The organism is Flavobacterium sp. MK4S-17 (assembly GCF_009848495.1).
Classification (GTDB): domain Bacteria; phylum Bacteroidota; class Bacteroidia; order Flavobacteriales; family Flavobacteriaceae; genus Flavobacterium.
In genome coordinates, this window is record NZ_WWEP01000027.1 from 1 (window position 1) to 54,674 (window position 54,674).

68 protein-coding genes (1 of these 68 running past the window's edge) are annotated in these 54,674 nt (G+C 42.0%); 42 read left to right on the forward strand and 26 right to left on the reverse strand.

Annotated features, from left to right (window positions below):
- Positions 1–355: 355 nt before the first annotated feature.
- From GSF09_RS09440 to arsB, 5 genes are all read left to right on the forward strand, one after another.
- Positions 356–1,666 (forward strand): site-specific integrase, encoded by a 1,311-nt coding sequence (locus GSF09_RS09440; RefSeq protein ID WP_159800717.1) that lies wholly within the window; start codon positions 356–358, stop codon positions 1,664–1,666.
- A gap of 108 nt (positions 1,667–1,774) precedes the next feature.
- Positions 1,775–2,107 carry a helix-turn-helix transcriptional regulator gene (locus tag GSF09_RS09445; protein ID WP_159800719.1) on the forward strand — a complete coding sequence of 111 codons (333 nt, stop codon included), beginning with the start codon at positions 1,775–1,777 and terminating at the stop codon, positions 2,105–2,107.
- 17 nt (positions 2,108–2,124) lie between these two features.
- Positions 2,125–2,601 (forward strand): DUF6428 family protein, encoded by a 477-nt coding sequence (locus GSF09_RS09450; protein WP_159800721.1) that lies wholly within the window; start codon positions 2,125–2,127, stop codon positions 2,599–2,601.
- A gap of 24 nt (positions 2,602–2,625) precedes the next feature.
- On the forward strand, positions 2,626–3,240 hold the full coding sequence (locus GSF09_RS09455) for a protein-tyrosine-phosphatase (protein WP_159800723.1): 615 nt from the start codon (positions 2,626–2,628) through the stop codon (positions 3,238–3,240).
- Between the two features lie 2 nt (positions 3,241–3,242).
- Positions 3,243–4,313, forward strand: a complete 1,071-nt coding sequence (gene arsB, locus GSF09_RS09460) for an ACR3 family arsenite efflux transporter (RefSeq protein ID WP_159800725.1) — start codon at positions 3,243–3,245, stop codon at positions 4,311–4,313.
- 258 nt (positions 4,314–4,571) lie between these two features.
- On the opposite strand, the gene GSF09_RS13790 is transcribed toward arsB, so the two are convergent.
- Entirely contained in the window at positions 4,572–4,859 is a 288-nt protein-coding gene (locus GSF09_RS13790; RefSeq protein ID WP_370515994.1) for a winged helix-turn-helix transcriptional regulator, read from the reverse strand.
- Positions 4,860–5,071: 212 nt separating this feature from the next.
- Between GSF09_RS13790 and GSF09_RS09470 the strand changes: the two genes are divergently transcribed.
- The 3 genes from GSF09_RS09470 to GSF09_RS09480 all read left to right on the forward strand — a co-directional run bounded on the left by GSF09_RS09470 (position 5,072) and on the right by GSF09_RS09480 (position 6,816).
- Positions 5,072–5,854 carry an SDR family oxidoreductase gene (locus GSF09_RS09470; protein WP_159800727.1) on the forward strand — a complete coding sequence of 261 codons (783 nt, stop codon included), beginning with the start codon at positions 5,072–5,074 and terminating at the stop codon, positions 5,852–5,854.
- 18 nt (positions 5,855–5,872) lie between these two features.
- Positions 5,873–6,196: a nuclear transport factor 2 family protein gene (locus GSF09_RS09475; protein ID WP_159800729.1), complete on the forward strand. Its 324-nt coding sequence runs from the start codon at positions 5,873–5,875 to the stop codon at positions 6,194–6,196.
- A gap of 71 nt (positions 6,197–6,267) precedes the next feature.
- Positions 6,268–6,816, forward strand: a complete 549-nt coding sequence (locus GSF09_RS09480) for a DNA-3-methyladenine glycosylase I (protein WP_159800731.1) — start codon at positions 6,268–6,270, stop codon at positions 6,814–6,816.
- Between the two features lie 43 nt (positions 6,817–6,859).
- On the opposite strand, the gene GSF09_RS09485 is transcribed toward GSF09_RS09480, so the two are convergent.
- The 4 genes from GSF09_RS09485 to GSF09_RS09500 form a co-directional block, all read right to left on the reverse strand.
- Positions 6,860–7,150, reverse strand: a complete 291-nt coding sequence (locus GSF09_RS09485; protein WP_159800733.1) for a helix-turn-helix domain-containing protein — start codon at positions 7,148–7,150, stop codon at positions 6,860–6,862.
- Between the two features lie 11 nt (positions 7,151–7,161).
- Positions 7,162–8,184, reverse strand: a complete 1,023-nt coding sequence (locus GSF09_RS09490; protein ID WP_159800735.1) for an LLM class flavin-dependent oxidoreductase — start codon at positions 8,182–8,184, stop codon at positions 7,162–7,164.
- An 85-nt stretch (positions 8,185–8,269) separates the two neighbouring features.
- Positions 8,270–9,106 (reverse strand): helix-turn-helix domain-containing protein, encoded by an 837-nt coding sequence (locus tag GSF09_RS09495; RefSeq protein ID WP_370515990.1) that lies wholly within the window; start codon positions 9,104–9,106, stop codon positions 8,270–8,272.
- Positions 9,107–9,278: 172 nt separating this feature from the next.
- On the reverse strand, positions 9,279–10,115 hold the full coding sequence (locus GSF09_RS09500) for an SDR family NAD(P)-dependent oxidoreductase (protein WP_236564873.1): 837 nt from the start codon (positions 10,113–10,115) through the stop codon (positions 9,279–9,281).
- A gap of 263 nt (positions 10,116–10,378) precedes the next feature.
- Here GSF09_RS09500 and GSF09_RS09505 point away from each other — a divergent pair, with 263 nt between their 5' ends.
- On the forward strand, positions 10,379–11,377 hold the full coding sequence (locus tag GSF09_RS09505; RefSeq protein WP_159800739.1) for an aldo/keto reductase: 999 nt from the start codon (positions 10,379–10,381) through the stop codon (positions 11,375–11,377).
- Positions 11,378–11,436: 59 nt separating this feature from the next.
- Complete coding sequence (locus GSF09_RS09510; RefSeq protein WP_159800741.1) at positions 11,437–12,333, forward strand: AraC family transcriptional regulator; 897 nt, start codon at positions 11,437–11,439, stop codon at positions 12,331–12,333.
- 54 nt (positions 12,334–12,387) lie between these two features.
- Here the strand turns inward: GSF09_RS09510 and GSF09_RS09515 are convergent, their stop codons facing one another.
- From GSF09_RS09515 to GSF09_RS13755, 3 genes are all read right to left on the reverse strand, one after another.
- Complete coding sequence (locus GSF09_RS09515) at positions 12,388–12,675, reverse strand: hypothetical protein (RefSeq protein ID WP_159800743.1); 288 nt, start codon at positions 12,673–12,675, stop codon at positions 12,388–12,390.
- On the reverse strand, positions 12,672–12,950 hold the full coding sequence (locus GSF09_RS09520) for a helix-turn-helix domain-containing protein (protein WP_159800745.1): 279 nt from the start codon (positions 12,948–12,950) through the stop codon (positions 12,672–12,674). The genes GSF09_RS09515 and GSF09_RS09520 overlap by 4 nt, the downstream gene beginning before the upstream one ends.
- A 327-nt stretch (positions 12,951–13,277) precedes the next feature.
- Positions 13,278–13,625 (reverse strand): hypothetical protein, encoded by a 348-nt coding sequence (locus GSF09_RS13755; protein ID WP_201309348.1) that lies wholly within the window; start codon positions 13,623–13,625, stop codon positions 13,278–13,280.
- A gap of 18 nt (positions 13,626–13,643) precedes the next feature.
- On the opposite strand from GSF09_RS13755, the gene GSF09_RS09530 reads away from it, so the two are divergent.
- The 4 genes from GSF09_RS09530 (at position 13,644) to GSF09_RS09545 (ending at position 15,352) form a co-directional block, all read left to right on the forward strand.
- On the forward strand, positions 13,644–14,225 hold the full coding sequence (locus GSF09_RS09530) for a PRTRC system ThiF family protein (protein WP_236564874.1): 582 nt from the start codon (positions 13,644–13,646) through the stop codon (positions 14,223–14,225).
- Positions 14,226–14,637: 412 nt separating this feature from the next.
- Complete coding sequence (locus GSF09_RS09535; protein WP_159800749.1) at positions 14,638–14,778, forward strand: hypothetical protein; 141 nt, start codon at positions 14,638–14,640, stop codon at positions 14,776–14,778.
- A gap of 59 nt (positions 14,779–14,837) precedes the next feature.
- Positions 14,838–15,041 carry a hypothetical protein gene (locus GSF09_RS09540; RefSeq protein ID WP_159800751.1) on the forward strand — a complete coding sequence of 68 codons (204 nt, stop codon included), beginning with the start codon at positions 14,838–14,840 and terminating at the stop codon, positions 15,039–15,041.
- Positions 15,042–15,160: 119 nt separating this feature from the next.
- Complete coding sequence (locus GSF09_RS09545; protein WP_159800753.1) at positions 15,161–15,352, forward strand: cold-shock protein; 192 nt, start codon at positions 15,161–15,163, stop codon at positions 15,350–15,352.
- Positions 15,353–15,491: 139 nt separating this feature from the next.
- Here the strand turns inward: GSF09_RS09545 and GSF09_RS09550 are convergent, their stop codons facing one another.
- A complete protein-coding gene (locus GSF09_RS09550) occupies positions 15,492–15,866 on the reverse strand; it encodes a hypothetical protein (protein ID WP_159800755.1) in 375 nt (124 codons plus the stop codon).
- Positions 15,867–15,987: 121 nt separating this feature from the next.
- Here GSF09_RS09550 and GSF09_RS13760 point away from each other — a divergent pair, with 121 nt between their 5' ends.
- Positions 15,988–16,188 (forward strand): hypothetical protein, encoded by a 201-nt coding sequence (locus GSF09_RS13760; RefSeq protein ID WP_201309346.1) that lies wholly within the window; start codon positions 15,988–15,990, stop codon positions 16,186–16,188.
- A gap of 268 nt (positions 16,189–16,456) precedes the next feature.
- Here GSF09_RS13760 and GSF09_RS09560 read toward each other — a convergent pair whose 3' ends face one another.
- Positions 16,457–16,813, reverse strand: coding sequence for a helix-turn-helix domain-containing protein (locus tag GSF09_RS09560; protein ID WP_159800757.1), 357 nt, complete (start codon positions 16,811–16,813; stop codon positions 16,457–16,459).
- A gap of 134 nt (positions 16,814–16,947) precedes the next feature.
- Between GSF09_RS09560 and GSF09_RS09565 the strand changes: the two genes are divergently transcribed.
- The 9 genes from GSF09_RS09565 to GSF09_RS09605 all read left to right on the forward strand — a co-directional run bounded on the left by GSF09_RS09565 (position 16,948) and on the right by GSF09_RS09605 (position 24,364).
- Positions 16,948–17,730 (forward strand): SDR family oxidoreductase, encoded by a 783-nt coding sequence (locus GSF09_RS09565; RefSeq protein WP_159800759.1) that lies wholly within the window; start codon positions 16,948–16,950, stop codon positions 17,728–17,730.
- 20 nt (positions 17,731–17,750) lie between these two features.
- Positions 17,751–18,074, forward strand: a complete 324-nt coding sequence (locus tag GSF09_RS09570) for a nuclear transport factor 2 family protein (RefSeq protein WP_159800761.1) — start codon at positions 17,751–17,753, stop codon at positions 18,072–18,074.
- 543 nt (positions 18,075–18,617) lie between these two features.
- A complete protein-coding gene (locus GSF09_RS09575; protein ID WP_159800763.1) occupies positions 18,618–19,013 on the forward strand; it encodes a monooxygenase family protein in 396 nt (131 codons plus the stop codon).
- Positions 19,006–19,449 (forward strand): carboxymuconolactone decarboxylase family protein, encoded by a 444-nt coding sequence (locus GSF09_RS09580; RefSeq protein ID WP_159800765.1) that lies wholly within the window; start codon positions 19,006–19,008, stop codon positions 19,447–19,449. Before GSF09_RS09575 ends, GSF09_RS09580 begins: the two co-directional genes overlap by 8 nt.
- Complete coding sequence (locus GSF09_RS09585) at positions 19,446–19,964, forward strand: GNAT family N-acetyltransferase (protein WP_159800767.1); 519 nt, start codon at positions 19,446–19,448, stop codon at positions 19,962–19,964. The genes GSF09_RS09580 and GSF09_RS09585 overlap by 4 nt, the downstream gene beginning before the upstream one ends.
- A gap of 156 nt (positions 19,965–20,120) precedes the next feature.
- Complete coding sequence (locus GSF09_RS09590) at positions 20,121–20,456, forward strand: alpha/beta hydrolase (protein ID WP_159800769.1); 336 nt, start codon at positions 20,121–20,123, stop codon at positions 20,454–20,456.
- A gap of 497 nt (positions 20,457–20,953) precedes the next feature.
- Complete coding sequence (locus GSF09_RS09595) at positions 20,954–22,519, forward strand: NAD(P)-binding domain-containing protein (RefSeq protein ID WP_159800771.1); 1,566 nt, start codon at positions 20,954–20,956, stop codon at positions 22,517–22,519.
- Between the two features lie 100 nt (positions 22,520–22,619).
- On the forward strand, positions 22,620–23,792 hold the full coding sequence (locus tag GSF09_RS09600) for an MFS transporter (RefSeq protein ID WP_159800773.1): 1,173 nt from the start codon (positions 22,620–22,622) through the stop codon (positions 23,790–23,792).
- The gene (locus tag GSF09_RS09605; RefSeq protein ID WP_159800775.1) at positions 23,792–24,364 is read left to right on the forward strand and encodes a sigma-70 family RNA polymerase sigma factor; all 573 of its coding nucleotides are present in this window, start codon (positions 23,792–23,794) and stop codon (positions 24,362–24,364) included. Before GSF09_RS09600 ends, GSF09_RS09605 begins: the two co-directional genes overlap by 1 nt.
- Before the next feature lie 336 nt (positions 24,365–24,700).
- On the opposite strand, the gene GSF09_RS09610 is transcribed toward GSF09_RS09605, so the two are convergent.
- Positions 24,701–24,982, reverse strand: a complete 282-nt coding sequence (locus tag GSF09_RS09610) for a hypothetical protein (RefSeq protein ID WP_159800777.1) — start codon at positions 24,980–24,982, stop codon at positions 24,701–24,703.
- Between the two features lie 190 nt (positions 24,983–25,172).
- Positions 25,173–26,684: a PLP-dependent aminotransferase family protein gene (locus tag GSF09_RS09615; RefSeq protein WP_236564875.1), complete on the reverse strand. Its 1,512-nt coding sequence runs from the start codon at positions 26,682–26,684 to the stop codon at positions 25,173–25,175.
- Positions 26,685–26,688: 4 nt separating this feature from the next.
- Here GSF09_RS09615 and GSF09_RS09620 point away from each other — a divergent pair, with 4 nt between their 5' ends.
- From GSF09_RS09620 to GSF09_RS09655, 8 genes are all read left to right on the forward strand, one after another.
- Positions 26,689–27,603, forward strand: a complete 915-nt coding sequence (locus GSF09_RS09620; protein WP_159800779.1) for a DMT family transporter — start codon at positions 26,689–26,691, stop codon at positions 27,601–27,603.
- Positions 27,593–28,567 carry a GNAT family N-acetyltransferase gene (locus GSF09_RS09625; protein WP_159800781.1) on the forward strand — a complete coding sequence of 325 codons (975 nt, stop codon included), beginning with the start codon at positions 27,593–27,595 and terminating at the stop codon, positions 28,565–28,567. Before GSF09_RS09620 ends, GSF09_RS09625 begins: the two co-directional genes overlap by 11 nt.
- 19 nt (positions 28,568–28,586) lie before the next feature.
- Entirely contained in the window at positions 28,587–29,018 is a 432-nt protein-coding gene (locus GSF09_RS09630; protein WP_159800783.1) for a PaaI family thioesterase, read from the forward strand.
- A 7-nt stretch (positions 29,019–29,025) separates the two neighbouring features.
- Positions 29,026–29,535: a DinB family protein gene (locus GSF09_RS09635; RefSeq protein ID WP_159800785.1), complete on the forward strand. Its 510-nt coding sequence runs from the start codon at positions 29,026–29,028 to the stop codon at positions 29,533–29,535.
- Entirely contained in the window at positions 29,532–30,278 is a 747-nt protein-coding gene (locus GSF09_RS09640; RefSeq protein WP_159800787.1) for an SDR family oxidoreductase, read from the forward strand. The genes GSF09_RS09635 and GSF09_RS09640 overlap by 4 nt, the downstream gene beginning before the upstream one ends.
- 53 nt (positions 30,279–30,331) lie before the next feature.
- A complete protein-coding gene (locus GSF09_RS09645; protein ID WP_159800789.1) occupies positions 30,332–30,580 on the forward strand; it encodes a hypothetical protein in 249 nt (82 codons plus the stop codon).
- A 100-nt stretch (positions 30,581–30,680) separates the two neighbouring features.
- Positions 30,681–31,118 (forward strand): SRPBCC domain-containing protein, encoded by a 438-nt coding sequence (locus tag GSF09_RS09650; RefSeq protein WP_159800791.1) that lies wholly within the window; start codon positions 30,681–30,683, stop codon positions 31,116–31,118.
- 84 nt (positions 31,119–31,202) lie between these two features.
- The gene (locus GSF09_RS09655; RefSeq protein WP_159800793.1) at positions 31,203–32,261 is read left to right on the forward strand and encodes an acyltransferase; all 1,059 of its coding nucleotides are present in this window, start codon (positions 31,203–31,205) and stop codon (positions 32,259–32,261) included.
- 945 nt (positions 32,262–33,206) lie between these two features.
- Here the strand turns inward: GSF09_RS09655 and GSF09_RS09660 are convergent.
- Positions 33,207–33,905 (reverse strand): SIMPL domain-containing protein, encoded by a 699-nt coding sequence (locus tag GSF09_RS09660; protein ID WP_159800795.1) that lies wholly within the window; start codon positions 33,903–33,905, stop codon positions 33,207–33,209.
- 48 nt (positions 33,906–33,953) lie between these two features.
- Entirely contained in the window at positions 33,954–34,598 is a 645-nt protein-coding gene (locus GSF09_RS09665) for a rhomboid family intramembrane serine protease (RefSeq protein WP_370515991.1), read from the reverse strand.
- Between the two features lie 105 nt (positions 34,599–34,703).
- Between GSF09_RS09665 and GSF09_RS09670 the strand changes: the two genes are divergently transcribed.
- A complete protein-coding gene (locus tag GSF09_RS09670; protein WP_370515992.1) occupies positions 34,704–35,603 on the forward strand; it encodes a lysophospholipid acyltransferase family protein in 900 nt (299 codons plus the stop codon).
- Here GSF09_RS09670 and GSF09_RS09675 read toward each other — a convergent pair.
- A complete protein-coding gene (locus GSF09_RS09675) occupies positions 35,593–37,089 on the reverse strand; it encodes an aminotransferase class V-fold PLP-dependent enzyme (RefSeq protein ID WP_159800798.1) in 1,497 nt (498 codons plus the stop codon). The two genes, GSF09_RS09670 and GSF09_RS09675, sit on opposite strands and share 11 nt — an antisense overlap.
- 58 nt (positions 37,090–37,147) lie before the next feature.
- A complete protein-coding gene (locus GSF09_RS09680) occupies positions 37,148–38,368 on the reverse strand; it encodes a porin (RefSeq protein WP_159800800.1) in 1,221 nt (406 codons plus the stop codon).
- A gap of 175 nt (positions 38,369–38,543) precedes the next feature.
- Between GSF09_RS09680 and prmA the strand changes: the two genes are divergently transcribed.
- The 8 genes from prmA (at position 38,544) to GSF09_RS09720 (ending at position 44,489) form a co-directional block, all read left to right on the forward strand.
- Positions 38,544–39,377 carry a 50S ribosomal protein L11 methyltransferase gene (gene prmA / locus GSF09_RS09685; RefSeq protein ID WP_159800802.1) on the forward strand — a complete coding sequence of 278 codons (834 nt, stop codon included), beginning with the start codon at positions 38,544–38,546 and terminating at the stop codon, positions 39,375–39,377.
- 21 nt (positions 39,378–39,398) lie between these two features.
- On the forward strand, positions 39,399–39,674 hold the full coding sequence (locus tag GSF09_RS09690) for an ATP-dependent Clp protease adaptor ClpS (protein ID WP_159800804.1): 276 nt from the start codon (positions 39,399–39,401) through the stop codon (positions 39,672–39,674).
- Between the two features lie 56 nt (positions 39,675–39,730).
- Positions 39,731–41,035, forward strand: a complete 1,305-nt coding sequence (locus GSF09_RS09695) for an HTTM domain-containing protein (RefSeq protein WP_159800806.1) — start codon at positions 39,731–39,733, stop codon at positions 41,033–41,035.
- A gap of 98 nt (positions 41,036–41,133) precedes the next feature.
- A complete protein-coding gene (locus GSF09_RS09700) occupies positions 41,134–42,072 on the forward strand; it encodes a ring-cleaving dioxygenase (protein WP_159800808.1) in 939 nt (312 codons plus the stop codon).
- Positions 42,073–42,134: 62 nt separating this feature from the next.
- Positions 42,135–42,761, forward strand: a complete 627-nt coding sequence (locus GSF09_RS09705) for an alpha/beta hydrolase (RefSeq protein WP_159800810.1) — start codon at positions 42,135–42,137, stop codon at positions 42,759–42,761.
- Between the two features lie 46 nt (positions 42,762–42,807).
- The gene (locus GSF09_RS09710; RefSeq protein ID WP_159800812.1) at positions 42,808–43,704 is read left to right on the forward strand and encodes a pirin family protein; all 897 of its coding nucleotides are present in this window, start codon (positions 42,808–42,810) and stop codon (positions 43,702–43,704) included.
- Positions 43,705–43,707: 3 nt separating this feature from the next.
- Complete coding sequence (locus GSF09_RS09715; protein ID WP_159800814.1) at positions 43,708–43,992, forward strand: GNAT family N-acetyltransferase; 285 nt, start codon at positions 43,708–43,710, stop codon at positions 43,990–43,992.
- Positions 43,993–44,054: 62 nt separating this feature from the next.
- Positions 44,055–44,489 carry a DUF3995 domain-containing protein gene (locus GSF09_RS09720; protein WP_159800816.1) on the forward strand — a complete coding sequence of 145 codons (435 nt, stop codon included), beginning with the start codon at positions 44,055–44,057 and terminating at the stop codon, positions 44,487–44,489.
- 4 nt (positions 44,490–44,493) lie between these two features.
- Here the strand turns inward: GSF09_RS09720 and GSF09_RS09725 are convergent, their stop codons facing one another.
- The 4 genes from GSF09_RS09725 to GSF09_RS09740 all read right to left on the reverse strand — a co-directional run bounded on the left by GSF09_RS09725 (position 44,494) and on the right by GSF09_RS09740 (position 47,477).
- A complete protein-coding gene (locus GSF09_RS09725) occupies positions 44,494–44,685 on the reverse strand; it encodes a hypothetical protein (protein ID WP_159800818.1) in 192 nt (63 codons plus the stop codon).
- 11 nt (positions 44,686–44,696) lie between these two features.
- A complete protein-coding gene (locus tag GSF09_RS09730; RefSeq protein ID WP_159800820.1) occupies positions 44,697–45,785 on the reverse strand; it encodes a glycosyltransferase in 1,089 nt (362 codons plus the stop codon).
- 224 nt (positions 45,786–46,009) lie between these two features.
- On the reverse strand, positions 46,010–47,059 hold the full coding sequence (locus GSF09_RS09735) for an NAD(P)-dependent alcohol dehydrogenase (RefSeq protein ID WP_159800822.1): 1,050 nt from the start codon (positions 47,057–47,059) through the stop codon (positions 46,010–46,012).
- A gap of 34 nt (positions 47,060–47,093) precedes the next feature.
- Positions 47,094–47,477, reverse strand: a complete 384-nt coding sequence (locus GSF09_RS09740; protein ID WP_159800824.1) for a rhodanese-like domain-containing protein — start codon at positions 47,475–47,477, stop codon at positions 47,094–47,096.
- A gap of 118 nt (positions 47,478–47,595) precedes the next feature.
- Between GSF09_RS09740 and hemN the strand changes: the two genes are divergently transcribed.
- Positions 47,596–48,960 (forward strand): oxygen-independent coproporphyrinogen III oxidase, encoded by a 1,365-nt coding sequence (hemN, locus tag GSF09_RS09745; RefSeq protein ID WP_159800826.1) that lies wholly within the window; start codon positions 47,596–47,598, stop codon positions 48,958–48,960.
- Positions 48,961–49,000: 40 nt separating this feature from the next.
- Here hemN and GSF09_RS09750 read toward each other — a convergent pair whose 3' ends face one another.
- The 6 genes in view from GSF09_RS09750 to ccoN are tightly spaced (at most 21 nt apart) and all read right to left on the reverse strand, a layout consistent with a single transcriptional unit that may run on beyond the window.
- Positions 49,001–49,714, reverse strand: a complete 714-nt coding sequence (locus tag GSF09_RS09750; RefSeq protein WP_159800828.1) for a sulfite exporter TauE/SafE family protein — start codon at positions 49,712–49,714, stop codon at positions 49,001–49,003.
- A gap of 9 nt (positions 49,715–49,723) precedes the next feature.
- Positions 49,724–50,176: a FixH family protein gene (locus GSF09_RS09755; RefSeq protein WP_370515993.1), complete on the reverse strand. Its 453-nt coding sequence runs from the start codon at positions 50,174–50,176 to the stop codon at positions 49,724–49,726.
- 11 nt (positions 50,177–50,187) lie between these two features.
- On the reverse strand, positions 50,188–51,594 hold the full coding sequence (ccoG, locus tag GSF09_RS09760) for a cytochrome c oxidase accessory protein CcoG (protein ID WP_159800938.1): 1,407 nt from the start codon (positions 51,592–51,594) through the stop codon (positions 50,188–50,190).
- A 17-nt stretch (positions 51,595–51,611) separates the two neighbouring features.
- Positions 51,612–52,565 carry a cbb3-type cytochrome c oxidase N-terminal domain-containing protein gene (locus GSF09_RS09765; protein ID WP_159800830.1) on the reverse strand — a complete coding sequence of 318 codons (954 nt, stop codon included), beginning with the start codon at positions 52,563–52,565 and terminating at the stop codon, positions 51,612–51,614.
- A gap of 21 nt (positions 52,566–52,586) precedes the next feature.
- Positions 52,587–52,772 (reverse strand): CcoQ/FixQ family Cbb3-type cytochrome c oxidase assembly chaperone, encoded by a 186-nt coding sequence (locus GSF09_RS09770; protein WP_159800832.1) that lies wholly within the window; start codon positions 52,770–52,772, stop codon positions 52,587–52,589.
- A 6-nt stretch (positions 52,773–52,778) separates the two neighbouring features.
- Positions 52,779–54,674 carry the 3' portion of a cytochrome-c oxidase, cbb3-type subunit I gene (gene ccoN / locus GSF09_RS09775; RefSeq protein ID WP_159800834.1) on the reverse strand. The gene runs 309 nt beyond the window's last position, so only the last 1,896 of its 2,205 coding nucleotides appear in the window; its start codon lies off the right edge, out of view — the gene reads right to left on this strand; it ends in the stop codon at positions 52,779–52,781.

Here is a 54,674-nt window from a genome sequence, read left to right on the forward strand (position 1 = left end):
CAACGAGGGCAGACTGTAAATCTGTTGGGAAACCTTCGCAGGTTCGAATCCTGCTCTCCCCACGAAAAGGGTTAAAATACGGAAAATCAAGCTTTTCCATATTTTACAAAAACCCGCATAAAAACGTGTAAAACCTGCAAAATCAACGATTTGCAGGTTTTTTTATTTTCCTGCACTTCATCAGATTTTATAAAAAGGCACAAAAGTTTTGTGGCAAAATCGTGGCACATTTGACCTTGAAAAAAATGTGCCACAGAATTGCATTTAAATCGCTGTATATCAACAAGTAAAGCAGTTTAACGACTTGATTTTAAGACGCTGTATTTCTACATTTATTAATCTAAAAAGTTGAATTATGTTAGAGAACAGTTTTGGGCTGTCTTTCTTTTTGAAAACGCCCCGTAATGCAAGTAATCTGAGGAATATCTACTTAAGAATTACAGTAGATGGTATTCCTAAGGAAACATCAATTAAAAGGAAATGGGAAGCGAGCCGGTGGGACCAGAAGGCTGAACGGGCAATTGGTAACAAAGAGGATGCCAGAGCCCTGAACTTTTTCCTTGACTCACTGCTGATGAAAGTGAATGAATGTAAGACTGAGCTGCTATATAGCAGGAAGCCGGTCACTTCGGAGAAAATTATGGATTATATCCTTGGTAGGCTTACTCCGCGTGTTAAGGTCCTCGAAGAGTTCGAATCTCATAACCGGGAAATGGCTGCACTGATAGGCAAAGGCTACGCAGAAGGCACCCTGGACCGTTTCTCCATCACAATCAATCACCTTAGGGAATTCCTCCGCATCAAGTTTAATAAGGTAGATATGGAGTTCGCCGATCTTGACCTTGCTTTTATCAAAGACTTCGAATTCTATCTCAGGACGGTGAGGAACTGCAGCAATAATACCACGCTAAAGTATATTGCGAACTTCAAGAAGATCGTGTTGCGCGCAATAGATAAAGAAATAATACTAAAAGACCCTTTTAAAAACTTTAAAGGCCGTAAGACTAAAGTAATCAAGAAGCCGCTTTCCAGCCAGGAACTGTACGCGTTGGAGAACCATTACTTCACGACGGACAGGTTAGCCGTGGTCCGTGATGTTTTCGTATTCCAATGCTATACGGGTTTGGCCTATATTGACGCCTATCAACTAAAGAAGACAGAGATCAAGAAAGGTATTGACGGTAAGTTATGGATAATTTCTGCGAGGCAAAAGACAGGCTCCGAGACCAACGTTCCCCTCCTGCCGCAGGCGCTTAAAATTATTGATAAGTATAAGGATCATCCCCTGTGCGTTCAGCGTGGGACAGTCTTGCCAGTATCATCGAACCAAAAGATGAACGAGTACCTTAAAGAGATAGCCAATCTCTGCGGATTTCCTTTCACTCTTAATACACACATGGCGCGCCGGACTTTTGGCAGTACCGTTACGCTGAACAATAATGTACCAATCCATGTGGTTAAAGAGATGCTGGGACATGCTTCAGTAAAGCAAACAGAAGCCTATGCAATTACAGAACAGGCTTCCATTGGAAGGGAAATGACCCTGCTTGATAAGCGTATTAATAAGAAAGCGAATAAGATGTCGCAGGCAGATATTGCTATACTAGGCAAACTCGAAAAAGAGATACGGCTAATTAAGGAAAAGTATAATATTAAAACATTGTAATTCAGTAACTCCGGCAACAGAAACAACATTAAACTTTTTTTAAAAAAAAATACAAAATTAATTGACTTAAGTAACTTATATTGTAATATTGCAATATAATAATAAAATATGGGAGCAACTAAAACCGATCATTTTACGGATAATCAAAATGAACTGGCTGTCTTAGCCAAAGCTTTGGGACATCCTGCACGCATAGCCATCATAGAATACCTTATGCAGGTTGATACCTGCATTTGCGGTGACATCGTAAATGAAATGCCTTTAGCTCAGCCCACTGTTTCACAGCACTTGAAAGAACTTAAGAATGCAGGGCTTATAAAAGGGAATATCGAAGGCACGGCTATTTGCTATTGCATTAATGAGGCAGGATTTGAAAAAATTAAAGGGTTCTTTCAACATATCACCGAGTATGCAGAAAAGAAAAAAGCAAGCTGCTGCTAATACTAAATAATAATCTTATGAAACTATCAGAAATTAAAACGTACTTAAGTTCGGTAGAGACATTATCCTTTCAGCTTCCTGATGGGTCATATGTCCCGGAAAACTTCCATGTTACAGAAGTGGGATTAATAACTAAAGATTTTATTGACTGCGGAGGCACGATCCGAAAGGAGACTGTTGTCAACTTTCAGCTATGGGAAGATTCAAGTGATGAAGACCACAGGCTGAAACCGGAAAAGCTGTTGAAAATTATTGATTTATCCGAGAAGGTTTTAGGTATAGGCGATTATGAAATTGAAGTTGAATACCAGGACAGGACTATAGGAAAATTTGGCCTTAGCTTTGACAGCAAAGGGTTTTTGCTGCTGAACAAGCAGACCACATGCCTTGCCTCAGACCAGTGCGGCGTTCCAATTGAAAAGAAAAAAGTTGCACTTTCAGAAATTGCTGCCGAAACTGCCAACAGCTGCACCCCCGGCGGAAGCTGCTGCTAACCATAACCAATATCACATAATATCATGCTTTATCCGGAAATAACAAGTATAACGAGAAGCTTCAGTTCTGATAATATTTCAGAACAACGTAAAGAGGTGCTTAAGCCTTTAATTGACTTTATACAGGCCAAAGCCATAAATCAGGAGGAGATTAGGCTTAACCTGATTTGCACGCACAACTCACGCAGGAGCCACCTTGCACAGATCTGGGCACAGGCAGCAGCTGCACACTTCCACATTCCAAGGGTCTATTGTTACTCGGGCGGAACAGAGGCAACGGCCATGTTTCCGGTTGTTGCTGATACCTTGAGGACGTCAGGTTTCAAGATTCAGACACTCTCTACCGGAAGTAACCCTGTATATGCAGTAAAATATTCAGAAAACCAGCACCCCGTAATCGCTTTTTCTAAAACATATTATAATGATTTTAATCCTGAAGGTGGCTTTGCAGCCATAATGACCTGTTCGCAGGCAGATGGCGGATGCCCTTTTATATCGGGTGCTGAAAAGCGGATAGCTATTACTTATGAAGACCCGAAAGAATTTGATAATACACCGCAGCAAGCCGAACAGTACCATGAGCGCAGCCGCCAGATTGCTGAGGAAATGTTTTTTGTGTTTTCCCAAATTAAAAAATAAGTATGTCTGCAAACAATTGCGCCCCTGCCGCCGATAGAAAAAAACTTGGTTTCTTAGATCGTTACCTCACTTTGTGGATTTTCCTTGCAATGGCTATAGGTGTAGCACTTGGCTACCTGCTACCGTCAAGCAGTGACTTTTTCAACTCCTTTTCGAACGGGACTACCAATATCCCCCTCGCCATAGGATTGATCCTGATGATGTACCCGCCCTTAGCAAAGGTCAATTATAGCAAAATGCGTGAGGTCTTTTCAAATACTAAAGTTTTGGGCGCCTCCCTGCTGCTAAATTGGATTATTGGGCCGATCCTTATGTTTGCCCTAGCTCTATTATTCCTCAAAGGTTATCCCGAATACATGATTGGAGTTATCCTCATCGGCTTGGCACGTTGTATCGCAATGGTAGTAGTATGGAATGACCTTGCTGATGGTAACCGTGAATATGCTGCGGGACTTATTGCACTCAATAGTATCTTCCAGGTATTCCTATATAGCGTGTATGCTTATATCTTTATAACAGTACTTCCCCCTTATTTCGGCTATGACGGCTTTGCAGTAGAAATCAGTATTGGACAAATCGCCGAAAGTGTTGGTATTTACCTAGGCATACCCTTTGCCCTCGGTATCGTAAGCCGATATGCTCTAATCAAACTTAAGGGTCTTGAATGGTTCCAGACGAAATACATACCATTTATTTCACCAATTACCCTCATAGCTCTACTGTTTACGATAGTAATAATGTTTAGCCTTAAAGGTGAGCTTATTGTGCAGATACCTATGGATGTTGTCAGGATTGCAATACCCTTGGTAATCTACTTTACGATTATGTTTGTGATAAGCTTTTTCACAGGACGCTTCTTTGGTGCCGACTATTCAAAAAGCACTTCAATAGCTTTTACTGCTACAGGAAATAATTTTGAACTTGCTATTGCGGTCGCCATAGGTGTGTTTGGTATAAATAGCGGGCAAGCATTTGCAGGGGTTATAGGCCCGTTAGTAGAAGTCCCGGCTCTAATCGCTTTAGTTAACCTCGCATTCTGGTTCAGGAAGAAATACTTTTTAGAAAAACATTAAAAGTATGTTTTTAGAGAGGACATAATTGAACACATGAATCTGCATGTTACAGATCCTTAGTTTAATGCACCACGATTTTGTAACAATTTACCTGGATAAATTCTTGATTTATTGACATCATTACGCGAAGCTTAGACTAATATTACTTTCCAACAGACCTATTCGTCCCTTATGAAAAAAATAGTCTTCACTGCCCTTTTATGCATAAAATTTTCTGAAAAGGATGACATAAGAAAATGAGATCAGTTTCTTACATGGTCATAGACTTGACTCTACACGTTTTAAAATGAGCGACCGTAAGCGTTCCTCATGCTCATCTCCCCAATTCCCGATGGCTGAAATTACAGGAATTAATGTTTTTCCAAAATCTGTGAGGCTATATTCCACTTTAGGAGGCACAACGGGGTAAATAATCTTTGACACAAGTTCATGTTCCTCCAATTCTTTCAGCTGGATATTTAAAACCCTGCGTGAAGCATCCGGTATCTTACGCTGCAGTTCGCTTGGGCGCTTGTGTCCCTGGTCAATAAACCAAAGCAGGCGTATCTTCCATTATCCATACAGCACTTCACCTATAAGGTCAAGGCCGCAATTCAGGTTTGGCAATGTTTTTCTTTCATACATGTTACAAAATTAAGCTATATACCAATACACGCAATAGGGGAAAAATTTATCCCTATCTGAATCGTAACTCCTTACTTGTGAGGATGTAACGTACTGCCGAGATTTGTACAAAGAAATTTAAAATATATCACAACATGGATTATCAAAACGAATTATCTGGAAAGATTGCATTAGTAACAGGCGGTACAAAAGGCGCAGGAAGGGCTATGGCCGAAAGGCTGCTGCAAGCCGGCGCAACGGTAATAATCACTGCCAGGAATGCTCCTGAAAAAGACAACGGCAAACTGCATTTTATCGCGGCCGACCTAAGTACTGCGGAAGGATCGCAAAAAGTGGTTAGCGAAGTATTGTCAACATATGGCAGGCTCGACATTCTTGTAAACAATCTCGGCTCATCATCTACACCTGCCGGTGGCTTTAGTGTATTGAGTGACGAAGACTGGATATCTACAATACATGCGAACCTGTTAGCACCTGTAAGACTTGACAAGGGGTTTCTACCACAAATGATTGAGCGTAAAGATGGCGTTATCATTCACATCGCATCCATCCAGGGGAAACTGCCATTATATGAGTCAACGCTGCCATACGCTGCCGCCAAAGCAGGCCTGCGCAACTACAGCAAGAGCTTATCAAATGAAGTTACACCAAAAGGTGTGCGCGTGCTGACAGTCTCGCCGGGATGGATCAACACATCAGCATCAGAAGCGTGGCTAGGCGAGCTTGCCCGAAATGCCAATAGTACAGTGGAAGAGGCGCAGCAAAGCGTAATGGATGCATTGGGAGGAATACCGTATGGTAGGCCTGCGAAATCCGAAGAAGTAGCTGAATTAGTTGGTTTTCTTGTTTCACCGAGAGCCAACTATTTAACCGGAACCGAATTTGTAATTGACGGTGGAACCGTGCGCACTGTTTAATAACCTAAAAAAAATAACATGAACTTACCAAAAGTAATAGCAGATTTGGTGGCAGCGCAAAATAACTTTGACAGCGCCGCCTACGTAAAGTGTTTTTCAGATAATGCCGTGGTTAAAGATGAAGGCAGAACCCACAACGGAAAAGAAGAAATTGAGGCCTGGATTGCCGACTCTAACGAGCGATACCGTGCTACAATCAAACCTGCCGGTTATGAAGAACACGAAACGGAAAGCATCCTGAAAGCGGAAACATCATGGAACTTTCCGGGCAGCCCGATTGTGTTGAACTATCACCTGGTGATAACTGACGGATTGATACAATCATTAAAATTTACAGTGTAAACGGGAAATGGCTATTTTAGCCATTTCCTTGTTTATTACAAATTTGATCAACCCTTAAACACCTACATAAAATGTCGTACTGTACAGCCATCCCGAATATGCCGCCCGAGAGGCAGGCACTACATAAAAACTATCATGATAACCATTACGGTTTTCCCATTCATGATGATAACGAATTATTTGGCCGGTTAATATTAGAAATCAACCAAGCCGGATTAAGCTGGGAAACAATCCTGAAAAAGGAAGCGTCTTTCCGAAATGCGTATGACAATTTCAATATAAAAAAAATAGCCGCCTATACCGAACTAGACCGTGAGCGGCTTTTGGCTGATGCAGGTATCATCCGAAACAGACTAAAGGTTAATGCCGCCATAGAAAATGCAAAAACAATCATTGGCTTGCAAAAGGAATTCGGATCGTTTGAAAAATGGCTGGAGCACCATCACCCCAAAACAAAGGAAGAATGGGTTAAGCTGTTTAAAAAGATATTCCGCTTTACAGGTGGCGAAATTGTAAATGAGTTTTTAATGAGTATTGGCTATTTGCATGGCGCGCATGCGGAAAGTTGTGCGATACATAAAGAAATCGTGAAGCAGAACCCTATGTGGGTAAAGCTCTGATGTAGACACCTGTATAGGTACGCTACAGAACTGGTACGTCAGACTATCGATATCGCAATTTGGTCAGGCTTTCAAGCAGCTCCTTCTTTTTATAAAATATCCTGTTGCCCATTCCATAGGATATTACTTTATTTGATTTCGTCCAATTCCACAAGGTAGTTAGGCTTACCTTTAGTAATTCACTAGCCTCTGCCCTGCTCAAAAGTACATCAGAGTCATCCTTCTGCACCTTTAACTCTGATAAGAAGGAATTAAGTTCTTCCCTGACAGCCTGCCTAATCATTTCCTGCAAGTCTTCCGGTGATATTTCATGAAGAAGGATTGTTTGGCCCATAATGCTAAAGTTTAACGCCACCCCAACGCTGGAGCGATGTAATTCATAATTGCAGATAGTATATGAACATTATAATCAACCCCGAGAGTGTTGGGTATAGTCAACAACAATGTATCCGCCTCCTGAATGGCTTCATCCCGGGAAAGTTCTTCAATAAGCTTATCAGGTTCTGCGGCATAACTCTTCCCGAATATCGCACGCTTATCGCTTTCAATATAGCCAAAGCTGTCACTACCTTTTCCCTGTTGTCCAAAATAGTACCTATCTTGTTCATTGACAATTGCAAAAATCGAGCGGCTTACTGAAACTCGCGGCTCGCGCTGGTGGCCAGCTTTCCTCCAGGCATCTTTGTACATCCTAATCTGCTCAGCCTGCTGTATATGGAACGGCTTGCCGTTTTCATCAAATTTTAGCGTAGAGCTTTGCAGGTACATTGCATTTTCAGCTGCCCATACTGCTGTAGTATTAGATGCAGCTCCCCACCAGATTCTTTCCCTTAATCCTTCAGAATGCGGCTCTAAGCGTAATAATCCCGGCGGATTGGGGAACATTGGGTTTGGGTTCGGCTGGGCGAATCCGCGACCCTCAAGCCTTTCTAAAAACTCCAATGCCTTTTTGCGTCCCATGTCTGCATCGTTTTCCTCGTCCGCAGGTTCATACCCGAAGTACCGCCAACCGTCTATTACCTGTTCCGGCGATCCCCTGCTTATGCCCAGCTGCAAACGGCCTTTTGAAATTAAGTCAGCAGCACCGGCATCCTCTACCATATACAACGGGTTTTCATAACGCATATCAATTACGCCTGTCCCAATTTCTATTTTGCTTGTCTTAGCGCCTATTGCTGCCAGCAAAGGGAAAGGCGATGCCAGCTGCCGCGCAAAATGATGTACGCGGAAATAGGCACCATCTAAACCAATTTCTTCAGCAGCCACAGCCAGGTCGATCGACTGAAGTAACGTGTCGCCTGCTGTACGGGTTTGGTAGGAAGGATGATCAGACCAGTGCCCAAAAGATAAAAACCCTATTTTTTTCATAGCTCATTTCTATTCTCCCAAATTTAGGCATAATTCTTCTTCATTTAAAAGTATTCGCTTCCTGTTATGAGTAATTAAATACAGATTAATTAAACTGCGCGCGAAACTCCAGCGGGCTCTGATTGGTTTTAGTTTTGAACAATTTGCTGAAGCTCTGTGGATGCTCAAAGCCCAGGTCATAAGCAATTTCTGAAACTGATAAATTGGTCGTGGACAATCTTTCTTTGGCTTTCTCAATTACTTTTTCATGGATGTGGTGCTGCGCGTTCTGCCCGGTAAGTGTCCGCAACATATCGCTTAGGTAACCCGCCGAAATGGCTAAGCTTTCGGCTAAGTTCTGCACAGTAGGGATGCCCCGGTAAAGTGGCTGGCCCTCATCAAAATATTTATTCAGAACCTCTTCAAACTGCTGGAGGAGGCTGTTGCTGATGGTCTTCCTGGTAATGAACTGGCGTTTGTAGAACCCCTGTGCATAATTGAGCAGCAGCTCCAGTTGTGCAATAACCACATCCTGGCTTAATTCATCAATGCGGCTGTTCAGCTCTTCCTGTATGTTCCTGAAAAGGTTGAGGATTATATCCTTCTCCTTTTCTGATAAATGCAAAGCCTCATTTACCGCATAAGAAAAGAACTGGTACTTCTTTATCTTGGCGGCTAAAGGATAATTAAGCAAAAAGTCGGGATGCATCAGTATAGCTATCTCCTCACGTGTACAGGGTGCCTGGCGGGGATTACTCTCGTTCGGCGCCACAATCTGGTTAGGGGCAGCAAAAAACAATCCCCCTTCATTATAATCAAAATGGGTTTGCCCGTAACGCAGGAGCCCGCCGATATTGGGTCGGAATACGATCTTGTAAAAAGTCAGCACATGCCCTTCTGCAGGGGCAACGCCCGCCATATGCTCATCAATACCATCGATCACAGTGATAAGAGGGTGTTGTGGCGGCGGAAAGCCAAAGGCTTTTAATCCTTCTGCAAGGGAGGCAAATCTGTGTGGGGGCTGATTGTTCTTTTTCATCCTGTTCTATTATGTCATACAAATTTAATTAAAACAGCAACAGGAATTATTACTCCTGTCGCTGAAAATCATTTGATTAGCCCTGGGCGGCTGCGGCTACATCCTGCCACTCTTCCCAGACCTTAATGCGTTCGTTGTAGGTTTGGCTGATACCCTCCAGGTTATTTCTGCCTAAAAACAAGCGCAGCGGCGGCTCAGGCGCATCTACAACCGCAAGAATAGCTGCTGCTGTAGCATTAGGGTTGCCCCGTTCATATTGGTGTAAGGTTTCCCAAACCGATTCTTTTAATTTGTCATATTCGGGCATATTCCGCGAAAATTTCAGCGACTCCTGGCTCCCGAATTCTGTAGCATAAGCATTTGGCTCTATGATGGTGACTTTGATACCGAAAGGCTTAACCTCTGTAGCCAGGCTTTCATGAATAGCTTCAAAAGCCCATTTTGAAGAGCAATAGTAACCTATAAGCGGAATCACGAAATGGCCGAGGTTGCTCGATGTACCCAGGATATGGCCGTAGCCTTGCTTTCGCATAATAGGCAACACTGCCTGTATAACTGCTACCGGCCCTAAAACATTTGTTTCGTATAATGCACGGATGTCTTCCGCTTTGGCTTCCTCTACAGTAGCAACTAACGAATAACCTGCATTATTAATTACAATATCCAGACTACCGAAATGGCTGTGTGCGGCTTTTACAGCGCTTTCTACCTGTGTAGGCTGTGTTACATCCAAAGGCAGGGTAAGCACATTGTCACCATATTTTTCTTTAAAATCAGCGATACTGTCTACATTTCTGGCTGTTGCTGCCACCTTATCACCACGCTGCAGCGCTGCCTCTGTCCATATTCGCCCGAAACCTCTTGATGAGCCGGTGATGAACCATACTTTTGATTGATTTGCTTTTTCCATCATTTTATTCTTTTAAATTTATGGCACAAAGTTGGCAAATCACCATACCCGGGTTGTAGCCGTATTGTAGGATTTTGTAGGCTAAATGAGGTTTGCCTTTATTTTCATACCAACTCATGTTCCGTTACCTTATTAAAGTAACGGCTTTCTTCTTTCGCCTAAGGAAAAATCTCCTGTCGTGGATTTGCAAACAAGCTTCAGGGCTTTGCATACAAAACGCAGCAAGGCATTACTGAACTTTGTATCAGAAAATTAAAATATTAATTATGAAAACAAGATCTTTAGGAAACCAGGGACTTACTGTGCCTGTTATCGGGCTGGGCTGTATGGGCATGACCGGTTTTGAAGACGGAAACATGTATGGCCCGGCAGATGAGAGGGAAGCGATAGCTACTATACACCGCTCCCTTGAACTGGGCGGTAATTTTTTAGACACTGCCGATTTGTACGGCCCTTTCAAAAATGAGCAGTTGATCGCTAAAGCGATAAATGGTAAAAGGGATAAATTTATAATCGCGACAAAATTCGGCTGGGAAATAGATGATAATAATAAAGTGACATGGGCTATCAACGGCAAAAAAGAGTATGTAAAAAAAGCAGTGGAGCGTTCGCTCAGAAATCTTAATACAGACTACATTGACCTGTACTATATGCACCGACTTGACAAGAACACGCCTATAGAAGAAACCGTTGAAGCCATGAGTGAGCTGGTGAAGGAAGGTAAAGTAGGCTACCTTGGTCTCTCAGAAGTATCATCAGAAACTGTAATAAGAGCTCACGCGGTTCATCCTATTACGGCCGTACAAAGTGAATATTCTTTGTTTGAGCGCACGGTGGAAGAACGTGGCGTATTGGATACTTTACGCGAACTTGGAATAGGTTTTGTTGCCTATTCACCATTAGGGCGCGGTTTCCTGTCCGGGCAGATCCGTACTATAGATGACTTACCGGAAAATGATTTTCGCAGAGCGATTCCCCGTTTCCAGGGAGCTCATTTTTACAAGAATATTGAATTGGTTAAAGCAATTGAGGCCATGGCCGAAGAGAAAAAAATAACCTCATCGCAGTTAGCACTTGCCTGGATTTTAAGCCAGGGCATTTTGCCTATTCCCGGCACCAAGCGAAGGAAATATTTAGAACAAAATATAGCGGCTACAGAAGTGGAATTAAGTCAAGCTGATTTGTCAAAACTGGAAAACATTGTGCCCTTGGGTACTGATACCGGTAACCCCTATGATGAGTTTAGCATGGGTCTGATAGATTAAATTATAAGCGGTTGTACAATAGTGCAGCCGCTGCCACTTTAAATATGTAAATTAGCATTATGAACACCATAAGATCAATTTCAGAATTCCATCGGTTACTCTCCCTGCCCGAGCCACGGCATCCATTGGTAAGCGTAATTAACCTTGCGGAAAGTATCTTCATGGAAGATGACGTTTGGAAAGGTTTTGTAAACACCTTCTACTGTGTCGCCCTTAAAAGAGATGCTACGGGTAAAATACGGTATGGCCAGCAACATTACGATTATGATAAGGGGGTTCTTAGCTTTACTGCGCCCAATCAGGTTCAATACCTGGATCTGGACAATATAGAATGCGGATCAGGTTACCTGCTTATTTTCCATCCTGACTTTTTACTGGCTCATCCCCTCGCAGGTAATATCAGCGGATATAACTTTTTCTCGTATGCCGTGAATGAGGCGCTGCATCTTTCTGCTGAAGAAGAAGATGATCTTATTAAAATATTGAATAAGATTGATAAAGAATGCATGCATATTGATAAGTATACCCAGGAAATTATATTGTCGCAAATAGAATTATTGCTCAATTATTCAAAACGATTTTACGAGCGGCAGTTTATAACCAGGAAAAACCACAATTACCAGTTGCTTGCCAAATTTGAGAGCCTCATTAACGCGTATTTTGATAGTAACCCGACAGCGCAACCGGAACTGCTGACGGTACAACGTATGGCCGAACTTATGAACCTGTCTCCAAACTACCTGAGCGACCTGTTGCGCATGCACACCGGGCAGAATACGCAACAACACATACACCAGAAATTAATTGAAAAGGCGAAGGAGAAGCTATCGCTAACAAATTTATCGGTAAGCGAAATTGCTTATACATTAGGCTTTGAACACGCACAATCGTTCAGTACCCTCTTTAAGAAGAAGACAAATCTGTCACCTCTCGAGTTCCGGCAGGCATTTAACTAAGATGCTGCTTAAGGCTTCTCTGTAGCACAGATTCTTTGTATAAATAACAGCGGGCTACCGCTGCGTTAAAATGTCGATTTCACTCCGCACTCCGGGGTGATAAGAAGGCCGATATACAATATAACCTAAGTGCTGGAGGCTTTTAAAATACTTATGATAGGTTGGCAAGGTAGTAATATGAGCCAGGCTCATGAGCCTGCTGCGGCTAACCTTTACTGCTTCTGCCCTGCCCTGCTTTATAGCTAGAAAGAGGACCGCAGCAAGTAATGACAGGTGCCAGGCAGTAAGCCTCCGGTCTTTTTCAATTACTGCGATAAACTGAGTAAATTCGATAGTGGTCATTTAGCCTGATTTTCGTTGAACAGCTGCACAAGGTCCTCCTTGCTATAGTAGTACGAACCCAAAACCTTTTTAAAACGCACTTTGCCTGTGATCCTCAGGTTTTGGAGTGTCTCGGGCGAGATGTCGAGCATTTTCCTCACCGCCCTGCTTTTAAGCCATTCAGGCTGTACAGCTTCTTTCTCAGTACCTTTACCACCCTCAATCATTTTGCGAATGGTTCCGATCAAAAGGGCGCCGAACTGCTGAAGGTCCTCCTTAGTAACTCCATTTTCCATATTGCTTCATTTAGTGGTTCAATAAAGGGTATTTTTTTTTTCAGCCTGAAAAGTATATGCTGCTGGGCTTGTTCTTTTTCTTTGAAGGGACATACCTCAGGTAGCCGTAGTCACTTAGCTCTCTCATACATCGGCAATAAGTCCTAAGAGCCGAAATCTTCGCTATCTTCATAATGTCATAGCTGAATGCCTGAACAGGATTTGGAAATCCACTGGCAGCTGCAAATTGTACCAGCGCAGCAAAAACCCCTATATGAGTTACGCCAACCCTTTGGTCATTGCAGCTGCGCTGAAAAAATACTGACAGTGGATTATCCGCTTCCATGACTACAAAGATTGCTTCTTACGGCGCTGTTTCTTTTCCTGCTGCTCGCCCGGGCCATCCTCGTCGCTATTTGACTGCTTAGCTTTCGTATCCTGTTTCTTGGACGTTTCACCACTTTGGGACTGCTGCTGCTCTTTTGCCTGCCGCGTGTCAAGGCGCCTTTGGTCGGCATCGTAGATAGTTAGTGTCTTGAACTGTGGGCTTGCTTCAATATATTGTTTCACTTCCTGGCCGTCTTTGATAAATGTAGCCGATTGCCTGTTGCCTTTCTTCAGGGAGTTCAGCAGGTCTTCTTTATGGGATGGATTGTCCAGCTCCTTGATAGGGTGTTTAGAAACAACAGCTTCCAAATCATAGCCATAATTCTCATGATAGTGCTTTTGGCGGAAATTGCCGTTAGCGTCGGCATCTTTGAAGTCGAGCTGAACCCTACCCGCTGCAACCGTTTCTTCGGCACGGGATGGAAAGCGGTCAATAAGAAGTTCGATAGCCAGTCAGGACAGGCGAAGGCAGCGATTTATATCTCCTGTGTAGACACGGCTGCCGCTCGTTTTGAGATTGCGGAAATCCTCAAAGGAGCAACAGGCGGTAGCCACTATGCCAACGTACCGAGGTACTGGATGGATTTTGGCAACGGGAAAGACAGCGGACAGGTTATCCTTTCCACTATCGGCAATGTAAAACAACCTAAGTCAGAGAACTTTGAGACAGTTGAAAGCCTGCCATTTGTTACGGAAGAATTTGGGGAACTGCTGCGGCAGTCGGGCAGTGATGACCTGCCAAGCTGCTCGCTTGCAGAGGCGCTCGAGAAACAGGACTTGTATATTAATTCGACATTGGCGCAGATGGGCTGCTCAATGCTGTGGCAGCTGTTCCGCAATGGGTCTACTACGCAGAGGGGCTGCTTCCTGAATTTGGAAGATTTCAGGGCGATGCCGCTGCCATTGTAGCGGCGGCGCGCCGCGCGAGCCATCCCGGGGTTCGTGCGGCGCAGGATTGCCGGAATGCCCCTCAGCAGGGTAGCCGTCCGAAGTACCAACGTTTGTATGAGCTTATAACGCCTTAAATTAGGTTTACGCCTTTATTTACACTACCTTAGCAGCATTAAAACAATAGTGCATCTGGCATACCTCAATCTGCTAATCTGTCCGCTATCTTTCCACTTTACTAAAGTGAGTTTGAGAAACGCTGAGTATTTACCACTTGTTTTTCATACCGGCCAAAATTGTCAACCGCACCTGGAAGGGTGCCTAAAAAGCTCGCTATGATACATTCCCTGCAGGTAATGCATTTCAAATTATCGCTCAGTGAAATTGGAGACTATCATCCGGGGCACAGTAAAACCTGCAGTCGACGGCAAGAATGTGCCTGCGCCGCAGTGTGCTTAAAGAGGTCAAGGCCTTATCGAAAGAGCTGATCATCAGGATGATTGCCATTACCAATACCGAAAGGCTGGCTATCACGGTCATATTTACCGGTGCCGTACCCAGGCCCTGCTGGTAAAGCAATGCAGGGATGCCGAAGGTGCACGTAAGAATGAATAATAATTAAAATAATTACATATGGCCGAATCTTTTCAGAAAAAAGAAAGTATCAAGAAGAATGCATTGCGCAAGAAAATCAAAGACCAGAAAAAGCAGGAACGCAAACTGAACAACAACAAAGGCAAGGGGCTTGACAGCATGATCGCCGCTGTTGATGATATTAATGCCTTTTCCACCGCACCGGCTGAAAGGCTACTGATCCGCAAGGCCACAGCTGAGTAGTTTAGGTGCACATAAAGTGTCCCGGGGGGAATTTAAGTGAAGCCTGAGACAAATAAAAAACTAATTTACAGGAAATTCCGATTTAATAAGCTATCTTTACGCAAATTAATTTATTTAAAATGCAAGAAGGTACAGTAAAATTCTTCAATGAAGAAAAAGGTTTCGGGTTTATTACACCGAACAATGGCGGAAGTGAAATCTTTGTTCACGTTTCGGGGCTAACCGAAAACATCCGTGAGAATGATGAGGTCCGCTACAACATTGAAGAAGGCCGCAGAGGTCCAAACGCAACAAACGTAGTCATAGCTTAATATACTATCACAGTTAGTTACAAGCACCTGCCCATGGCAGGTGTTTTTTTTTCTACTCTCTCCCGAAATAAGCAGCAGGCAGTGCTAATTAGCAGCTGCCGCCTTCTTCCCCATCGGGTCTCCCAACCGTCAGGAAATCTTATTTAGCAGCAGTTGTAAGTTTAAGGGTAAAATTCCCAGTTGAGGCGGTCATATTGATATTAAATTGAAACCCGGCTGATAAAAACTGGCTCCAGCCTGATAAAGGTAACTCAATAGGCACGTCTTCAATTGAAAAAGGTTGTCTGGCACTTATGCAGGAGGCGATGCACCACCCCAGCTGCAGCCTTACCGAATCCGGCAAACTACGGATGTACTCAAACAGGCAGATATCCAGAGCAAAGCGGGCTGCTGCCCAAGAAAGAAAATCTTCAGCAACATATTGTGCTTCGCTCAATAGTTCGCGATCAGCCAGTTGATACAGCTTGTTTTGCAGTCCGGCCATGCCCTGTGGAGTAAACGGAAACTTTTTCATGCCTGGTGGGTTTAACGTGCAAAGATAGTTGATGCCGAACATCAAGATGTTGCAAAAAGCGCGCTTAAAATTTTAAAAAATGTGCAAATTGTAGGTGGATTTAAATCCGTTAGGTAACATCATGAAAGGATTACTGTTTATCATTTCAACAGTTTACGGAATTCCTTTTACGTTTAATACACACATGGCACCCCGGACCTTTGGCACCCCGGTTACACTGAACAATAATGTCCATGTGGTAAAGGAAATGCTGGGGCATGCAACAGTAAAACAAACGGAAGTCTACGCAATTACGGGACAGGCTCCTATTGGAAAGAAATGATCCTGCTTGATAAGCGACTCAATAAAAGCGGGAACAATGTCTGAAAAAGATATTGCTATACTAGGCAAACCCGAAAAAGAGATACGGTTAATTAAGGAAAAGTATAATATTCAAACCGCATAAAATTAGTTCTGTTCAGTGTAGAAACACCTACGGGTTGTTTCTATACCGGCTCACAACTTCTATCATTATTTTTATGCCAGAGGAGATGGCAGACCAATTCATTATACCCGCAAAATTCATAGCTTCATCTATTTTTAATAATGCTTCACTCTAAACGTTTTAAAATGAGCGAGCGCAAACGTTCCTCATGCTCATCACCCCAATTACCGATGACTGAAATTACAGGAATTAGTGTTTTTCCAAAATCTGTCAGGCTATATTCGACTTTGGGAGGCACAACAGGGTAAATAATCTTTGACACAAGTTCATGTTCTTCCAGTTCTTTCAGCTGGATATTTAAAACCCTGCGCGAAGCATCCGGTATCTTACGCTGCAGTTCACTCGGGCGCTTATGTCCCTGGTCAATAAACCAAAGCAGGCGTATCTTCCATTTGCCATACAGCACTTCACCTATAAGGTCAAGGCCGCAATTCAGGTTTGGCAATGTCTTTCTTTCATACATGTTACAAAATTAAGCTATATCTCATTATTCGCAATAGGGGAAAAATTTATCCCTATATGAATCGTAACTCCTTACTTGTGAGGATGTAACGTACTGCCGAGATTTGCACAAAGAAATTTAAAACATATCACAACATGGATTACCAAAATGAATTATCAGGAAAAATCGCATTAGTAACAGGCGGTACAAAAGGCGCCGGAAGGGCTATTGCTGAAAGGCTGCTGCAAGCCGGGGCAACAGTAATCATCACCGCCAGGAACGCACCCGAAAAAGAAAACAGCAAACTGCATTTTATCGCTGCCGATTTAAGTACGGCGGAAGGGTCGCAAAAAGTAGTTAGTGAAGTACTATCGACGTATGGCAGGCTGGAAATCCTGGTGAATAACCTCGGCTCATCATATACACCTGCCGGCGGCTTTAGCGTCTTAAGCGATGAAGACTGGATTACTACGCTGCATGCAAACCTATTGGCGCCTGTAAGGCTCGACAGAGGATTTCTACCGCAAATGATAGAAAGGAAAGACGGTGTTATCATTCACATCGCTTCTATTCAGGGGAAACTGCCCTTGTATGAGTCTACTTTACCATATGCTGCCGCAAAAGCAGGACTGCGCAACTACAGCAAAAGCTTATCTAACGAGGTTACGCCGAAAGGTGTGCGGGTGCTGACCGTTTCGCCTGGATGGATCAACACATCAGCATCGACAGCCTTTCTGGGTGAGATTGCAAGAAACTCAAATAGCACTGTTGAAGAAGCGATGCAAAGTGTTATGGATGCATTGGGTGGAATACCTTACGGCAGGCCTGCCGAGCCGGAAGAAGTAGCTGAATTAGTTGGTTTTCTTGTCTCACCAAGGGCTGGTTACCTAACAGGAACTGAATTTGTAATCGACGGCGGAACCGTGCCAACAATTTAATAATCTTTTAAAATTAAAAAATGGACTTACCGAAAGTAATAAAAGATTTAGTGGCAGCACAAAATAACTTTGACAGTGCTGCCTATGCAAAATGCTTTTCTGAAACAGCAGTAGTTTACGATGAGGGTAAAACCCACAATGGCAGGAAAGAAATTGAAGCCTGGATTGCTGACTCTAACGAGCGATACCAGGCGACAATGCAGCCAGTAGGTCTTGAAGAAAACAAAACAGAAAGTATTTTAAAAGCGGAAACTTCAGGAAATTTTCCAGGAAGCCCAATTATACTAAATTACCGTTTAAAGATAACCGGCGGATTAATCGAAGCATTAGAAATTACAGGATAAGTTGAGAAATGGAAGCATGCACTTAAGAACTTTAGAGTCCGAAACAGGCACTTCTACTCCTTGCTTCTGATACGACAAGTTTTATAAGCAGGGCAGACATTGTAGTTGACGGCGGCGCAATAACGTACATGCTGAAATAAATATCTTAAAAGTGATTATTAATAGCTGGAGAATATATATATTTTTCAGCTTTTTTTTGCCCACCCAACCGAAGTGTTTGGCGAACTTCTGCAAGAGAAAAAGCCAATAACGCAAAGGACAGAAAAGAAATTCCTGGACCCACTCACTCCTTAAATAATAGGATACTAGAAAGTGGTTAAAGATAACGGAATTCATACTAAAACAGGAGAGCATACGTCTCTTCATTTATCAAGAACAACATCATACAGCGTGAGCATCACAGCTTTTACACCAAAACCAGATTAAACCCCTTTCTCGATTTAATTAAAGATTGGCCCGCCTTATTTTTTCTCTCATTTATTAAAATGCATCATTTTTCAACTGCATTCGTCTCAAACCAAGATTAAAAAATTTTTAAGATCAATGAAAGAAAAAATCAAACCATACCAAATTGAAATAGACCCCAAGTGGGTGGTTTTCATCAATGGATTTAAGGCAAACAACCTACTTGGATTTGTTTGGTTGTGGTTATCCCTTTTCTCTGTAATAAAAACTACCAGAAAGGCAAAGGGTTGTCGATCCGCTGTTCCTGCTATTGTAAGCCCAATTGAGGTAGTGATGATATCCTATTGGAATGATAACGAATCTTTGAGGGAGTTTGTCATATCTAAGTACCACAAACGCTACATTAGATTTGTTTATCAGAACTCCAAAGCCCTTTCTTTATTTAACGAAATGTTTGAACCTAAGAGGTCAGGTTTATACTTCAATAAACCGATGGGAATGTCGAAAATTACAAAAATCAAAAGTCATGAGTAAAAGAATTGTAATAAAAGATATTGATCCAAATGCATACAAAGCGATGGCTGCTTTAGAAAAATACATGGCTGGATCGCAGTTATCATATGTAGCTAAGGGGTTGATAAAAATTAGAGCTTCTCAAATCAATGGTTGTGCCTACTGCATTCAAATCCATACACAAGATGCACGAAAGGCAGGAGAAACCGAACAGCGGATCTATGCTTTGTCCGCCTGGTGGGAATCCCCCTTGTTTTCTGACGAAGAAAAAGCCTTGTTGGCTGTAACAGATGAAATAACTAGAATAACCGACAAGGGGCTTTCTGATCAAACTTACGCTATGGTATCTAAACACTTTTCAGAGAGTGAGATAGCTGCGATAATTATGCAGATCGTAATCATCAATGCTTGGAACAGAATTGCAATAGCTACACACCTACAACACCCAATCAAATGAATATAACTACAAGACCAGAAGAATATTCAGATTTTGACCAGATAAGATTACTCAACATTCTCGCATTTGATCGAGCCGATGAGGCAGATTTAATTGATCGAATCCGCAATGAAAATGAGTACTTACCTGCACTTTCATTTGTAGCATTGCACAATAGTAAAATAATTGGGCACATAATGCTATCAAAAATTACCATCGGGGAGCATTTCGAAGGATTAGCTGCACTGGCTCCAATGGCTGTTTTGCCCGATTTCCAGAATAAAGGTATTGGGAGCCTTTTAGTTGATCATGCGGTTTCAGAAGCAGAAAAGATCGGTCTTTCTGCAATCGTTGTTTTAGGACACCCAAATTTTTATCCAAGATTCGGATTTGGCAAAGCTAGCCTCAAAGGCATCACATGCCCCTATGCAGGAGTTCCCAATGAGGCTTTCCTGGTAAAAGAACTTTATGATAATTCATTGAAGGGAATATCTGGAATGGTCACCTACTCTACTGCTTTCACCTCAGAACAGTAATAAGCCGATGAAGAAACTAATTTTCTTTATAATCAAATACTCCTTGGATCTTGCCTATCGACTAAACCCAAACTTGGGCAACAGTTTAGCCTTTACGCTATCCACTATGCCGTTATTTCAGGTTCAGAGCAATAAGAACTTCAATACTTAAAGGAAGTGGAAAACCCACGGGTACGATTTGAAGAGAATATCAGAAGGGTTTATCAGAAGGCTGTCCTCTCTGCACATGGCTGGATAGGGTACGCAGGAAATTCTTGCGATTTAATGAACTTGTTTCCAGATCATGAATTTACTTTAATCACTTTTGATGCACCTGCGCATAATGCGAGTACCGGTAAAAGCACCAATGTTTTTCAAATTATCCGGGTTTGTGGTTTACTGATTGAAAATTATAAGCCTGATTTCATTATCGGGCACTTTATGGGTAGCGCTGTGGCTGTGCCGGCACTTGCCAGTGCTAAATATCAGAACACTAAGAAACTGATATTATAGAGCTGCCCGAAGAATTATTGAATACTTGGTAGAGAGTTTTGGTAAAAATTTTCTCTCAAGGATACCCGTCTATATTCATTCAAAAAAGGTGCAATTAAAACTTAAGAAGTTCTTTGAAGCGTCAAAAATGAGTTTCCGATTTCCCCTATATCAGTTATGATCACCTGCATCATTTTTGCATTGTGCCCGTCATAATGGAATAACTTTTAAAACAGTATCTCATGAAAAGAATCGGTTTGCTTTCTATCATTGTTGGGATCTTAACGGTTGGTACCGTGTGGGCATCTGGATCTTTAGATCTGTCAAAGAACTCAATGGCAGCTAAAAAGTGTCCACCTGCCTGTTGTATAACATTTCAAGATGATTGTCCACCAGATGCGTGTGAGCTGAACACATGTTGTTCAGATGACTAATTAAAAGCGGGGTTAATCCCCGCTTTTTTATGCATCAAAATTTATCGAGCACGTCTTAATGTCAAACAACAAAATTTAATGGTTATGAATATAAAAGACTTTCCCGTAGCAATAATAGGTGCAGGTCCTGTTGGAATGGCGGCAGCTGCCCACCTGGTAGAACGCAACATACCTTTTTTGCTTTTTGAAGCAGGAAGCAGTGTAGGTGCCAATCTGCTGGATTGGGGGCATGTTCGTGTGTTTTCACCTTGGAGATACAACATCAACAAAGCAGCGGAAAACCTTCTCCTCAAAATGACATGGAAAAAGCCTGGTGAAGATGGCTTGCCCACGGGAGAGGAACTTGTAAAGGAGTACTTACTACCTTTATCCTTTCACCCAAGTATAGAACCCCACCTCCACCTCAATTCAAAGGTTGTTGCCATTACCAAAAAAGGTCTGGATAAAATGCATACTGCCGGACGAGCAGATACACCTTTTATCATCACAGTACAGCAAGGAAGTAACCTTGGCACTTTCGAAGCATCGGCAGTAATCGATGCATCCGGTACATGGCAAAACCCAAATCCCATTGGCGTTGGCGGTATCTTCGCACCGGGAGAATTGGAAAATAGCGAGCGTATAACCTACCGCATACCTGACATACTCGGAAAAGATCAGCACAGATATGCCAATAAATCCGTACTGGTCATTGGAGCAGGACATTCTGCCATCAATTCATTGTTGGACTTGGCCAAATTGAAAGAAAGCCATCCCCAAATCACATTACATTGGGCTTTGCATACCGAAAGTTTAGCAAAAGTATATGGCGGTCAGGAAAATGATGCACTCGAAGCAAGGGGAGCTTTGGGAATTAAAATTGAACAATTGGTTAAGTCAGGTCAGCTTCATATCCATACCCCGTATTACATACACGGACTCACTGCGGAAGCCTCAAGGCTTACCATCAAAGGCTACATCAAATCACAGTACCACGAATTGAAAGGTATTGAAGAAATTATAGCCAATACAGGGGCCCGCCCCGACTTTACGGTGCTCCGGGAAGTAAGGGTAGCCCAAGACCCTGCCCTTGAGTGTTTTCCTGATTTGGCTGAACTCATTGATCCCAATGTACACAGTTGCGGAACGGTCAGGCCGCATGGAGAACTGGAACTCCGTCAGCCCGAACCCAATTTTTATGTAGTGGGAGTAAAAAGCTACGGACGGGCTCCCACTTTCCTGATGGCTACCGGTTATGAACAAGTCCGCAGCATAGCAGCCTGGTTAGATGGAGACATAGAGGCCGGCCAACGTGTGGAGCTTGATCTACCCGAAACAGGAGTATGTAGTTCACACAACGATGATGGAACTGCCTGCTGCGGTGTGCAGCCTGCCTCATCAACAAAAGAAAATCAAGCAGCTGCTTGCTGCACCCCAGTTCAATCCGATAATAAAAATCAAGATTCAAGTCAAATGGAAACATTAGTAAAAACAAACAATGAAAAACCAGTAGAAGTAGCAACAACAAGTTGTTGCGGTGGTGCCCCTACTTCCAATGCAGATGCTTGCTGCAAGCTCGATGAAGAGAAAAAAGCAGAAGGTGAAGCCGGCTGTGGTTGTAACACAGCATTCACAGCCTCTGCTCCAAAAGCTTCAGCGTGCTGTGGTTAAGGTTAAGTTGCTTATCACCTCCCGAAAACTGCCCATACCGGCAGTTTTTTTGCATCAATTTCTAACTAACCCGTCTTATGAGTTAGTGAATACAAACTCAATGGAACTAAAACAAGCCTGTTGCGCTGATTATCAGATCTGTTGTCCTACTAATGCAACACCTCAGTCATTAAGCCCAACCATTGTCGCATCCGTGGCAATGGCTTTGGGCGGCATGGCAGATGCATTTTTGTATGCCTACCTGCCAGTTAATGCCAAGGTATTAGGCCTGAGTGTTATAGCTGTTGGTGTTATTTTGAGCATTAACAAATTCGTTCGCTTCTTTTTCAACCGATGGGTGAATGCTTTGGCAAAGCCGCTTGGTTTAAAAGCCATCCTCTTCCTCGCATCAGTACTTTCAAGTATTTCAGCATTAGCCTATGCATTCCCAATGCCTTTATGGCTCTGGATCATCGTTCGGATAGCTTGGGGGTCAGCCTATTCCATGTTCAGGTTTTCGTCAGTACAGTTTGCCCAACTTGCTCCCAACAAATCCCACGCAATAGGGCTCACTACTGCCCTTCGGGAATTAGGTCCGGTGGTTGCCTACTGGATAGGGCCGATGATATTATCCCTTTGGGGAGTTCGAATCCTATTTATTACTGCTGCTTTGCTGCCATTATTATGTTTTCCTTTTTTAAGGGCACTCCCTCCGCTGAAACCCGAAATTCATACCCCAAGCACCACAAGATTCCAAAAAGCCAATTGGCTTGACACCTGGGTTTTTATATCGTCTTTTCTCATTGACGGACTCATTGTTGTAGGTGTAAGTATCTCGTTCGAAATCAAGGGAAATCCAGATCCCGAAAACTTGTTGTTGAATACAGCAGTATTTATTTCCCTTCGTAAGGTATTCCAGATAGTGCTAGCTCCGGCAGCAGGCAACATCATCGGAAAATTTGGATTTAGAAGAGTTTTCATTTGGTCTTCTGTAACAATTTGCGCTTCCTTGATGCTTTTGTTAGGAAACATTATCATACCCTCACTAATAATACTCTTTATATCGGCAGCATTCAACAACGTTTGCCTACCCTTATTCGCTTTGGAAGAAGCCACCACAGAAAGCAATTACAATACATTCACAAAACTGGCATCATCCAAAGATCTGGGAGGGGCTGTAGGAGCTTTAGTAGGTTTACAACTCATGCAATCAGTCCAACACCAACTATTGTTTTCAATCCTATTGCTGTTGGCTGCAATTACCTTATTCAAAATTTTTAAATTTGTAAAATAATGGATCAACTTAATGACATACACACCGAGTTTGGCCAGCATCTCAAAAATTTCATTCGTTCAAAAGTGAATAATGATGAAGACGTTTCAGACATTTATCAAAACGTCATACTGAAAATTATCACCAAAATCGACACACTCAAAAAAACAGAAAGCCTCAAGAGCTGGATTTTTACCATCGCCAACAACCAAATTATTGACTATTTCAGAAACCACAAAACCCGGGTTGAGGTACAAACCTGGGAAAGTAAGTTTTCCATAGAATTAGAACCAGCCGAAAATACCAATGCCTACCACCTCATGGAAGGCTGTATCCACAGTTTGATAGCACAACTGCCCGATGAATACAGGCTTGTGATTGAGCAGTCTGAACTGAAAGGTATGAGTCAAAAAGACTTGGCTCAAAAGCTCGATATGAACTACATTACCCTCCGCTCAAAAGTGCAACGCGGTAGGGAACGACTAAGAAAAATGCTAAACGACAGTTGCAGGATTGAGCAGGCTCACCTTGGCACAGTAATAGATTGCAAGCCTAAAAATGCTTCTGGATGTTGTGGGTCATCTACATGCTAGTCTATACGATAAAAGAATTTTTAAATAAGGGAATTGTAAGGATATGAACATTTGGGTAACCTTATTTTCTATAGAAGGTAAGGTCATTTATAGCTTGATGTTATTTCTTTTTACTTAGCATGTAAGTTTATTGATGTAATCAATACTAACTTACCAATAACAAGTTACATGTATAAAGGACGGCATTTCATACCGCCAAGCACTGTAGCTTAAGGAAATAAATTGTTTATCGCATTACTTCAGATATAAAAGGTCCAGTTCACCAAAGAGCTAACGCACTCGCCAGAGAATAGGTAAACAACTTGTTCCAAATAAAATACAGGGTTTTAAATTTGATTATTGTTTCATTCTATCCTTAATATGTTTTAGTAAAACGGGCCTTCTTCCCAATACCCTAGCCGTCAGGTTCCTTCCGAGCATCAAACAAAAGTCTTCATCTATATTTAGCTGGCGAACCTCCGGTTCAACATGCTGTACAATCCAGAAACGCTGGTCTTCTGCCAACGATTCTGCTTCGGCCCGAAGTTCAATATTCCTGGGGTTTTTATAAAGCTTGCCTGTAAACTGCAGATGCCATCGGATGTTCAGGTAATTTTTTTCACAATCATTATTTTGCAAAGCAAAGATCCTGTAAGAAATATGCAAGGGTTACAAAAACATTTCAAGAATTACAAAAAAGCAGCCATTATCAGATTTAACAATTCATATACTATACGCACCCTACATCTTGTAGAGAGCCCTTTCCTAAACACGATCACAGAAATTTAAAGCTCACATGGATCGGGATAGTTTCTTCAGGCATCAATTTTTATAACGAATCATGTGCAATAGCTCCAAGCGCGATTAGCCCCTGCTCTACCCGCTCAGACCATTGCATTCCATAGCTCAGGCGTAGGCAATTATAGTACTGATCCTGTAGTGTAAACATCCGTCCAGGTGCTATGCTGATGCCCAGTGGCAAGGCCTTTTCATAAAGTGTAATAGTATTGATTGCTGGTGGCAGCTCCAGCCACAGGATGAAGCTGCCTTGGGGACGGGTGACCTTTGTGCCATCAGGGAAATGCTCTGCGATGGTCCTTATGAAGTTCAGCGAGTTGCCATGAAGAGTATGGCGCAATTTCCGGAGGTGGTTTTCGTAGCGCCCGTTTTCTAAAAAATGACCAATAGCCTCCTGCGTTACCGACGTTCCGGAAACATTTTGATACAGCTTGGCTTTGAGTATCCTGTCCTTGTATTTGCCGGGGGCGACCCAGCCAACACGGTAACCGGGCGCCAAGGTTTTAGAGACCGCACCGCACAAGAGTACATTGCCGCTCTTGTCAAAAGTCTTTAGCGTGCGTGGCCGTTGTTTGCCAAAATAGACATCGCCGTACAGGTCATCCTCAATTAACGGGATATTGTAATGCTCCATAAGCTCTACCACCCTCTTCTTATGGTCATCCGGCATACAGCTGCCCAATGGATTGCTAAAATTACTGATGAGAAGGCAAAGCTGTATACGGCCTGCTTTTAGGTGCTGCTCGAGCACTTCGAGCTCTATCCCCGTCAGCGCATTGGTAGGAAGTTCAATAACATTGAGCCCGAGACCGCGGGCCAACTGTAGAATACCGAAATAAACAGGGCTTTCCACTGCGATGGAATCGCCTCTTGAGGCCAAAGACATTATGCAGTAGGCAAGTGCACTCATTCCGCCCGCAGAGGTAACAATGTCGTCCTCCTTAAGGTTGCCTTCCCACGTATAAGAATAGCGGGCAACCTGGCGGCGCAGCCTGAGATTGCCCTGGACCGGTTCGTAGCCCACCCCTCCTGCGTCTAATGCCCTGGTAGCCTGTACCAGCGACTTGCTCAGTTTGGCTACCGGAAGCAGTTCGCGCTCAGGTACGCCAAGGGAGAACAACAGGTTACTGCTGGTGCCAATTTCAGAATAAACGCGAGCTATAAGGTGCTCTGTTTCCTGAGGGTCAGCTTGCTTATCCGGACCGCTTGTGCTGACCATATCCGGCGACAGCTTTGTACAATGGATTACATAATAGCCCGATTGGGGACGTGATTCAATGAGCCCTTTGCTCTCAAGGGAGTAATAGGCCTGCAGTACAGTACTTATACTTATGCCGTTCTCGCGGCTGATCGTACGTACTGAAGGCAGTTTTTCACCGGCCTTGAAGCTCCCTGAAAGAATCTTGTGCTCAAGGTTCGAGGCAATTTTTTGATAAATATAGGCCTTACCATCCATAACTGTACTGTAATAAATAATAAAAATTGTATCTGTATTGTTCTGCAAAAATAACTCAATTTTGTCGAATGATGATATAAATACCATAGTAATGAAAAAACAGCCTTTAGCCTATTTTTCCCTTGCAATTGTAGCAGTATTCTGGGGAACAACCTACCTGGCAGTACGCATTGGGGTGGCAGACTTCCCGCCTTTCCTGTTTTCTGCCATTCGACAGGTTGCTGCCGGTTTGCTGCTTTTCGGCCTGCTGTACCTGCTTAAAAAGAACGAGCCCCTGACCGGCAGGGCCATTGCACAGCAGATTATACCCGGTATCCTGCTGATCACACTTGGTAACGGTGTTATAGGCTGGTCAGAGCGTTTCATCCCCAGTGGCCTTGCTGCCCTTATTGTCTCAGTACTACCTGTTTATATTTGCATAATCAGCCTGATTAACGGCAGGGAGCGGAACCTGGGCATGAGGACGGTTGCAGGATTGTTCATGGGTTGCGTAGGTATCCTGCTTATCTTTAAGGATAACATTAAAGATCTCGGCCGCCACGAATACCTTTGGGGTGTACTGGCCTGCTTTGGTGCCTCATTGTTCTGGGCTATAGGATCCGTCTACATGAAGACGAACTCCTTTACAACAAATGCGTACACCAATGCGGCAATCCAGTTCACTTCTGGTGGCATAGGCCTCTTTATTGCGTCGCTGCTTTTTGATGACTATACCCATCTGGGGATGGTGAGTAATGCGAGCCTCTGGGCACTGGTGTACCTCACACTTGTTGGATCGCTCTTAGGGTATATCGCCTATCTCTATGCAATTGAGCATCTTCCCATAGTGGTGGTGGCAACCTATGCTTACATTAACCCTGTCATCGCAATCGTACTGGGCGTGCTGCTGCTCAACGAACCCATTACAATCATTACGCTGCTTGCACTGGCCACAACACTCTATGGTGTCTATCTGATTAACAGCGCGTACAGAAAAATCATAAAGGAAAAAGACAATGAAAGATAACCGACTTATCATTAGCGAATATTCGGATCGGCTTGCATCCTCCTTTTCGAGCCTGAATAAAGACTGGATCGAAAACCATTTTACCCTGGAGCCTATGGATATCTGGCAGCTGGAACATCCGCAAGAAGCTTTCCTTAATTCCGGAGGAGCAATTTTATTTGCAGTATCAGACGGTACACCCGTGGGCACCGTGGCCTTAAAGCCAGCAGGAAATGCATCCTACGAGCTTTCTAAAATGGCAGTTAGCCCCGCCCACCAAGGCTGTGGTGTTGGTATGCAGCTTTGCCGTGCAGCTATCGAGAAGGCAAAATGCCTGGGAGCCGGCTCCATCATACTGTACTCCAACAGGAAGCTTGCTCCTGCACTGCACCTCTATGAAAAAGCCGGATTTTTAGAAGTGCCTCTTGGACAGGTGGAATATAGCCGCGCGGATATAAAAATGGAGCTCAGCCTCCCTCCCGCTCCGGTACCGTGGACCATGCGCACTTTTGACTTTTCAGGATTACAGGCTGAACATTATCCTGATATCAGGAAAAAACTCCTGGCCGCCACGCCCGCGTATAGCACCCTCAGCGGACATGTACCGCCCGACCGCCTGTCAGGCGCTCCTGAAGGTAAATGGACTGCACTGCAGCACTTAGGACACCTGATCATGGTGGAGCCTCTGTGGCGGCTGCGTATCGAAGAAATTTCTCAGGGCCGCAGCGAAATGACCCCTGCAGAACTTACGGGAAGCTTTATAGATGATCTTGATTTCAATACTTCAGGGCCTGCCGACCTTATCAGGCTCTTCGACCTGCAGCGTAAGAAAACAATAAAATGCTTGGACGGAGCCGACATGACAAGTGATAAGACGAGCCTCCATCCATTGTATAAGATCCCGATGCGCCTAATTGACCTGGCATCAATCATCATCGCACATGATGACCATCATTTACAGGTGGTAAAGCGCCTGATTGCTTAATTTTAAATGATACTATTACATGGATACAACACTAACACAAGAGCAAATGGACAGGATACGCGCAAGCTTCGAGCGCCAGAACCTGATGAACCTCTATAAGGCGAAAGCCACAGCCATAACCCGTGGCAAATTCGAGATTACGCTGAAGAGCCAGCCCTCCCTGCTCCGTTCCTCAGGTGTATTTAATGGCGGGGTGCTGGCTGCCTTGGCAGATACCGCTGCCGGATATGCTGCTATTACATTAAAAGCCCCTGACCCCTACTTTGTAACGGTGGAGCTTAAGATCAGTTATCTCAATCCGGCTTTGGGTGATACGCTATTTGCCCGGGCCCAGGTACTTAAGGATGGCAAAACATTGTCAGTTGCCAAAACTGACCTTATTGCAGTAAGGAACGGTAATGAAACGCTGGCCGCAACAGCGCTCGTAACGCTAATGGAAATAAAAAAATAAACACATAATGGAAATAAAAGAAATTCAACCCTTCCTGGAGTATTATGGAAAAATACGCCAGCGCACAAAAAGGTTGCTCGCGTATGTGCCGGAAGAGCATATCAATTGGGCCTATAAAACTGGTAAATTTACAATTGGTGACCAGATCTGTCATATCGCCGCCCTTGAGCGGTACATGTTTGCCGAAAATGTCGCCGGGCGGCCAAGCTGCTACAGCGGTTGCGGCAGCCACTATGGTGGGAGTTTATCGCAGGCTATCGAATTCATGGACAGGATGCATAAGGAATCAATTGAAATATTTAGCAGGCTTTCCCCGGACGACCTGCAACGCAGATGCACCACACCCGGTGGTGCAGGCATGCCGGTCTGGAAATGGCTGCGTGCTATGGTCGAACATGAAATCCACCACCGCGGGCAGATATATATCTATCTCAACCTACTGGATATCGCCACACCCCCTATGTATGGGCTTAGCGCCGAGGAAGTAGAAGCTAACAGTATAAAGAACGAACTATGAAAATAATGCTTATCACAGGCGCCAGCAGGGGTATTGGCGCAGCTACGGCACTGCTGGCCGCAGCACAGGGCTACAGCCTCGCATTGCATTACCATACCAATGAAGCGGCTGCTGAACGCATAGCTTCACAGGCAAGGGCGCTGGGTGCCAGGGCGGAATGCTTTCAGGCGGACATCGCCAGCGAGGAACAGGTAATCAAAATGTTTACAGAAATTGACAGTACCATTGGACCGGTATCGGTACTGGTGAACAATGCGGGAATACTGGAGCGCCAGATGCGGCTTGAAGAGATGGACGCGCAGCGCATGCACAGGATATTTGCTGTGAACGCCATTGGGCAAATGGTGTGTGCCCGGGAAGCTTTTAAAAGGATGGCCCTAAAATTTGGCGGCAGCGGTGGCAGTATTGTTAATGTATCCTCTATAGCCGCTAGGACTGGTTCCCCTTTTGAATACATCGACTATGCAGCCTCTAAAGGCGCTATTGACACCTTTACTGTAGGCCTCGCCAAGGAAGCCGCCGCGGAAGGTGTCCGGGTGAACGGCATACGCCCTGCCCTCATCCATACCGACATCCATGCTTCAGGCGGAGACCCCGGAAGGATTGAACGCCTGTCCGGCAGGATACCTATGGGCAGGGGCGGGATGGCTGAAGAGGTAGCGGAAGCCATACTTTTCCTGGCATCGGATAAGTCCTCGTACTCCACCGGTACATTCATTGATGTTAGCGGCGGGATTCTGTAAAATTGTGTCAAATGACTCTATCTAACATATAATCAAAGGACTTATAACCAACTATGGAATTTAATTTACCTTTTGACCTGAACCGTTTTAAGGCAATGCCACACGATAAAGCATTCTTTATGCCTTACACTTCCTGCAAGGCCATTAATAATGAAAAAATCACTTTAGGCTACCATGCTTTTATGTTCGTGATTGAAGGTAAAAAGACCGTGAGTTTTACTTCCGGAACAAAAACAGCCGACCCTGATCATTTTTTCTTTTTACCTGCTGCTAAATGTGTGATGAGCACTTTTGCCCTTTGACACAAACAATAAATAGTTTTTCCATAGTGTATGAAAATATGTCACCAAGAATAAAAATCCTTAATTTTATAGCCAATCACAAAAATTTTAAGATTAAATTATGGAAATAAAAACAGCTATTGAAATCAATGCTTCTGTGGGATTAGTTTGGGATACCCTTATGAATTTCCATGGCTATGCTGACTGGAATCCCTTCATTAAGGATATTTCAGGGCTACCTGATGTTGGCGGCATTTTAAAAGTGACGATTCAGCCTCCAAACAAAAAGCAGATGACCTTTACGCCTGTTGTCATATCTAACAATATTGAAAAAGAATTCAGGTGGAAAGGTAAATTGCTTATAAAAGGCATCTTCGACGGTGAGCATTACTTTGAGCTACAAGGAGTTAATGAAGGTAAAACGATCTTTATCCATGGGGAAATATTTCGAGGGCTCCTGGTACCTTTATTTGGAGGTATGTTGAGTGAAACTAAAAAGGGGTTTGAAATGATGAACCATGCCCTGAAGATAGAATGCGAACGCAAAGCGACAAATTGATAATTGTGTTAACTAGTTCGGGTAAACTTAGAATTACTTATCAGAGCCGTCATATTGAAGAGTAATATATTAAAATACTGTGGTATGGGTATAAATACAAGGATTAATTATATCGATAACATTAAGATCGCAATTACATTTTTGGTTGTGGCGCACCATGCTGGGCAGGCCTACGGCGATACAGGTGGAGCGTGGGTTGTATCGGACGAACCAAAACTATCCTTCCTTCCATCATTTTTCTTTTTTAATGCAGCCTATATGATGGGCTTCTTTTTTTTCATATCGGGCTATTTCATGTATTTCTCTGTGTCCAGAAAAGCAACAAATGCATTTTTAAAAGACCGCTTCAGGAGACTGGGACTACCGCTCTTATTTTTCACATTCATAATCTTCATGCCGCTGCATTACATTATGTCCGGATCAAAAGAAGATTACTTTGAATTTATGTATAATATATACTTTCACCAACCACCTTTGGCGGTTGGCCATCTTTGGTTTGTTGCCGCTCTGCTTTGTTTTACACTGCTTTTCCTGGCTGTACGCCAACTTATTGAGAAATTGAAAACAACTAAATTCCGGTGGTGGTTTCCACTATTGTATCTTTGCTTTCTAACCATAGTTAATCATTTAGTTTGGAGTTCGTATCCTATTGATTATTGGAAGACATGGATTGTACCTGTTGAAGTTGCGCATTTGCCTCAATATTTGACATTGTTTTTTCTAGGGGTAGTTGCTAATCAAAATAAATGGCTTGAAGACATCAGCTTACCTGTTGGCCTCGCTTATCTTTTTATTGGTCTTTTACTATTCAGCTTTGGAAGGGAACCCGCAATAAATATTCCCAGCCAGTGGATCTTTCCTATGATAGAATCCGCGACGTGTATCGGAATGATATTGGGCGGCCTGGTGATTTTTAAAAGACTTCTATACTCAACAAACAAATACTTAAAGTTTTTTTCAGATTGTTCCTATGGGATATACCTTTTCCATCTGCTTATTGTAATTCTTTTACAGATAATGCTAAAAGAACTGGCAATTAGCACCGTCTCAAAGTTTATTTTAGTAACAATATTTGCAGTAATTCTGTCTGCAGGACTAACATTTGTTCTGAGAAAAAGTAAATTTTTATCTAAGATCCTTTAAAATCTTTTTGTACATAAGCAAAGCGCTCACCGAAAACAACCGCAACAAATTGCTCTTTTTCCAGTTAAACAGTTAACTGCCCCTAAAGGTAGTTAACCTTCATCCCTTTAATTCTTTATTAACTTAGCGAATGGGCCGCTCAGAATATTTTTGCCATAGCTTTAGTTATTCTTCTCGGATTTGTAGTAATTAAAACTGAGCCGAGAGTTCCTTAACACACAATAGAATTATCTTAAAATCTAAGAAGCTATCACGTCGAAAGCCGCGCCAATACAGTCAAATGCTCTATGAAGGTGTTCGAATTGTCCGGGCAAGTCCACTTGTCAAAATAAAAGTAACTGCCTCTATTGTAGTTAAACTAGTTAATGTCGAAGTAGACCATCTAAATTATTTTAGCGCATCTTAACGATTTGTACCTTACTAAACGTTTGGTTTTGAAACTCTTCCAAAAATTAGCAAATTTGCCTTTTTTAAATAAACTAATATCATATATTTGCACTCTAACCAGCAACCTTATGCCGGTATATCTTTGAAAGTCAAACAAATGGTTTGTTTGTGATGTTTGTCGATATTTGGATAAAAACTGTATCCCTATTGTACCTAAAAGTACTGAAATTCAGCGGTATAAAAGCTTTCTAATTTCTGTATCGGAAATTAAAGGAAGTGCGCAAAATATAAAGCTACCTTTGTTAAACATTTTATACAGCTCCATAAAAGGAATAATTTTATATATTTGCATATATAGAATTAGTGTTCTTAAATAGTCGCATAATTAGCTTTTGCTACCACAATATATTCTGTGGCAAAATCGTGGCAATTTCATTTCACGAATTTGCTATTGCAGGAATAGTGCGGGTTTTAGCCTATAGGTTCAAATCCTGCTCTCCCCACAAAAAAATCCCGTACAATATGTACGGGATTTTTTGTTTTAACTAACTTTTAAGCCTACTTATTAAGTAGTGAAAAACTGATATTTACATTGGCTGTAATAGTAATTTCTCCAATAGCAAGCGTTTCTTTTGGCATCTCGGCACTTTCAGCCTTGTCAAACCTCATGGCGCTCATAGCAACAGGGTAATAGGATTGGCTGTTATCAGTTACCAAAAGGGCATCCCCCAGTTTTTTATTAAGTGCACCTGCATAGTCCTTCCCTTTTTCACGGGCATTTTGGGCCGCTTTTACTCTTGCCTGGCTTTCATACTCCGATTGTTTTGATGTTTTAAACTGCACACCCTGTATGTTGTTTACACCTGCATCTACAAGCCCCATCATTAAGGCATCATATTTTGAAAGGTCTTTTAAATGAATCTCTATAGCCTGGGAGGCCATATAACTGTATTTCTTTTTATTATAATCGTAATTCCTGTTAAGGTAAACCCTCTTTGTCTGGTAATCTGATGCGGGCAGTTTAAAGTTTTTAAGGTACTTAATAACAGCATCTACAGCAGCGTCATTTTTCTTTTTAACATCATTAGAATCCTGCCCTGTATTTTCAACACCAACAGTAATAACAGCTTCATCGGGCATAACGCTTATTTTACCTTCACCCGAAACATTAACCTGCGGGGGTGTATTGGCCGATAGTGTTTGTGCCTGGGAAAATGTGCCCATAAATACGAATAAAATGATTGCAATTTTTTTCATGGTTATTTGATTTTATTTTTCTGTAAGAATTTCAAAAGCCATGCCAATTTATATTTTACCGGCACGCGCAAGTAAAAATAATACTACAATAGGCACAGCCAAAAGCAGTACCATAAATGTATTTTCAAAAATCATTTGCGGTACTTTGCTCAGTGTTATGGCATAACCGCCTATAGCCCCGCCAAAATGTGCCGTGTGCCCTATATTATCACTCTTTGAGCGCATTCCGTAAATAGAATATAAAAGGTAACCTATTCCAAAAATATAAGCCGGTACAGGGATTATAAAATACAATCCAAGCGTCATATCGGGAACAAGTAAAATAGCAGAATACAATATGCCGGTTACTGCACCCGATGCGCCTATAGCCCTGTAGGAATAATCATTTTTATGAAAATAAAGCGTTAGCAGGTTCCCGCACAGCAGGCTGGCAAAATATATAAGCAAAAAAGAAAGCCACCCCAATAGGCCGATAACTACAGGGGCAAAAAAGTAAAGGGTAAGCATATTGAATATCAGGTGCATAAAATCAGCATGCAAAAAAGCCGATGTAAACATACGGTACTGCTCCCCTGCCCTTATACTGCCTATATGAAATTCATATTTCCTGAAAAAAGTATAATCATTAAACCCCTTATAACTCACAATTGCATTTACAGCAATAATTACCAGCAAAACTATATTTATATCCATAATAACTTTAAAGTGTAAATTTAACCATAATGGCTCAATTTTAGCGGTTGCATGTATAACTAAAAGTTTAATAAAGTAATAAAAAGTATATTTGCAAAAAACTTAATGATGCAGTTCCTGGCATATATAATTGCTTACCCGTTCCTTTGGATTATATCCATCCTTCCTTTCAGGTTGCTGTATATTCTTTCTGATGTAACTTATTTTTTTATTTACACTCTTATAGGCTACCGTAAAAAAACCGTTCGCCTTAACCTGGAGCTGGCCCTGCCTCATTTAAATGAAAAAGAGCGCCGGGAAGTAGAAAAAAAGTTTTACCACCATTTTTGCGACAGCCTTTTTGAGATGATTAAAACCCTTAATATTAGGGATGAGGAGATTAAAAAGAGGTTCACCTTTACCAATTTTGACCTTGTACATGAATATGAAGCCAAAGGCAAAAGTGTAGTGGTACTTATAGGGCATTATGGCAGTTATGAATGGCTTTTGGTAATGAACCGTTATCTCACAACACATCAGGGTTTTGGTATCTATAAGGTAATACGTAACAAGTATTTTAACCGCCTTGTAAAAAAGATAAGAGGTAAGTTTAATGCCAGGCTTATTGGCATGAAAAGCACCATACCCACCATGCGCAAAAATGAACGTGACGGTGTACTTGGCTTTTACGGTTTTATTACCGACCAAAGCCCCAAAATAAAAAGTGCTTATTACTGGTCAGATTTTTTTGGTATGGAAGTACCTGTGCATGTAGGTGGTGAAATAATGGCAAAAAAGCTTGGGATGAACATAATGTTTGCCAGAGTAGAAAAAACAGCAAGGGGCTATTATAAGTGTACCTATATACCGGTGGAAGAGAATATAAAAGATATTCCTAATTTTGAAATTACAGACAGGTTTATGGCAATGCTGGAAGAACAGATAAAACAAAAGCCTGAATATTACCTATGGACGCACAACAGGTTTAAGCACCGTAAAAACAACCCACCGCATTTTAAAGCTTAAACCAATGCCCTATCCCGGTGTCTTGCTGTAATGATGCGTCTTTATGGCTAAATTCATTTGTCATCCTGTTATAGCTATAATCAAGTGTCCATTCTTCATGATTTTCGGCCAGTTGCTTTATACTGTGGCACACATACTGTATTTCTTCAGTAGTAGTGGTTGGGTGTATAGACATCCTTATCCATCCCGGTTTTTCAATCAGGTCGCCGGCAGTAATTTTATTAGTAAGCAAATGCGATTTTTCCTCATCAACATGAAGGAGATAGTGCCCATAAGTCCCCGCACAGCTACACCCCCCGCGCGTTTGTATGCCAAACCTGTCATTAAGCAGTTTTACGCCCAAATTGTAATGCAGCCCGTCAATATAAAAAGATATTATACCAAGCCTTTCCCTGTGCTGTGGTGCAAGTATATTAATATTTGGTACATCGTTAAGCTCCGAAAAAACATAGTCGGTTAACTCCTTCTCACGCTGTAATATATTATCCACACCCATCTGTTCCTTTAGCCTGATGGAAAGTGCCGTTTTTATTACCTGTAAAAAACCCGGTGTGCCGCCATCTTCCCTTTCTTCAATATTATCCAGGTATTTATGCTCCCCCCAGGGGTTTGTCCAGCTAACAGTTCCCCCGCCGGGATGGTCGGGTATCATGTTTTTGTATAGCTTTTTATTAAAAATCAGTACGCCTGATGTACCCGGCCCGCCCAAAAACTTGTGTGGTGAAAAGAAAATGGCATCAAGCCCTGCCTCTTCATCCTGCGGGTGCATATTGATATTTACATAAGGTGCCGAACAGGCAAAATCTACAAAGCACACACCGTTATAGCCATGCATTAATTTTGCTATTTCATGGTAAGGTGTTTTAATACCTGTAACGTTGGAACATGCCGTAACTGATGCTATTTTTAAAGTATAATCTTTATATTTTTCAAGCAGTTCTGCAAAGCTGTCCAAACATATAAGCCCTTGCGGGCACGCCGGTATAATAACCACTTTTGCAATGGTTTCCAGCCAGGAAGTCTGGTTAGAGTGGTGCTCCATGTGGGTAACAAATACCACAGGCCTTTTTTCATCCGGTATTTGTGTATATTGCCTTAGGTTTTCAGGAACTTTCAGCCCCAGTATGCGCTGAAATTTATTGATAACACCTGTCATTCCCGAACCGTCGGTAATAAGTATATCATCTGCACCTGCATTTACATGCTGCTTAATAATGTGGCGTGCTTCATGATATGCGTTGGTCATTGCCGTGCCGGAAACAGTAGTTTCGGTATGGGTATTGGCTACAAAAGGGCCAAATTCGTTCAGTATTTTTTCCTCAATAGGCCGGTACAGCCTACCACTTGCAGTCCAGTCGGTATAAACCATTTTTTTTCTCCCTAAAGGCGATTGAAACTCCTGGTTTACTCCAACAATATTTTTCCTGAATGTATTAAAATACAGTTCCAGTTCTCCTGCAATGGTTTTACTTTCAGCTTCCAGCATATCAATTTGTATTAAGCTATGCAAATTTAGCAAATTTATAAGGATATAGCCCCAGGCATTATATACCTATTTCCACCTGGAAACGCACATACCAGTTTTGCCTTGAGGAACCGTCAAAAAATTGCTGGTCGTCCAATGTCAGTTCGGCCTGCGCCTTAAAGGAATGTTCCCATATATATTTGGTTAAACCAATACTGTACTGATTGGTGTCCGGTGCCAGTGCCTGTATATCATCATTAACATTTTGTGTAGAAAACCTTCCTATTACCTCATAATTAGATGGAAATATGTAGCTCAACTGATAATCAAAACCATTACCGGTAAAAACATATTCCACATCGGTAGCATCGTCGGGGTTAACCGTTACAGGGTCGTTAGCTATACGCTGCATATAAGCTGTCTGGAACGACCAGCCATCATATTTAAACATAGCATCTAAAAGTATGGACTGCATATCCCTTTTTTCAAAAAGGTCGTTGCCTAACTGCCCCTGCGTGCGCCTCGCTTTATTATTAAATTGATATACACCCGAAAATAACAATTTCGGGGTAGCTTCCCTTACAAGGTCGCCTTCAAAATAAGTACCATCACGCGTAAAAGCTCCTAAAGGAAAAAGTTCAACCTTTCCTGTATAGGCAAGCCCGTTATCGGGTTCTTCGGTAGAGTTCCTGCCCTCACCCATACTTACAGCACCTTTAAAATTATAGGAAAATTTATCGGCATATTCATTCAGGTTATGCACCTGCAGCCCAAAATCCCTGTCTATAGTAAAGCGGGCATTATTTATTGTCCTGTCGGTAAGCTGCAAAGCCCCTGATGAGTTAACCCTTTGTCGGTTTCCCGGTAGTTTGGTTTGGCCAAACCCAATATTCCAGTTTTTATTCGGGCGGTAAAAAAGCACCGCATCCCTTATTATATTTACATTTTCCCCTTCTCGTACTTCGCCTACATCGCCGGGTGCAAACGAAAGCTGAATGGCATACAGGAATCTTGGGTCGCCCACATAACCGTCAAAACGCAGGCGGAGGCGGCGTATTTGTCCGTCAATAGCCGATTCCTCACCATCATTTTGCATATAAGTTACCCTGTTTTGCATCCTGAAGCGTATATTAAATTGAAAAATACTGTCAGGCGAGGTAAGCCCCAAACCTTTACCATAGCTGTAATAGGGCAATGCAGAAAGCTTTAGGTCATTGTTTTGCGTTGTCCTTTTAATCTCAACCTGGGCAGTTAATGATAATGTAAAAGCAGAGAAAACAATAAGGAATACTTTTTTCATTTTTTGTTGTGTACTGTTAGTTTTGTGCTGTAAATTTGGCTTAGAAAATGGTATTATTTTAGGAATAACTGAATAAATGTATCAATTACAACCCTATGTTAAGTTTGCACAAACTTAATATTAATTTTTTCAGCCTAATGTTACCATAATATTACCTTTGCGAAAATTTAAAGTTATGCCAAACACCTATTTAGGTTATCATTTTACTGTAAACCCTGTAAATCCCGGGGCAGAAATATTAATTGCGGAACTGGGGGAAACACCTTTTGAAAGTTTTATTGAAACGGAAGAAGGCATAAGTGCCTACATACAAAAAGACCTTTGGAATGAAAATGTTTTAGATGGCATACAAATATTACAATCTCCTGATTTTACTATTTCTTATAAACTCGAGGAAATTGAACAGGTGAACTGGAATGAAGAATGGGAAAAAAACTTTGAGCCGATAGAAGTGGGTAATACCTGCTATGTGCGTGCCCCTTTTCACGATAAAAAAGATGTTCCTTTTGATATAGTGATAGAACCTAAAATGAGTTTTGGCACAGGCCACCATGAAACTACCCACATGATGATTGAGCACCTGCTGGAAACCGATGTTGAAAACAAAAAAACACTTGATATGGGATGCGGCACTGCCATACTTGCCATACTTGCCGAAATGAAAGGTGCAAAGCCGATTGATGCCATTGATATTGACAACTGGTGCTACCTTAATTCCATTGAAAATGCCGAACGTAATAACTGTAAGGAAATAACCGTTTTAGAAGGGGATGCCTCATTATTGCCGGGCAGGGAATATGATGTTATTATTGCCAATATAAACCGGAATATACTTTTGCAGGATATGGCGCAGTACACAGCATGCCTTAATAAAGGGGGAACTTTATTATTAAGCGGTTTTTATGAAGAAGATATTCCCCATATTGATGCAGCCTGTACGGAAAATGGCTTAAAGTTTGTGAAAAAGCTGACTAAGAATAATTGGGTAGCTTTAAAATATGTAAATTAGCAATTGATTAAATGTTTGGATATGAGTACAAAAGAAAAAGTTTTAGAAGAAGTAGTACTGGAAGAAAGTGTTTCTTTTAATAATGAAATAATATTGTACAATGATGAGGTTAATACATTTGACCATGTTATAGAAACACTTGTAAGGGTTTGCGACCATACCCCGGAACAAGCTGAGCAATGCTCAATAATTGTGCATTATAATGGCAAATGTACCGTTAAAACCGGCCCTTATGATAAACTGAAGCCGCAATGCACACAGTTGCTTGAAGCGGGGCTTAGTGCCGAAATAATGTAAATAATTAGGCTGCTGTTGCAGCCTCTTTTATAAACAAAGGTTGCCTTAGCCTTTATATGAAAAAACTGCTTTTCCAAAAAACAGATATTGCACCGCTTGCAGTTTTTCGCATAGCGTTCGGGTTTATACTTGCCTGGCATTGCTTTAGCCATATAACTTCGGGGCAGGTTAAATCAAGGTATATAGACCCTGATTTTACTTTTTCACATATTGGCATGGAGTGGCTACAACCCCTGCCCGGCAACGGCATGTATTATTATTTTGCCCTTATGGGCATATTGGGGCTCTTTATTATGGCAGGCCTGTTTTACAGGTATAGCATGGGGTTGTTTACTGTGCTTTGGGCAGGGTGTTACTACATGCAAAAAATAGGCTATAATAATCATTACTACCTCATGCTGCTGTTTTGCATATTTATGCTACTGCTGCCTGCAAATGCGTATGCATCTGTTGACAGCAGGATAAATCCTTCTTTAAAAAAGCAGTGGATGCCTGCATGGTGCAGGAATGTAATTATACTCCAAATTGCTATTGTATATTTTTATGCTGCGGTTGCCAAATTATATCCCGGCTGGATGGATGGTACATTTACGGCAATAATGCTAAGCAAATTTCAGCATCCTTGGGTTATTGAATTATTCAGTAAAAAATGGTTTGCCCTTTTTGTTGCTTACAGCGGGCTCGCGTTCGATTTTCTTATAGTGCCCATGCTGCTTTGGAAAAAAACAAGGAACTTTGCCGTACTGGCATCGCTTTTATTCCACCTGTTTAACAGTTTGGTTTTGCGCATTGGCATATTCCCTTATTTCTCCCTTAGCCTTATTGTATTTTTTTATCCGCCGGAAACCATCAGGAAATTGTTTTTCCCTAAAAAACTACCGGTACAGGATGTTGGTTATACTTCACAAGGGAAAAAACTTTTATTGTTTTTCTTCCTGCCTTATTTTATAATACAGCTACTGTTGCCCGTGCGCCACATTTTTATTAAAGGAGATGTAATGTGGACGGAAGAAGGACACAGGTTAAGCTGGCGCATGATGCTGCGCTCCCGCGGCGGCGATGTTTCTTTTAAAATTATAGATAAAGAAAACGGCAGGGAACTATATTATGATTTAGGTAATAATTTGCCCAAAAGGCATATACAAAATTTGGAAATATGTCCTGATATGATATGGCAGGCTGCACAGTATATTAAACACAAATTCAGCCGGCAGGGTATAGATGTAGCCGTATATGCAATAGCAACAAATTCTATTAACAGGGGGGCTAAAAGGCTATTGATAAACCCGGATACTGACCTTGCAGCAGCTAAATGGGACTATTTTTTCCATAACGAATGGATAATCCTTTATAACGACTGATTTATCTGTAAAACTCCAACTTGTTTTCTTGTCCTAGTTCAATGTTTTAAAAAATAGTGGATGGTAATTTTACATTATCAAATTAAAACAGATAAACTATGGAAAATAAAATTTTAGGCATACACCATATTACTGCCATTGCAGGCAATGCCAAACGTAATTTTGATTTTTATGCCAAAGTTATGGGGCTTAGGTTTATAAAAAAGACGGTGAATTTTGACGACCCCGGCACCTACCACTTTTACTTTGGCGATGAAACAGGCAGCGCAGGTACTATACTTACTTTTTTCCCCTGGGGCGATGGCATACCACAAGGCCGTAGGGGTGCGGGCATGGCTACGGAAATAGGATACTCTGTACCAAAGGGAAGCCTTGAGTTTTGGGTAGAGCGTTTTGAAAAATATAATGTTATATACAACAAGCCCGCTGTAAAGTTTGGTGAAAGGTATCTTACATTTCTTGACCCTGATGGGCTGAAACTGGAACTAATAGAATCATCCAAGCCTGATAACCGCAAACCGTGGGAAACGGATGAAGTAAAAGCTAATGTCGCCACAAGGGGCTTTCGTAACATTACGCTTACACTGAATAATATTACAGGCACTGCTGAAATGCTTACTAATGTATTTGGTTACAAGCTTGTGGCACAGGAAGCCAACCGCTACCGCTATGCTACAACAGCGGTAGAAAATGCGGCTATTGTTGACCTGGTAGAACTACCTGATGAAAAACGCGGACTTGGTGCAAATGGTACTGTGCACCATGTAGCTTTCAGGGTAAAAAATGACGAGATATTGATGCATTTCCGTGAAAAGGTTTTAAATGCGGGATTGCAGATAACGCCGCAGATTGACCGGAATTATTTTCACAGCCTTTATTTCAGGGAACCGGGCGGGGTGCTTTTTGAAATTGCAACAGACAATCCCGGGTTTACCATAGATGAGCCATTGGAGGAACTGGGTAAAAACCTTAAGCTCCCTGCACAATACGAATCACGCCGTGAGGAAATTGAAGCACATTTAATACCTGTAAATTAATGTAAAACCTGCTGTTGGGCGGGGTAGCCTACCCTGGCCGTAACAGCATAAATATAATACCTATGGAATTTCAGCCTTTAAAATATATATACATACCATCTGATACACCTGATGCCTACACCCTTCTTTTACTGCACGGAACAGGTGGTAATGAAAATGACCTTTTACCTATAGCAGGAAATTTTGGCGATGACTTTAATATACTCAGCCTTAGGGGCAATATAACCGAGCACGGTATGCCACGCTTTTTTAAAAGACTCGGCATGGGTGTTTTTGATGAGCAGGACTTAAGTTTCCGTACCGATGAAATGGTTAGTTTTATAAAGGAAACAGCCGAAGAAAAAGGGTTTAACAGCAATAAAATAATAGCCCTGGGCTATTCAAACGGTGCGAATATAGCAGGTGCTGCACTATTAAAATATCCCGGTTTTTTAGCGGGGGCACTATTGTTTCGCCCCATGCAGCCTTTTAAAGAGTTGGTTGTTTCAGCAAATGGCAGGCAAACACCCGTATTTTTCAGCTCCGGTAAGTTTGATGCCACAGTACAGCCGAAAGACACACAAAATTATGTGAAGCTGTTACAGGCATCAGGATATAATGTAGCTTTTCAGGATATGGAAGCAGGCCATAATCTTATAAAGGAAGATATAGAGCTTGCAGTAAGCTGGTATGCTGAAAATTTCAGGTAAACCGTATATCAATTTTTGTAACTTTAGAAGCACAATAAAATCAACCATGTCAAACATTAACCTAATAATTGAAGAACGCCCGGCAGATATAGGGAATTTTTTAGTAGGCAGGCTGCTACCCTTTCGGGAAAAGCGGACTGTTGGGCCCTTTGCCTTTATAGACCACATGGGCCCTGCTGCCTTGAGCGACAGCGAAAATGTAGATGTAGGCCCACACCCGCACATAGGGCTTTCAACCCTTACCTATCTTTTTGAAGGCAGTATAATGCACCGGGACAGCTTAGGCACTGCCATAGAAATTAAGCCAGGGCAGGTAAACTGGATGACAGCCGGAAAAGGCATTGTACATTCGGAAAGGACGCCGGATTATTTAAGACAATCGGATAAAATGCTGCATGGCCTGCAAATATGGGTAGCATTGCCCAAAGCGCTTGAACAGTGCGAACCCGCCTTTGCACATATTGAAGAGCACCAACTGCCTGCCTGGAAAATTGATGGTGCAGATGTGAAGCTTATAGCCGGCGAGGCTTTCGGTAAAAAGTCGCCTGTTCCTGTTTACAGCCCTTTATACTTTATAGAGATTAAAAGCACTACGAAACAGAAATTAAGTATAGGCAAAGACTTATATGGTGAAAGCGGACTTTATATTTTAGAGGGAAGCATAGAAAGTGAAGGAACTACTTTTATGCCTAAACAACTTCTTGTAGCGAAAGATGCATCGCTTTGTGAGTTTACCGTGAATGAAAATACAACGGTTTACATATTTGGAGGCGAGCCATTTCCTGAACCCAGGCATATCTACTGGAATTTTGTATCAAGTTCAGCAGAATTGATTGAAGAGGCAAAGGAGCGATGGCTGAACCAGCAGTTTCCTAAAGTTCCGGGCGAAACAGGTTTTGTACCCCTGCCCGAACAAAACAATAATTTTAAATTAAAAAAATAAACAATGCATATAGAACATTTTGATGATGGCAAAAAAGGCCATTTTAAAGCAGTAGAAAATGGCCAGCAGGCAGGTATTATGACTTATGTTTGGGCCGGGGATGATAAATTTATAATTGAGCATACTATTGGAAACCCTGAGTTCAAGGGGCAGAATGTCGGTATGAAAATGCTTACGGAAGCTGTAGGGTATGCCCGGAACAAAAACCTTAAAATAATACCCTTATGCCCTTTTGCAAAGAAAATGTTTGATAAGCACCAGGATATAAATGATGTGCTTTCAAAATAGTTTAGCAAAGTATTAAGCCTTTGTATTATATGCTTTCAATATCTTTAATATAAAAAAGTACAATGATATTTCTGGTATTGATAAACAGTACAATATTTATATTACTTTCATTTTTGCATATATATTGGGCTTTGGGCGGCAACCGCGGAATGAGTGCCGTAATACCCTCGGTTTCAGAAAACCAGCGCTTTTACAAGCCTAATATATATGCTACATTTTCCATTGGGGGGTTAATGGGGCTGTTTGCCCTTGTAACCATAGGCAACCTTAACATATTTATGCCCTATATACCTGTAAGCTACTTTCAGTATGCCACAATAGGTATTGGAGTTATTTTTATAATGAGGGCTGTAGGAGATTTTACGTATATAGGGTTCTTTAAAAAAGCAACTGGTACTGCTTTTGCCAAAAATGATACTCGGTACTATACGCCTTTATGTATTATTATTGCATTCATAAGCTTTGCCATAGCCGTTTTAGGAATGGTTCAGCTTTAAATAATCAGGGCATGGTGTGCATATTTGTGATGCTGTCGGTAATGGTGTTTACAGTATCCAGTTCCGTTGCCCTTACATCAACCGCACTTTCAGCATCCATCGTTCCCGGTTCAGGCATTTCAGTTTCTTTATTTTCCCTGCAGGAGTATAAAACAGATAATGATAGGGCAGCAACTGCCAGAAGTATTTTTTTCATAATTTACAAGTTTATGCATTAATCGCTATTTTACGGCTTTCAATCAGGTCTATATAAAGATTGATGTAGCTGCCTGCCATTTTCTCCACAGTAAACTTTTTAGACCTTTCCAGTGCTTTTCTGGCCTTTTCTTCCCTAAAGGCATGGTCGGTTGTTAGCTTTTGTAAAACAGCTGCAGCTTCATCTGCACTTTCAGGATTAAAATAAACTGCCGCATCGCCCCATATTTCCCTGAAAGTAGGAATGTCGCCCAAAGCAAGTGCGCAACCCGCTTTGGCAGCCTCAAGCACTGCAAGCCCGAAAGGTTCATATTTGGCAGGCATAACAAAAAGCGATGCTTTTTTCATATAATCCTGCAAAACTTTTGAGGGCAGCCTGCCCAGGTAATTTATATTTTTTGCTTCGTTATCTTCATCCTCCTCAGGGCAGTTGTGGGTTCCGGCTATATAAACAGGCCAGTTTAAATCATCAGCAACATCCGTTAGCAAACAAATATTTTTAGCATCGTTAATTTTGCGCCCTGCGGTTAAAATTCCGGGTTCTTTTTCCGTTATACTAAACTCCGGCGTATCCCTGCCATTGTAAATAACTTCTTTGTGCTTATGTTTTAATACAGGATATATCTTCTCGGCATCTTTTAGTATGGCTGCTGTTGGCGCCACTATAACACATGCCGATGTAAGTGCTTCCTTTACCGCTTTCCTGTATCTCTTTAAATCATCGGGTGTAGAGGTTTTACCTGTTATAGCGCTCCAGCGTGTTTGAAGGCAAAAATGAAAAACACTCACAACAGGGCAATCCCAGTCGCCTGCCACATGCCCAAAAGTATTAAAATGAATTATATCAGGGTTTACTTTGCTGTACACAGAAGATATCCATTGCTTAGCCATACTGATATCCTCCCAGGGATTTTCCATCCACTCCACCTTATAATTGCTCTCATAAAAGTTGATGCCTTTAAGCTGCTCCAACTGCTGCTGCTGCTCACTGTTAACCAGCGAACCCATAGCCATTAGGTGTATTTCCGTATCATAAAACTGGAGGGCTTTACACAAATCAATTGTATAATTCCAGATACCACCCACTGTAGCGGTTGTCATTAATATTTTTAAAGGCCCCTGCATAACAATGTATTTGTATAGGGTTTAAAATATGTAAGAAACCCGGAGGAAAACCTAACCCAAAAGATATTGAAGATTTCTATTTTTATATCCACTATATTCAAATATATGAAACCATAATAATATTTTTACTAACTATTTTTTAATTTTTTCTTAAAATTATTTATTAACCACAGCAATTATATTACCTGTGGTTAATAACTTTACTGCTTGAGTGAAGCCATATCAATAACAAACCGATACTTTACATCGCTTCTTATCATCCTCTCATAGGCTTCATTAATATAATCCATATCAATTATCTCTACTTCAGATACAATACCTTTTTCGGCACAAAAATCAAGCATTTCCTGTGTTTGCGCTATACCGCCAATAAGGCTGCCCATTATGCTGCGGCGTTTGCCTATAAGGCTGAATGCAGGTATTTGCGATGGCTCCGGCGGAACGCCTACAATAATCATGGTTCCATTCTTTCTTAACAGCCCCAGGTAATCACTGTAGCTGTGCTTTGCAGAAACCGTATTAAGTATAAAATCAAAACTGTTCACTAGTGATGCCATAGCCTCTTTATCCGATGTCAGCACAAAGTGATGAGCGCCCAGTTTTTTTGCATCTGCCTCTTTAGAGGGAGAACCGCTAAGCATGGTAACTTCTGCCCCAAAAGCTACAGCAAATTTTACTGCCATGTGCCCAAGCCCGCCAAGTCCCAGCACTGCTACTTTATGGCCTTTGCCTACATTAAGGTGCTTTAGCGGGGAATAAGTGGTTATACCTGCGCAAAGCAAAGGCGCAACACCACTAAGCGGTAACTTTTCTGAAATGTGGAGCGCATATTTTTCGTCAACGCTTATGGTGGTAGAGTAGCCTCCGTAAGTAGGGGTTGTTGTACCCCTCTCATAACTATTATAGGTACCTGTCATTCCTTCCTCGCAATATTGCTCCTCGCCTTCAAGGCAGCTTGAACACTTGCGGCAGGAATCAACAAAACAGCCTACTCCTGCAAGATCGCCTACTTTGAAGTTTTTTACATTGCTTCCCACATTTACCACACGTCCCACAATTTCATGGCCGGGTACCAATGGGTAAATTGCCGGGCCCCATTCACTCCTTGCAGTATGGATATCGGAATGGCAAACACCACTAAATAAAATATCAATCTGTATCTGGTCGGCACCCAAATCTTTCCTTTCAAATTGAAAAGGCTTTAACGGGTTTTCGGCATCGTAGGCCGCATAAGCTTTTACCTGAATCATTATATTGTGTTTTTAGAGATTAAATATTAAAAGGTTATTCTACGGGCAGCCCCGCCTCATTCCAGGCATCCATGCCACCATCAAGCTCAATTATTTTCTTAAAGCCTTTCTGCTCCATAATTTCTACTGCCTCGGCGCTTCTGCCCCCTGCTTTGCAATACACATATACCGGTACGTTTTTATCCAGTGTGTTTAATTGCTCTTCAAAATCCTTATCATAAATATGCAGGTTTTTAGCTCCTTTAATGTGTCCGCTTTTATATTCGCCGGGTGTGCGCACATCTATAACCTGCCCTTCATCAGTTTGTATCTTTTCCAAAAATTCTTTTGGCTGTGCCAGTTCTGTAGATTGTTTCTGCTGTGCCTGGCAGCCTGTTAAGGCTACCAGTAATAGTAACATTGCTGTTAATTTCTTCATATGTAGTTTTTATAGATTACTGCTAAAATTAAAAAAAGCTACAAAGCAATCCTATGACATTTATCATTTTTTGTTGGAAGATGGTGTAATAATTTTGGACATTGGAAATAATGATGTTATGGAAAATTTAATGATTCAAAAATATAATGTGCCTGGCCCCAGGTATACCAGCTATCCTACAGTGCCTTACTGGGAAGATAAAGATTTTTCCTGTGGAGTTTGGCAGGATACACTACTTAAAGCTTTTAATGAAAGTAATACCACCGAAGGTATAAGCCTTTATATACACCTGCCTTTTTGCGAAAGTATGTGCACATTTTGCGGTTGCAATAAACGCATAACACGCAGGCACGAGGTAGAGGAAACGTATATTGGGGCCGTGCTTAAGGAATGGGATTTATATTGCGCCCTCCTCCCTGCAAAGCCAAGAATTAAAGAGCTTCATTTAGGAGGCGGTACCCCTACTTTTTTCAGTGCAGGCAATCTTGCTATCCTGATAAACGGTATCATGGAAAAAGCTGAAAAAGCAAATGGCTATGAATTTAGCTTTGAAGGGCATCCTAATAATACCACAAGGGCACATTTGCAGACATTGTATAACCTTGGTTTCAGGAGGGTGAGTTTTGGCGTGCAGGATTACAGCGAAAAAGTACAGATTGCCATTAACCGAATACAGCCTTTCCACAACGTGGCAAAAGTTACATTCTGGGCACGGGAAATAGGTTATACTTCCATTAGCCATGACCTTGTTTTCGGCCTTCCGTTTCAAACAGTGGCCAATGTTACCGATACCATTGAAAAAACAAAATCGCTGAGCCCGGACAGGATATCTTTTTACAGCTATGCGCATGTACCCTGGATAAAAGGCAACGGGCAGCGTGGTTTTGACGAAAGCAACCTGCCTAAAGATGAAGAAAAAAGAAAATTATATGAAACTGGAAAAAACCTGCTTGCGGAAAAAGGTTACCATGAAATAGGCATGGATCATTTTGCGCTGGAAACCGACTCTATGCATTCTGCATTTAAAAACGGCACACTGCACCGTAACTTCATGGGGTATAGTGCATCTAAAACACAGGTGATGATTGGGCTGGGTGTGTCCTCTATCAGCGATAGCTGGTATAGCTTTGCGCAAAATGAGAAAAACCTTGAAGAGTATTACAGGCTACTGGAACAGGAAATGTTACCGGTATTCAGGGGGCATTTGCTTACTGAAGAAGACCTCATCATTCGAAAACACATATTGAACCTGATGTGTTGTTTTAAAACATCATGGAAAGACGACAAACTGAAATTTGCAGAACTACCTGAAATTTTAACCAGCCTTTATGAAATGGAAAAAGACGGGTTACTGAAATTGTCAGATTATGAAATTGAAGTTACTGAGAAAGGAAAAGCTTTTGTAAGGAATATTTGCATGGCCTTTGACCTCAGGCTGAAGCGAAAAGCACCGGAAACCAAACTTTTTTCGATGACGGTTTAATAATAAAAAAGGACAGCTGATTTAGCTGCCCTTTTTTATATCAGTGATTTATTAAGCCACAATCGGGGCTGCTTTGCACAAAAAGGCTTGCATTTGCCGGTGAAATAAAGGGTATGCCCAAGCCGAGGCCGCGCATTATAAAAAGCATACCTATAAAAACGGTTACATAAGGCACTACCCTTGTAAACATCCTCCGGGATGAATTCCCTAAGAACCCTGTTGCATAAACTACTATACTCATTAACGGTATAGTGCCTGTACCGTATAAAACCATATATAAAACCCCAAGCTGTACATTTTGCATGGCTATGGCACCAAATAATGCGGCATATACCAGCCCGCAGGGTAAAAACCCGTTGAAAAGCCCGGCGGTATATAAGGCTGCATTTCCTTTTTTCCTTAACCTGCTTCCAAGGCCTGCTTTTACTTTAGATATCAACCTGTAAACAGGCTTGGAAAAGTTATATTTTGCAAAAACTCTTTCAGGCACCATTACTATTATAATCATAATTATACCAGCCAGTATGGAAAGCTGCTGCTGCATCCCGGCCAGGTAAAACCCTTTGCCCAGCATGCCAAACACTGCACCAAGAATGCCATAGGCAGTAAGCCTGCCTGAATGGTATAAAAGTACCTGTATGGCCTTTTGAGCCGGATTATTCCTGCTTAAAGGCAGCATCATGGCAATAGGCCCGCACATGCCTATGCAGTGCAGGCTGGAAACCAATCCTAAAAGTAATGCAGAATACAGCATTATAAACCTTTATAAGTTTAGCATTTCTTTATTAATATAGCCCTTGCCCTGGTATTCCCAGTCAATGGTAATGTCCCAGCGGCCGCCTGCCAGGCTGCTTTTAGGTATGAGCAGATAGGGTTGGGATAATGAAATGGGCATTTCAAAATCCAGCGCCTGGTTAGACGGCCTGTATAGGGACACTTTCCCGCTAATTTGTTTTACATCAAAACCTTCGGGAAATAGTATTTTTATCTCCTCTTGGTTATTTTCAATCTTTACCTTATCCTGTAACAATGCAGCATTCTGCTCTTTGTCGAGCTGGGCCTGCAATATCCTCTCCTGCTTGTAATATTCATCTATAACAAGCTCATTATCATATTTGTGGTCTGACTGTACTTTTATAACAAAATAAAGTATGAACCCCATGAAAAACAGGAATGCCAATACAATTCCCGCTCCCCAGTTAAATTTTATTTTCATAATAATATGCTTTAGTTAAAACTACGAGGGCCTAAAAAGTTGGTGGTTTCCGTTTCAATAAGCCTTTCTCCATCATACACTTCAAGGGTTATTTTTGTTTTATCTCCTTTAAGAAAAGCAGGATTTATTTCTACAAACAATGTGCCCTGAGCCATGCCTTCCTTAGGTACCTTAAACCTGGCTTTGCCTACTATTTTTACGTTACCTTGTGGTTTTACCAGTTTAAAATATACATCATTAAACTGTTTGGTAGTTTTGTTTACTACCTTATAAGTAAAAACATTACTTATATTATCCCCTTTGTGCTGGTACAGCTGCCCCGGCAGCCTTAAAACAGTTGCCTCAACATCATTGCGCAAAAACAGCATTCCGGTAAAAACCCCCAACAGTATTACCAATACGGCTGTATATCCTTTCATCCTTGCGGTAAAGGCGAATTTTTCCTTTTTGGTTATTTCATCTTCACTGGCATAACGTATAAGCCCTTTAGGAAAACCAACCTTGTCCATTACTGTATTGCACTCATCAATACAAGCTGTACAATTGGTACATTCCAGTTGCGTCCCGTTCCTTATATCAATACCCGTTGGGCATACATGCACACAAAGCTTGCAGTCTATACAATCACCCTTACCGGAAAGTAGGCGGTCTTCATTTTTTACAATCCTGCCACGCCCCGCAATCCGCTCTCCCCTTTCATGGTCGTAGGCTACTATAATGGATTTATTATCTAGTAATACTCCCTGAAGCCTGCCGTAAGGACAGGCAATGATGCATACCTGCTCCCTGAACCATGCAAATACAAAGTAGAAAACCGCAGTAAAAATCAGCAGGGCAATAAGGTTGCCTAAATGCGCTGCTGGCCCGTCCTGAACCATTTGTATAAGTTTATCGCTGCCCACAAGGTAAGCCAGGAATATATTGGCTATTGCAAAAGATATTATAAAGAATATAAACCATTTTAAAAGCCTTTTCCTGATTTTTTCAGCATTCCACTCCATTTTATCGAGTTTCATCTGAGCCGGCCTATCGCCATCAATCCAATATTCTATGCGCCTGAAAACCATTTCCATAAAAATGGTTTGGGGGCAAACCCACCCGCAAAACAGGCGGCCAAAAGCAACAGTAAAAAGTGCCACAAACACTACCCCTATTATCATGGAGATAACAAACAGGTGAAAATCCTGCGGCCAGAAAGGGAAACCAAATATATTGAACCTGCGCTCCAGCACATTGAACATTAAAAACTGGTTGCCGTTTATTTTTATAAATGGGGCTATGAAAAGGAAAGCCAATAGGAAATAACTCACTATTTTCCGTTTCTCATAGAACTTGCCGGACGGTTTTTTTGGATAGACCCATGACCTTTTCCCTTCATCATTTATCGTCCCTATTTTGTCGCGAAACCCCTCGTCCATCATTTTAAATTTTAAATTTATTTTGCCGCTTCAGAAGCCTGCCCGACATCATTACCTGCGGTTTGTTCGGCCGTGCCTGCATCGGCTCCTGCATTATCATCTTTCCAAACCTCACCATCCGGTGCTTTAGGATCCGGCGGATTAGTACCCTGTAATGAAAGCACATAACTTGCTACCATCTGAATTTCAGAAGGTTTTAATGTACCTTTCCAGGCTACCATACCTTTACCGTCGCGCCCTCCCTCGTTAATTGTATGGAAAACATTTTTAATGCCGCCACCCAGTATCCAGAATTCATCTGTAAGGTTAGGGCCGATTGCACCACCACCGTCTGCCCTGTGGCAGGCTGCACAGTTGGTTTCAAAAATTGTTTTCCCCTGTGCAAGTTCGCCGGCATCTGTCAGCAGTGTAACTGTGTTGGCATCAATAAGGTCTTTGGCTGTTTTTTTGTATTCTTCCACAGCAAGCCTCGCTTCTGCCATTTCTGCCTCAAATTCCTCTTTCTGGTTATAATCGCCTGCTATGTGGAACCTTACAAGGTAAATAACACCAAACAGTATAGTTGCGTAAAAAAGGTAAACCCACCATGGCGGCAATACATTATCCAGTTCCTTAATGCCATCATAATCATGATTCATCATTATTTCGCCTTCCTGCTCAATAGGTTTTGATTTGCCGAAAAACGTTTTAAGTTTTTTAAACCATTTACTATCCTTAAGGTTTACAGCTTCTGCCGCTGCAAGCCTGGCTTTCTGTTCTTCTGTAAGCATGGCATAGGTAACCCTGTCTATAGCACTGATAACAATTTCTATAGCTATTTGCAGGAACAGGAATACAAACAGGAATACCGATACCAAAGGATATTTTAAAAATGCCGGCCTGTCGCCTGAATCAATAAAGTATTCCAATGCCATGAAAACCAAGGCAAAAAGTATGGGAACCCTTACATATACCGGAATTAACTTTTTCATAATTACTACTTTTAAATTTGGTTATTGGTTTATGCTGCCTTCATCTGAAAAGGGCAAATTGCTCATTTCGGCAATTTTATCCTTTTTATAAGTATATACCCATGTGTACAGCCCTACAAAAAAGAGGAAGAAAATCAGCAGTGATATTATCGGGTATATCTCAATTCCTGAGATAGATTCCATATTATGTTTTACAAACTTCAGCATGGTATATTATTTTAAATTTTCGGCTGTTCCATCAGCATTTTTAATTTTAATATCAGTTCCCAGGCGTTGCAGATAGGCTATAAGTGCTACAATTTCACGCTCTTTCATTGGTACAAACTCCTCGCCCCTTGCTATTGCAGCCTTTTTGCTCTCCTCATAACTCTTAACAAAGTCAGGGTCGCTGTGCAGGTTCTGTTCAATTTTTGCCGTTTGCTCCGCTATGGATTTTTTTGCATTGGCAATATCTTCTTCGGTGTAAGGCACACCAAGTTTTACCATTACCTCCATTTTCTTTTCAGTTTCGCTATAGTCCATCTTTTTGTTGTCAAACAGCCATTTATAACCCGGCATTATAGAGCCTGCGGATGTACTTTGCGGATCCCACATGTGGTTAAAATGCCAGTTGTCGCTATACTTGCCACCTACCCTCATAAGGTCAGGCCCGGTTCTTTTAGACCCCCACAGGAATGGGTGGTCATACACATACTCGCCCGATTTTGAGTACTCGCCATAACGTTCCACCTCACTACGGAAAGGACGTATCATTTGGGAGTGGCAGCCCACACAGCCTTCCCTTATATACAGGTCACGCCCTTCAAGTTCCAGTGGTGTATATGGTTTTACGGTAGATATGGTAGGGATATTTGATTTTACCATTATGGTAGGCACTATTTGTATAATACCGCCTATAAGTATTGCTACTGTTGCCAGTATTGTAAGCTGTATGGGTTTTCTTTCCAGCCATGGGTGGAATTTTTCGCCCCTTAGCCTTTTAGAGCTGATTTTTTGCAGTTCCGGTGCTTCAGCAAGTTCGTCTTCAATAGGCTGCCCCTGCCTTACAGTCATTATAATATTATATACAAGTACCAGCAAGCCTATAACAAATAAGGTACCTCCTATAGCCCTCATCCAGTACATTGGCATAATCTGTTTTACAGTTTCAAGGAAGTTTCCATAAACAAGGGAACCATCGGGGTTAAACTGTTTCCACATACTTGCCTGTGTAAAACCTGCTACATACATTGGTAATGCATACAGTATTATACCTAATGTACCTATCCAGAAGTGGAAATTAGCCAGTTTGGTAGAAAACAATGTTGTTTTTGTCATACGCGGCACAAGCCAGTATATCATACCAAAAGTCAGGAAACCGTTCCAGGCAAGTGCCCCCACGTGAACGTGTGCTACAATCCAGTCGGTAAAGTGGGCTATAGAGTTTACATTTTTAAGCGATAGCATAGGCCCCTCAAAAGTTGCCATACCATAACCGGTAACTGCTACTACAAAGAATTTTAAAACAGGGTCTGTCCTTACCTTATCCCATGCGCCACGAAGGGTTAACAAACCGTTTATCATACCTCCCCATGAAGGTGCTATCAGCATTACAGAGAATACTACCCCAAGGTTTTGCGCCCAGTCAGGCAAGGCAGAATACAACAAGTGATGCGGCCCTGCCCAGATATAAATAAATATCAGTGACCAAAAGTGTATAATGGAAAGCCTATAGGAGTAAACAGGCCTGTTAGCTGCCTTAGGCAGGAAGTAATACATTAACCCAAGAAACGGAGTGGTAAGGAAAAAAGCCACGGCATTGTGCCCATACCACCACTGCACCAGTGCATCCTGTACGCCAGCGTACACTGAATAACTTTTCATGCCGTTTACAGGCAGCTCAAGGCTGTTGAAAATGTGCAGCACTGCAACTGTTACAAATGTGGCTATATAAAACCAGATGGCCACATAAAGGTGGCGCTCCCTCCTTTTTAATATGGTACCTATCATATTTACACCGAAAGCTACCCAAACAAGGGCAATGGCTATATCTATCGGCCATTCAAGCTCGGCATATTCTTTTGAGGTAGTATAGCCCAAAGGAAGCGATATTGCTGCTGCCACAATTAT

What these genes read in the sequence shown, in the direction of transcription:
- GSF09_RS09515 (WP_159800743.1), bottom strand. Translation starts at nt 12,675, where the DNA reads ATGACCACTATCGAATTTACTCAGTTTATCGCAGTAATTGAAAAAGAC.
- GSF09_RS09625 (WP_159800781.1), top strand. Translation starts at nt 27,593, where the DNA reads ATGAAAGATAACCGACTTATCATTAGCGAATATTCGGATCGGCTTGCA.
- GSF09_RS09650 (WP_159800791.1), top strand. Translation starts at nt 30,681, where the DNA reads ATGGAAATAAAAACAGCTATTGAAATCAATGCTTCTGTGGGATTAGTT.
- GSF09_RS09770 (WP_159800832.1), bottom strand. Translation starts at nt 52,772, where the DNA reads ATGCTGAAGTTTGTAAAACATAATATGGAATCTATCTCAGGAATTGAG.
- GSF09_RS09620 (WP_159800779.1), top strand. Translation starts at nt 26,689, where the DNA reads ATGAAAAAACAGCCTTTAGCCTATTTTTCCCTTGCAATTGTAGCAGTA.
- GSF09_RS09450 (WP_159800721.1), top strand. Translation starts at nt 2,125, where the DNA reads ATGAAACTATCAGAAATTAAAACGTACTTAAGTTCGGTAGAGACATTA.
- GSF09_RS09480 (WP_159800731.1), top strand. Translation starts at nt 6,268, where the DNA reads ATGTCGTACTGTACAGCCATCCCGAATATGCCGCCCGAGAGGCAGGCA.
- GSF09_RS09735 (WP_159800822.1), bottom strand. Translation starts at nt 47,059, where the DNA reads ATGATTCAGGTAAAAGCTTATGCGGCCTACGATGCCGAAAACCCGTTA.
- GSF09_RS09535 (WP_159800749.1), top strand. Translation starts at nt 14,638, where the DNA reads ATGTGCCTGCGCCGCAGTGTGCTTAAAGAGGTCAAGGCCTTATCGAAA.
- GSF09_RS09680 (WP_159800800.1), bottom strand. Translation starts at nt 38,368, where the DNA reads ATGAAAAAAGTATTCCTTATTGTTTTCTCTGCTTTTACATTATCATTA.
- GSF09_RS09470 (WP_159800727.1), top strand. Translation starts at nt 5,072, where the DNA reads ATGGATTATCAAAACGAATTATCTGGAAAGATTGCATTAGTAACAGGC.
- GSF09_RS09570 (WP_159800761.1), top strand. Translation starts at nt 17,751, where the DNA reads ATGGACTTACCGAAAGTAATAAAAGATTTAGTGGCAGCACAAAATAAC.
- GSF09_RS09560 (WP_159800757.1), bottom strand. Translation starts at nt 16,813, where the DNA reads ATGTATGAAAGAAAGACATTGCCAAACCTGAATTGCGGCCTTGACCTT.
- GSF09_RS09700 (WP_159800808.1), top strand. Translation starts at nt 41,134, where the DNA reads ATGGAAAATAAAATTTTAGGCATACACCATATTACTGCCATTGCAGGC.
- GSF09_RS09715 (WP_159800814.1), top strand. Translation starts at nt 43,708, where the DNA reads ATGCATATAGAACATTTTGATGATGGCAAAAAAGGCCATTTTAAAGCA.
- GSF09_RS09585 (WP_159800767.1), top strand. Translation starts at nt 19,446, where the DNA reads ATGAATATAACTACAAGACCAGAAGAATATTCAGATTTTGACCAGATA.
- hemN (WP_159800826.1), top strand. Translation starts at nt 47,596, where the DNA reads ATGGAAAATTTAATGATTCAAAAATATAATGTGCCTGGCCCCAGGTAT.
- GSF09_RS09565 (WP_159800759.1), top strand. Translation starts at nt 16,948, where the DNA reads ATGGATTACCAAAATGAATTATCAGGAAAAATCGCATTAGTAACAGGC.
- GSF09_RS09600 (WP_159800773.1), top strand. Translation starts at nt 22,620, where the DNA reads ATGGAACTAAAACAAGCCTGTTGCGCTGATTATCAGATCTGTTGTCCT.
- GSF09_RS09665 (WP_370515991.1), bottom strand. Translation starts at nt 34,598, where the DNA reads ATGGATATAAATATAGTTTTGCTGGTAATTATTGCTGTAAATGCAATT.
- prmA (WP_159800802.1), top strand. Translation starts at nt 38,544, where the DNA reads ATGCCAAACACCTATTTAGGTTATCATTTTACTGTAAACCCTGTAAAT.
- ccoG (WP_159800938.1), bottom strand. Translation starts at nt 51,594, where the DNA reads ATGGACGAGGGGTTTCGCGACAAAATAGGGACGATAAATGATGAAGGG.
- GSF09_RS09510 (WP_159800741.1), top strand. Translation starts at nt 11,437, where the DNA reads ATGAACACCATAAGATCAATTTCAGAATTCCATCGGTTACTCTCCCTG.
- GSF09_RS09520 (WP_159800745.1), bottom strand. Translation starts at nt 12,950, where the DNA reads ATGGAAAATGGAGTTACTAAGGAGGACCTTCAGCAGTTCGGCGCCCTT.
- GSF09_RS09710 (WP_159800812.1), top strand. Translation starts at nt 42,808, where the DNA reads ATGTCAAACATTAACCTAATAATTGAAGAACGCCCGGCAGATATAGGG.
- GSF09_RS09530 (WP_236564874.1), top strand. Translation starts at nt 13,644, where the DNA reads ATGATAGTGCTTTTGGCGGAAATTGCCGTTAGCGTCGGCATCTTTGAA.
- GSF09_RS09635 (WP_159800785.1), top strand. Translation starts at nt 29,026, where the DNA reads ATGGAAATAAAAGAAATTCAACCCTTCCTGGAGTATTATGGAAAAATA.
- GSF09_RS09640 (WP_159800787.1), top strand. Translation starts at nt 29,532, where the DNA reads ATGAAAATAATGCTTATCACAGGCGCCAGCAGGGGTATTGGCGCAGCT.
- GSF09_RS09485 (WP_159800733.1), bottom strand. Translation starts at nt 7,150, where the DNA reads ATGGGCCAAACAATCCTTCTTCATGAAATATCACCGGAAGACTTGCAG.
- GSF09_RS09445 (WP_159800719.1), top strand. Translation starts at nt 1,775, where the DNA reads ATGGGAGCAACTAAAACCGATCATTTTACGGATAATCAAAATGAACTG.
- GSF09_RS09540 (WP_159800751.1), top strand. Translation starts at nt 14,838, where the DNA reads ATGGCCGAATCTTTTCAGAAAAAAGAAAGTATCAAGAAGAATGCATTG.
- GSF09_RS09575 (WP_159800763.1), top strand. Translation starts at nt 18,618, where the DNA reads ATGAAAGAAAAAATCAAACCATACCAAATTGAAATAGACCCCAAGTGG.
- GSF09_RS09755 (WP_370515993.1), bottom strand. Translation starts at nt 50,176, where the DNA reads ATGAAAATAAAATTTAACTGGGGAGCGGGAATTGTATTGGCATTCCTG.
- GSF09_RS09655 (WP_159800793.1), top strand. Translation starts at nt 31,203, where the DNA reads ATGGGTATAAATACAAGGATTAATTATATCGATAACATTAAGATCGCA.
- GSF09_RS09550 (WP_159800755.1), bottom strand. Translation starts at nt 15,866, where the DNA reads ATGAAAAAGTTTCCGTTTACTCCACAGGGCATGGCCGGACTGCAAAAC.
- GSF09_RS09505 (WP_159800739.1), top strand. Translation starts at nt 10,379, where the DNA reads ATGAAAACAAGATCTTTAGGAAACCAGGGACTTACTGTGCCTGTTATC.
- GSF09_RS09670 (WP_370515992.1), top strand. Translation starts at nt 34,704, where the DNA reads ATGATGCAGTTCCTGGCATATATAATTGCTTACCCGTTCCTTTGGATT.
- GSF09_RS09765 (WP_159800830.1), bottom strand. Translation starts at nt 52,565, where the DNA reads ATGAAAAAGTTAATTCCGGTATATGTAAGGGTTCCCATACTTTTTGCC.
- GSF09_RS09580 (WP_159800765.1), top strand. Translation starts at nt 19,006, where the DNA reads ATGAGTAAAAGAATTGTAATAAAAGATATTGATCCAAATGCATACAAA.
- GSF09_RS13760 (WP_201309346.1), top strand. Translation starts at nt 15,988, where the DNA reads ATGAAAGGATTACTGTTTATCATTTCAACAGTTTACGGAATTCCTTTT.
- GSF09_RS09455 (WP_159800723.1), top strand. Translation starts at nt 2,626, where the DNA reads ATGCTTTATCCGGAAATAACAAGTATAACGAGAAGCTTCAGTTCTGAT.
- GSF09_RS09645 (WP_159800789.1), top strand. Translation starts at nt 30,332, where the DNA reads ATGGAATTTAATTTACCTTTTGACCTGAACCGTTTTAAGGCAATGCCA.
- GSF09_RS09545 (WP_159800753.1), top strand. Translation starts at nt 15,161, where the DNA reads ATGCAAGAAGGTACAGTAAAATTCTTCAATGAAGAAAAAGGTTTCGGG.
- GSF09_RS09440 (WP_159800717.1), top strand. Translation starts at nt 356, where the DNA reads ATGTTAGAGAACAGTTTTGGGCTGTCTTTCTTTTTGAAAACGCCCCGT.
- GSF09_RS09690 (WP_159800804.1), top strand. Translation starts at nt 39,399, where the DNA reads ATGAGTACAAAAGAAAAAGTTTTAGAAGAAGTAGTACTGGAAGAAAGT.
- GSF09_RS09675 (WP_159800798.1), bottom strand. Translation starts at nt 37,089, where the DNA reads ATGCTGGAAGCTGAAAGTAAAACCATTGCAGGAGAACTGGAACTGTAT.
- GSF09_RS09475 (WP_159800729.1), top strand. Translation starts at nt 5,873, where the DNA reads ATGAACTTACCAAAAGTAATAGCAGATTTGGTGGCAGCGCAAAATAAC.
- arsB (WP_159800725.1), top strand. Translation starts at nt 3,243, where the DNA reads ATGTCTGCAAACAATTGCGCCCCTGCCGCCGATAGAAAAAAACTTGGT.
- GSF09_RS09490 (WP_159800735.1), bottom strand. Translation starts at nt 8,184, where the DNA reads ATGAAAAAAATAGGGTTTTTATCTTTTGGGCACTGGTCTGATCATCCT.
- GSF09_RS09630 (WP_159800783.1), top strand. Translation starts at nt 28,587, where the DNA reads ATGGATACAACACTAACACAAGAGCAAATGGACAGGATACGCGCAAGC.
- GSF09_RS09725 (WP_159800818.1), bottom strand. Translation starts at nt 44,685, where the DNA reads ATGAAAAAAATACTTCTGGCAGTTGCTGCCCTATCATTATCTGTTTTA.
- GSF09_RS09740 (WP_159800824.1), bottom strand. Translation starts at nt 47,477, where the DNA reads ATGAAGAAATTAACAGCAATGTTACTATTACTGGTAGCCTTAACAGGC.
- GSF09_RS09660 (WP_159800795.1), bottom strand. Translation starts at nt 33,905, where the DNA reads ATGAAAAAAATTGCAATCATTTTATTCGTATTTATGGGCACATTTTCC.
- GSF09_RS09730 (WP_159800820.1), bottom strand. Translation starts at nt 45,785, where the DNA reads ATGACAACCGCTACAGTGGGTGGTATCTGGAATTATACAATTGATTTG.
- GSF09_RS09500 (WP_236564873.1), bottom strand. Translation starts at nt 10,115, where the DNA reads ATGATGGAAAAAGCAAATCAATCAAAAGTATGGTTCATCACCGGCTCA.
- GSF09_RS09605 (WP_159800775.1), top strand. Translation starts at nt 23,792, where the DNA reads ATGGATCAACTTAATGACATACACACCGAGTTTGGCCAGCATCTCAAA.
- GSF09_RS09595 (WP_159800771.1), top strand. Translation starts at nt 20,954, where the DNA reads ATGAATATAAAAGACTTTCCCGTAGCAATAATAGGTGCAGGTCCTGTT.
- GSF09_RS09705 (WP_159800810.1), top strand. Translation starts at nt 42,135, where the DNA reads ATGGAATTTCAGCCTTTAAAATATATATACATACCATCTGATACACCT.
- GSF09_RS09615 (WP_236564875.1), bottom strand. Translation starts at nt 26,684, where the DNA reads ATGGTATTTATATCATCATTCGACAAAATTGAGTTATTTTTGCAGAAC.
- GSF09_RS09720 (WP_159800816.1), top strand. Translation starts at nt 44,055, where the DNA reads ATGATATTTCTGGTATTGATAAACAGTACAATATTTATATTACTTTCA.
- GSF09_RS09750 (WP_159800828.1), bottom strand. Translation starts at nt 49,714, where the DNA reads ATGCTGTATTCTGCATTACTTTTAGGATTGGTTTCCAGCCTGCACTGC.
- GSF09_RS09695 (WP_159800806.1), top strand. Translation starts at nt 39,731, where the DNA reads ATGAAAAAACTGCTTTTCCAAAAAACAGATATTGCACCGCTTGCAGTT.